Source organism: Sphaerisporangium sp. NPDC005289 (assembly GCF_040607455.1).
Taxonomy (GTDB): Bacteria; Actinomycetota; Actinomycetes; order Streptosporangiales; family Streptosporangiaceae; genus Sphaerisporangium; species Sphaerisporangium rhizosphaerae.
In genome coordinates this window covers 344,902-401,904 of sequence record NZ_JBEXGS010000003.1, presented here as the reverse complement: position 1 = coordinate 401,904, position 57,003 = coordinate 344,902, and the positions used below count along the sequence as shown (strand labels likewise).

Here is a 57,003-nt window from a genome sequence, read left to right as displayed (position 1 = left end):
GGGCCGCAGGCGCTGGCCAACCGGCTGGTCTCCACCGCGCTGATGCTGTTCACCGTGTCCGCCGTCGCGATCCCGATCGCCGGCATCGGCTCCGCGCCGCCGGCCCGTCCCGCCGTGGTGGCCGCGGCACTGACCGCGCCCATCCCCGAGGGCGGCTCCACGGCCGGGGTCATGAGCGGGTCCGCGCTGGAGGAGGTCCGCCAGGTCAAGAAGGTCTACGTGGTCCAGCCGCCGCACGGCCGCCACCACGAGAGCCTGTGGGAGATCGCCGACAAGTGCCTGGGGGACGGGCGCCGCTACCCCGAGATCTACCGGCTCAACCAGCACAAGCAGCAGCCGGACGGCAGCCGCCTGCAGATGGCCGACCTGATCCGGCCGGGCTGGGTGCTCGACATGCCGGACGACGCCAGGAACGTCCATGTCGTCCCGGTGGGCGAGCGGCGGGAGACCACGCTCAAGAGGCACGCGGACGCGCCTGCCGAACTGGACGGCCGCACCCAGTTCCTGCCGTCCACCGCGGGCGAAGACGCGGCCGGGGACGACGCGCGGGGCAGCCGGAGCACCGGCGTGACCCAGCACTCCCGGCGCACCACCGGACCGGCGGAGCACGGCCGCGCGCCCTCCACCACCGGCCACGAACAAGGCACGGCCGATCCGTCCGGCACCGGGACGCGCGGCCCGATCGCGACGACGGGGCCCGTGGCGACCGGCCGGCCGTCGGTCACCGGCGGCCCGGAGGCCAAGGCCCCGGAGGCGAAGGTCCCGGAGGCGAAGGGTGATCCCGCGGCCACCAGCGGCCCCAAGGCGACGGACCCCGGGCAGGGCGGTGACGGCGAGGGCGCCGGCGAGGTGGCGAAGCGGGGACGCACCGGCGTGGGCCTGCCGCCGGCCGGGCTCCCCGAACGCGCCTACCACCTGCCGCCCCCGTCCAAGGCGCCCTCCGTCTCGGCCAAGGCGCCGAGGACCACCGTCTCGCCGGTGGCCGAGACGCCCGAGACCCGCGACCACGGCGGCGGCCTCGACCTGCTGGAGTACCTCGCCGGCGGGTCGCTGGCCGCGGCCGGGCTGCTCGTGGCGCTCGGCCGACGCCGGCGCGAGCAGCTCTGGCACCGCGCCTTCGGCCACCGCATCCCCCGGCCGCGCGGCGACGCCGCCGGCGCGGAGGTCGCGCTGCGCCTCGGCTCCGACGCCCCCGGCAGCCGCATGCTGGACACCGGGCTGCGCCTGCTCGGCAAGCTGCTGGCCGAGCAGGGCCGCGTGCCGCCGACCATCTACGCCGTCCACCTGTCCGCCCGAGGGCTCGACCTGTGGATCCACCCGCCGGAGCAGGACGCGCCCGAGCCGTGGGAGTCGCACGACGGTGGACGCACCTGGCGGCTGCTCGCCCACGAGGGCCGCGCCATCGACGACCACGCCCTCGCGGACGTGCCCGCGCCGTACCCGGGCCTGGTCTCGCTCGGCGTGACCGAGACCGGCCGCGTGCTGATCGACCTGGAGGCCGCGCAAGGTGTGATCGCCGTCAGCGGGCACCGGGTGCGCGACGCGCTGTCCGCGCTCGCCGTCGAGCTGGCCACCAACCGCTGGTCCGACCAGATGCGCATCACGCTCGTGGGCTTCGGCGCCGACCTGGCGATGATCGCCCCCGACCGCGTCCGGGTCGCCGGCAGCCTGGCCGAGGCGCTGCCCGAACTGGAGGCCAGGGCCGAGGAGACGGCCGCCGCCGGCGGCCACGTGCTGACCGGCCGGGTCCAGGGACGCGCCGCCGACCCCGCCTGGCCCCCGCACTACCTGCTGTCGGCGATCGCGCCCGACCCGGAGGAGGCGCGCCGCCTGGCCATGCTCGGCCGCGCGGGCACCCGGATGGCCGCCGGGTACGTCATCGCCGGGGACTTCCCGCACGCCACGTGGACCTGGCAGGTCACCGACGACGGCAAGGCGAAGATAGCGGCGCTCGGCGTCACCGTGGCGGCCCAGTTACTGCCCCGCCGCCACTACGACGCGGTGATCGACCTGTTCCGCACCGCCGCGCGCAGCGACGGCGAGCCGGTGCGCGAGGAGGAGGCGCCCCGGGAGTTCACCACCACGCCCTCCATCAACGTGCGCATCCTCGGCCCGATCGAGATCGGGCCGTTGCCGCCGCTGGAGGAGGGCCGCGGCGAGCTGGCGTGCGAGATGATCGTGTACCTGGCCACCCATCCGGCCGGCGTGCATCCCGTCGTGCTCGGCGGCATCCTGTGGCCGCGCGGCGTGCAGGCCGTCGTCCGCGACGCGACGATCGCCCGGGTCGCCGACTGGCTGGGCACCGACAGCGAGGGCCGGCCGAACCTCCGCACCGACGACACCGGCCGGTTGCGGCTCGGCCCCGAGGTGCGCTCCGACTGGCAGCTGTTCCGCGAGCTGGTCCGCCGCTCCCACAACGACCCCGGCGCGCGCGCCGTGCTGCTGGACAAGGCGCTCGGCCTGGTCCGCGGCCCGCTCCTCAACGGCAGGCCGCGCGGGCGGTACGCCTGGCTGGCGGCCGACGAGCTGGAGTACGAGGTGATGGCCAGCGTGGCCGACGCCGCGCACCGGCTCTGCGAGGTCCGGCTGGCGCACGGAGACCCCGAGGCCGCCGTCGCCGCGGTACGGGCCGGGCTGCTGCTGGCCGCCGATGACGAGGGGCTCTGGCGTGACCTGCTCCGGGCCGCCCACGCCACCGGCGACCCGCTCAAGCTGCGGGCCGTCGTGGACGGGTTGCACCGCCGCGCGTCCTCCCATCCCTACGGGGGCGGGATGGCCCCCGAGACCGAGGCGCTGATCGACGAACTGCTGCCGAGCTGGCGGTTGCACTCGATGCCGTCGGCCTGACGGCCGCCGGTCCAGATGATCCGATTCGCGCATGATCGCCCGTCCAGGTGAGGAGGCAGAGGTCACGGTGGTGGCTCGGACGACACGGGGCCTGAGAGACGCAGGCGACCCATGCCGGCGCGGTACGCCGGGCCCGGGTGGGCCATGCCCGTGCGGTGATCCGGGTTCGGGCGACTCGTGCCGGTGTCGCTGGAGTGATTCGAGTGACTCATGCCGATACGTGCATAACGGTGGTTCAGCCGTCCGGGGCGTGATCAGCGTCGGCGGCATGCGGATGCGGCCCGGCATGCTGGGGCGGGCCGGCCTGCGGATGCGGCCGGGCATGCTGGGGCGGCCGGGCATGCTGGGGCGGGCCGGTACGCGGGCCCGCGCCGTCCTGGCCGCCGTCATCCTGGGCGGCGGCTGCCTGCTGGGCGCCGGCTGCGCCGAGCGCGGGCCCGAGCGCCCGTTCACCCCCGGCGGCGATCTCGCCTCCAGCGGCGCCCCCGCCGATCCGTCCGCCTCCGCCGCGGACGCCCCCGGCGCGCTGTCCACCCCGTGGGCGCAGACCGTCGAGGTCACCCCGGGCATGACCGTCTCCATCGAGTGGCCCGCCGGCCTCGACGCCGAACAGCAGGCCATGGTCAAGGCGTTCACCGACGGCTACGTCGCCTCGTGGAAGGCCGTCGTCAGCCAGGGCGAGGACGACGGCTACCTCGCCGGCGTCGAAGACCAGGCGAGCCGCGACGCCTACACCTGGGTGCGCGGCTTCGTGGACCGCCGCGAGTCCGCCACCGGGTCGGCCAAGCTGTACGCCGTCCGCGTGGCCTCGGTCACCGGGCGCGGCGCGGAGGTCGACGCCTGCGTCGACGAGTCCGGCGTCCGGGTGACCGACGCCGCCGGAGGACGCCCCGTGGCCCGCCAGCCGGCCTGGACCCGCCCGCCCGCCGCCGTCTACCTGCAGGTCGCCGCCGTGCGCAAGGGCGACGACGGAGCGTTCCGGGTCCGGACCTACATGCACGCCTCCTACCCCCATCAGCGTGCGAAGGAGTGCCGCCGATGAGATCACTGCTGTCGTACGTCATGGCCGCCACGATGGTCACCGCTCCCATGGCAGACCCCGGGGGGCCCATGGGCGAGGGGTACCAGAACGACCGCACGAGCGGCGTCGTCCTGCGCAACTCCAAGATCGTGCTGAGCGGCGACGGGCTCGGCGCCAAGAGCGACGGCTACCGCGTCAAACGGCCCTGCTGGTACGAGCCGGGCGACAACGCCGACACCATGCTGAACCGGCAGCAGGACCAGAGTGTCCGGGAGTTCTGGTTCCACACCCACCCGGACGGCACCGAACAGGACTTCAACGCCTTCATCAAGCAGTACAAGGACAAGGTCGGTGAGAACGGCCGCTGGTGGGTGCCCGCGTACAACGCCGCCGACCCCGACGGGCTCTCCTGCTGGACGGGGCTCGAAGGGGCCGTGTGGGTGCCCGAGGGCGGCACCCCGCCGGGCGGGATCACCCTGGAGGAGCTCTACCAGCTCGCCCGGGCCGCGCTGACCGTCCCCGAACCGCAGATCAAGCTCAGCCCGGACGTCAAGAGCTACGTGAACCTGCCCACCTGGGTCTGGCTCGCGGGCGCCGGGCAGACCACGCGCTCGGTGACCGCGGAGATCCCCGGGGTCATGTCGGCCACGGTGACCGCCACCCTCGCCCGCGTCGAGATCAAGTCGGGCGCCCCCGCCGGGCGGGCGGAGGTGAAGGACGACTGCGGCCCGACCGGCCATCCCTACGTGAAGGGCGGCGCCTTCCGCTGCGGGGTGCGCTACCTGCGCGCCTCGGTCGACCAGCCGCGCAAGGTGTACGTCATGTCGGTGACCAGCGTCTGGCCGGTCACGGGCGGAGGCGACGTCGGCTTCGCCTTCCAGCCGGTCCAGGCGACGGCCACCCGGGACGTTCCCGTGGGCGAGGTCCAGACCACGGTCAGGGACGGCGCCGACGACTCCTGAACGCGGCCTCCTGAACGCGGCCCCCTGAACGCGGGTCTTGCGCACGGCCCTCATATGCGGGCCTTGAACGCGGACCTTGAACGCGGACCTTGAACGTACTCGGGTTCGTCCGGAACGGGGTGGATCGTTCGGCTCACGCTCGGGCCGTGCCCTTGAGAGGGTGGACCGATGACGACACTGAACGGCCTGTTGCGGAGCTACACCGGTGAGGGAACGCTGCCGGGCGCGGTGGCCCTGGTGGCGCGCGGTGACGACGTCGAGGTCGAGGCCGTCGGCTCGGCCGACGTCCACGGCGCCTCCCCGGTGAGCAGAGACTCCATCTTCCGCATCGCCTCGATCGGCAAGCCGATCGTCGCGGCGGCGGTCATGACGCTGGTCGACGACGGCCGCATCGCGCTGGACGAACCGGTCGCGAAGTGGCTGCCCGAGCTGGCCTCGCCGTCCGTGGTCCGGACGATGGACGCCCCCGTGGACGACGTGGTCCCGGCCGCCCGGCCGATCACCGTGGAGGACCTGCTGACCTCCCGCGCCGGGCACGGCTTCCCGTCCGACTTCTCGCTGCCGGCGGTCGCGCCGTTGTTCGCCGAGCTGAAGCAGGGACCTCCACAGCCGCAGCTCGTCGCCGAGCAGGACGAGTGGATGGCGACGCTGGGCCGCATCCCCCTGTTGTCCCAGCCGGGCGACGCCTGGCTCTACAACACCTCTTCTGACATCCAGGGCGTGCTGATCGCCCGGGTCACGGGCCGGCCGCTGCCCGAGTACCTCGCCGAGCGGCTGTTCGAGCCGCTCGGCATGACCGACACCGGCTTCGAGGTGCCGGCCGCCGAACGCGACCGGTTCGTCCACTTCTACCGGCTCGGCCCGGAGGGCGGGCTGGACCTCGTCGACGCCCCCGACGGGCAGTGGAGCAGCATGCCCGCGTTCCCGTCCGGCGCCGGTGGGCTGGTCTCGACCGCCGATGACTGGCTGTCGTTCGGCCGGATGCTCCTCGCCGAGGGCACCGTCGGCGGACGCCGGGTGCTGTCGAGCGCGGCGGTGCGGCAGATGACCAGCGACCACCTGACCGCGTCGCAGCGCGAAGCCGGCAGGCTGTTCCTGGAGGGGCAGGGCTGGGGGTTCGGCGGCTCGGTCGACGTCGAGGCCATCGACCCGTGGAATGTCCCTGGCCGTTACGGCTGGGTCGGCGGCACCGGAACGGCGGCGCACATCATCCCCTCCACCGGCGCGGTCACCATCCTGCTCACCCAGGTGGAGCTGGCCGGTCCGACCCCGCCCTCGGTCATGCGCGCCTTCTGGCGCTGGGCCGCCGGCGCCTGACCTCCCGAGGCGGCCCGCGGAAGAGACCGTCCCGGACAACGGGCCGTCCCGAGAGCGGGCCGTCTTGGAGGATGGGCCGCCCCGGGGGACGGGCCGTCCCGGACAACGGGCCGTCTGGAGAAACGGGCCATCGCGGGAGCGGATTCGTCGCGAAAACGGGTCGTCCCGGGAGGCGGGCGGCACATAGCGTCGCCGGTATGAGACTGCTGTCGGTGAACGTCGGCAAGCCGAGACCCAACCCGTGGAAGAGCGCCGGGACGACCGGCATCGACAAAGGGCCCGTCGAAGGATCGGTGAGGGTGTCCGACCCCGGGCCGAAGGGCACCGGGGCCGTCGGCCTCGCCGGGGACCGGGTGTACGACCTCGCCCACCACGGCGGGTCCGACCAGGCCGTCTACGCCTACGCCCGCGAGGATCTCGACCGTTGGGAGCCTGAACTGGGCCGGCCGCTGGCGAACGGCGTCTTCGGGGAGAACCTCACCACCGCCGGCCTGGACGTCAACGGCGCCTTGATCGGCGAGCGGTGGCGCATCGGTTCCCAGGTGGTCCTGGAGGTGTCCTGCCCGCGGATCCCCTGCTCGACCTTCCAGGGGTGGCTGGAGCGCGAGAGGTGGATCGATCGGTTCACCGAGGCGGCGTCGCCCGGCGCGTACCTGCGAGTCGTCGAGCCGGGTGACATCAGGGCCGGCGACCCGATCGAGATCGTCCACCGGCCCGGCCACGACGTCACCGTCGCCGTCACCTTCCGCGCGCTCACCCTGGAACCCGGCCTGCTGCCCCGCCTGACCACCGCCGAGGCGCTCCCTGAGGGGATCAGGCAGCAGGCGCACCGTCGTACGGGGACATAGGCGGTGGCGGTCGCACGGGTCAGATGGCGCGCTCGTGCCTGAGCAGCCACTCCTTGACCGGGCTGCCGTAGTAGTAGCCGCCGAAACCGCCCACGGAGGGCAGCACCCGGTGGCACGGCACGAAGGGGGCGATGAGGTTCTTGGCGCAGGCCGATCCGGCGGCCCGCGCGGCCGTCCTCGGCAGCCCGGCGCGCTCGGCCAGTTCGGCGTAGCTCACGGTCGTGCCCGCCGGGACCGCGCGCAGCGCCGCCAGCAGGCGCTGCCTGGTCGGCGTGCCCGGCTGGTCCACCTCCACGGCGTCCAGGGCGAACAGGTCGCCTTCCAGGTAGTCCCGGACGGCCTGGACGGGCTTGCCCAGGTCCTCGACGGCCTGGAGCGGCAGCGCCCTGAGCGCGGCGGGCAGGCGATCGAACATCCGCGTCGGGTCGGCGGTGAACCCGGCCGCGACCAGCACACCGTCATGAACGAGCAGCGACAGCGGCCCCGCCGGCGTGGTCAGAACCTGGGCGTCAACGGTCGATGTCATGAGATCTCCTTGCATGCGCGAATGCGTTAACTGATAGGCGGGGATGACGCTTTGTTCGATCGTTGCCGGGTCGGTGGCATGGGATCACTCCGAGCTCCAGAGGTGCATGGCGGCGTAGGCGCGCCAGGGGCGCCAGCGTTCGACGTCGTCCTCGGCGATGTCCAGCGCGCGCATGGCCCGTCGCAGGCCGAGATCGCCATCGGGCCAGGCGTCCGGGTCGCGGAGCGCCCGCATCACGATGTAGCCGGTGGTCCACGGGCCGATGCCGGGGATCTCCAGCAGGCGCGCCGCCGTCTCGGCCGGGTCGGCGCCCGCGTCCAGGTCCAGCTCGCCGGCGGCGGTCTTCTCGGCGAGCGCCTTCAGCGTCGCGACCCGGCGGCCGGTGAGCCCGAGCCCGGACAGATCGGCCTCCGCCAGCCGCTCGGCGGTGGGGAACAGCAGGAACGGCCCGTCGGCTCCGGCCCCGCCGGTCACGTCGGCGGACGGGGTGGACCACTGTGGCGCGTCGGCGGGCGGGGTTGACCGCGCGGTCATGTCAGTGGGCAGGGTGGACCGCTCGGTCGCGTCAGTGGGCGGGGTGGGCCGCTCGGTCGCGTCAGTGGGCAGGGTGGGTCTGGCGATACCGCCGCCGGGCGGGGTCGGTCTGGCGGGGGTGCCGGCGCGGGCGACGATGCGGCCGAGCAGGGTCCTGGCGCCGGCCACGGAGACCTGCTGGCCCACCACGGCGCGCACAGCCAGCTCGAAGCCGTCGAAGGCGCCCGGCACCCGGAGCCCGGGCCGCGTGGCGACCAGCGCCCGCAGCGTGGTCGCGCCCAGCGCGTCCGCGATCGCGACCGGGTCGGCGTCCAGATCCAGCAGGCGGCGGCAGCGCGAGACGATCTTGGCCAGGTGGCGGGTGTCGTCCAGGGTCACCGACAGCTTGACGTGCCCGTCCGCCGGGGTGAGCGTGATCGACCCTCCGGTGACGGCGCGCCGGTAGCCACTCGGGCTCGCCTCCTCCATCCCGGGGATCGCGCGCGCGGCCAGGAAGCCCAGCAGCGTCGCCGCGTCGTAGGGAGCCCGGTGGTTCAGCCGCAGCGTGAGCGCGGCCGGAGGCTCCGTGGCGGTGGCGAGCCGGGCGCCCTGAGCATCACCCGCCCGGGTGCCCTGAGCGTCACCGGGCCGGGTGTTCTGAGCGTCACCGGGCCGGGTGCCCTGAACATCACGATCGGCGGCCGGGCCGGCGCTGAGCCGCGTCCCGGGAACCGCGTGGCCGGCCGCCCGTGGCGCCGGGGCTCTGCGGGCGGCGGCGAGGGGACCGTTCGACGTGCGCAGCTCACTCGGGGCGAAGCCGTACGCCTCCTTCATCGTCGCGTTGAACTGGCGCACGCTGCCGAACCCGGCGGCGAAGGCGACATCGGTGATCGGGAGCGCGGTCTCCGTCAGCAACTGCTTGGCCAGCAGCAGCCTCCGCGTCCGCGCCACCGCGAGGGGACCGGCGCCGAGCCGGGCGGTGAACAGGCGCAGCAGATGGCGCTCGGTCACGTGCAACCGCTGTGCCAGCCCGGCCACGCCGTACTCGTCGGCCACCCCGTCGTCGATCAGCCGCAGCGCCCGGCCCACGAGGTCGGCGGCGACGTCCCAGCCGGGGTCGCCGGGGCTGAGCTCGGGCCGGCAGCGGCGGCACGGGCGGAACCCGGCCGCCTCGGCCGCGGCGGCGTGCCGGTAGAAGCGGACGTTGCGCCTGGCGGGGGTGCGGGCCGGGCAGATGGGGCGGCAGTAGATGCCGGTCGAGGTGACGGCCGTGTAGAACCGCCCGTCGAAACGCATGTCCCGGGCGCTCGCCGCCCGGTAACAGGAGTCGAAGTCGAGGGTCTGGTGTGGAGTCACAGATCGAGGCTATGCCCTGCTCAACCTCGGCGACCGGCGGAATTCGGACGCCGCTGTGACCACCCGGCGCCACGCTTCCCCGGCCCGCCCGCCGCGCGATGGCGCCGGCCCCCGACGCACCACTTCCCGCCGCAGCGGCGCCGGTCGATCGGCCGTTCGACGGTGAGGATGAGGCGTGGGCATGCGGACACCGATCCTCGGTGGCGCTCGGGGGGATGGGGGGTTATTTGGTGGAGATGCCGACGCCGAGGTCGAATTCTCGGTAGACGCGGGCCCAGAAGCCGTCGCGGAGCCAGACGCGGGCCTCGGGGTAGGGGCGCAGTGAGTGGCCCAGCTCCTTTTCGGCCTCGATGAGCAGCTCGGTGTCGATGACGGTCGGCAGGAGCGGTCCAGGGAGCAGGTCGCGGATGTTGTCACGGCCTCGGGTGAGGATCCACTTCTGCGCGACGTGCTCGCCGACCTCCTCGACCCTCGGCCGGCTGGGGCCGAGCTTGGTGACCTGACCGGGCTGTTTGACGACGGGCTTGGCCATGGCGGTGCGCCCGGCGAACACCTGGGCGGGCGAGGGCGGTGACGGCGCGGCCGGCACGACCTGGGCGGAGCGGCTGAAGTACGGGCGCAGGAAGTCGGCGGTGAGCTCCTCCACGGTGTCGGACTCCCAGACCAGGCGCTCGGCCTGGTTGGTGCCGTAGGGCGGCTCCACCCCCCACAGGTGGATGCGCACGCCGAACGTCTGGGCGGCCTCGACGGCGGGCACCATGTCCTCGTCCCCGGCGATGAGCACGGTGTCGCTGACGGCGTGGTGGCGGGCGAGGGCTTCGAGGTCGCTGCGGATCTGGGCGTCGACGCCCTTCTGCTGGCCGCGGGCGTTGAGGTTCCCGAGGCGCACCTTGACCCAGGGCAGCTGGGCGATCACGCGCTGGTCGACGGTGGGCACCCGGTCGCGGGCGGCGTCGTACCAGTAGACCCGCAGCAGCTCGCCGGGGATGCGCTCCATCGCGTGCTTCTTGAGGGCCTGGATGAGCTCGTCCGCGGCGACGCGGTATTCCTTGCGCTCCTTGGCCCCCAGGATGACCTCGCCCGCCGCAGCGTAGAGATAGCCGACGTCCACGAGGACGGCGTATTTCGCCGCCACGGGATGCGGTGTGAGGTCCGGGATTGCCATGCTCTCCTCCAGGCCTCGGTCCTAGGCGATGATCGGCTGACTATATTCCCCCATTTCTAGATAGTCCCAACTCTCAGCGCGCTTGACACCCACTTCCAAAGATCTAATGAGGCCGTGAGCTCGCCCGCCACGCTCCTGGCCCGGTGGGGAAGACTCTTCTCATCTGATGTGCTGGGTTACGCCATAGTTCGCGGCTTCGGACGGGTTGGGCCGGTTTCGCGGTTCTTGTGGCGACGGCGATGACCAGCGCGGCCACCTCCTCCGGAGTGGCGCCGCCGTGAACGATCCTCAGATAGGGCTGATCCATGGCCGCCTCCTACAGGGGGATGTTGCCGTGCTTCTTCGGCGGCAGCGCCTGGCGCTTGTTGCGCAGCGCGCGCAGCGCCCTGACGACGCGCACCCGGGTGTCCGACGGCCGGATCACCGCGTCGACGTACCCGCGCTCGGCCGCGAGGTAGGGGTTGGCGAGCGTGTCCTCGTACTGGGTGATCAGACGCGTCCGCTCGGTCTCGGGGTCCTCGGCCGTGGCCAGCTCGCGCCGGTAGAGGATGTTCACCGCTCCCTGGGCGCCCATGACCGCGATCTGCGCCGTGGGCCAGGCCAGGTTGATATCGGCCCCGAGGTGCTTGGAGCCCATGACGTCGTACGCGCCGCCGTACGCCTTGCGGGTGATCACCGTCACGAGCGGCACGGTCGCCTCGGCGTAGGCGTACAGCAGCTTGGCGCCTCGTCGGATGATCCCGTTCCATTCCTGGTCCGTACCCGGAAGGAAGCCCGGTACATCGACAAAAGTCAGCACAGGGATATTAAAAGCATCGCAAGTACGGACGAAGCGTGCGGCCTTTTCCGAGGCGGCGATGTCCAGCGTGCCGGCGAAGTTCATCGGCTGGTTGGCCACCACCCCCACCGGCTGCCCCTCGACCCGCCCGAACCCGACCACGATGTTCGGCGCGAACGCGGCGTGGATCTCCAGAAACTCGCCCTCGTCCAGCACGTGCTCGATCACCTGGTGCATGTCGTACGGCTGGTTCGCCGAGTCGGGGATCAGCGTGTCGAGCTCGCGGTCGGCGTCGGTGACCGTCAGGTCGGCGGGGGAGTCGAACACCGGGGCCTCGTCCATGTTGTTGGACGGCAGATACGACAGGAGCGCCCGGGCGAACTCCAGGCAGTCGTTCTCGTCGGCCGCCTCGTAGTGGGCGACACCCGACCTGGAGTTGTGGGTGCGCGCCCCGCCGAGCTCCTCGAAGGTGACCTCCTCGCCGGTGACCGTCTTGATGACGTCCGGCCCGGTGATGAACATGTGGGACTTCTCCCGCACCATGAGCACGAAGTCGGTCAGCGCCGGGGAGTACACCGCGCCGCCCGCGCAGGGCCCCATGATGAGCGAGATCTGCGGGATCACCCCGGAGGCGTGCACGTTGCGCTTGAAGATCTCGGCGTACAGGCCGAGCGAGACCACGCCCTCCTGGATGCGGGCGCCGCCGGAGTCGTTGATGCCGACGATCGGGCAGCCGGTCTTCAGCGCGTGGTCCATGACCTTGACGATCTTCTCGCCGAAGACCTCGCCGAGCGACCCGCCGAACACCGTGAAGTCCTGGGCGAACACCGCCACGGGACGGCCCGCGACGGTGCCGTACCCGGTCACCACCCCGTCGCCGTACGGGCGCTCGCCCGCCATGTCGAAGGCCGTGGCCCGATGGCGGGCCAGCTCGTCGAACTCCACGAACGAGCCCTCGTCGAGGAAGGCGACCAGCCGCTCGCGCGCCGTCATCTTGCCCTTGGCGTGCTGCCTCTCCACGGCCCGGGCGGACCCGGCGTTGGCGGCCTCGTGCAGGCGCCGCTCCAGGTCGGCGATCTTTCCCGCGGTGGTGTGCGGGTCAACTCCATCGACGTGCGGAACCGGGTCAGCGCTCATGCCCGTAGGGTAGTCCTCCCCGTCGCGGCGTCGTTCGACCGGTCAGGGCGTCGTTCGACCGGTCACGGCATCGGTTCGGCCGGTGGCGGCGGCGCTCGCGGTTAGAGTGACGACATGACCCACTTCGCCGCCGGGGACGACGCGCCCGACGCGGGCCAGGCCGGACGCGCCGAGGCGGTTCGCACACGAGGGCTGTTCAAGCGGTTCGGGCACCAGGTGGCGGTGGCGGGGGTCGATCTGGTGGTGCCGCGCGGCAGCTTCGCCGGGCTGGTCGGCCCGAACGGCGCGGGCAAGACCACGACGCTCAGCATGATCACCGGCCTGCTCGTGCCCGACGCCGGCTCGGCCGAGGTCGGCGGGGTGGACGTCTGGCGCGACCCGGTCGCGGTCAAGGCCCGCATCGGCGTGCTCCCCGAAGGGCTGCGCCTGTTCGAGCGGCTGTCGGGTCGCGAGCTGCTCATGTACAACGGGCAGCTCAGGGGCATCGCCAAGGACGAGGTCGCCCGGCGCGCCGAGGAGCTGCTCACGGTCATGGACCTCGTCGGCTCGGCCGACAAACTGGTGGTCGACTACTCCACCGGCATGCGCAAGAAGATCGGCCTGGCCGCCGCGCTGCTGCACAATCCCCGGGTGCTGTTCCTGGACGAGCCGTTCGAGGGGGTCGACCCGATCAGCGCGAACACGCTGGTCGAGGTCCTGCGGCGCTACACCGCCTCCGGGTCCACCGTCGTGTTCTCCAGCCACGTGATGGAGCTGGTCGAGCGGCTGTGCGACTGGGTGTCGGTGATGAACCTCGGCCGCATCGTCGCCCAGGGCCCGCTCGCCGACGTCCGCGGCGGCCAGACCCTCAACGAGGCCCTGCTCCACCTGGTCGGCGCCAGGGACAACGGTGAGGAGGGCCTGTCGTGGCTCGGTTCCGGAGAGGGGGCCCCATGGCGTGGCTCTTCGTCCGGCTGAAGCTGCGGCTGATCGCCGGCAACCTGCGCGGCGACGCCATGCGCCAGATCGGCTTCGTCTTCACGCTCATCGGGGCGGCCGCGGCGGCCTGCGGCGGCCTGGTGCTGACCAGCCTGCTCCGGTTCGCGCCCGCCGACGTCGCGGCGGACGCCGGCATGGTGCTGTTCACCCTGCTCGCGCTGATCTGGGTGGCCGGCCCGCTGCTGGTCTTCGGGGTGGACGAGACCCTCGACCCGGCGCGGCTGTCGCTGTTCCCGCTGACCGCCGGTCAGATGGCCGTCGGCATGTTCGCCGCCTCGGTCACCGGGCCCTGGCCGCTGGCCTCGCTGTTCACGCTCCTCGGCGCGGTCGTCGGCCTGTCGCGCGACGTCTCCGGAGCGCTGATCGGCCTGGTGGCGGCGCTCTTCCAGCTCGCGTTCTGCCTGGTGGCCTCGCGCGTGGTCACCACGGCGCTGTCGCGGGTGCTGCGCACCCGGCGCGGACGCGACCTGCTGGCCATCGGCGTCGTGTTCGTCATCCTGCTCACCCAGGTGCCGAACCTCCTGCTCAACCGGGGCATCGGCGGCGCGCCGCGCGAACTGCTGAGGAGCCTCGCCGAGGCGGTGCGATGGGGGCCGCCGGGCATGGCCGCGCACGCGATCGCGGACGGCTCGTTCGTCGGGCTGGCCGAGGTGGCGGCCGTGGGCGTGGTGGTGCTGATCCTCGCCGACGTGTGGGTCGTCGTGCTGCGCCGGACGATGGTGCGCTCCGACGCCTCCACCGAGGTCGGCTCGGTGCGCCGCAGCCGTTTCGACGGGCTGCTCCCCGCCGGCCCGCTCGGCGCCGTCGTGTCCAAGGAGCTGAAGTACCTACGCCGCGAGCCGCGAGGACGCATGGGCTGGATCGCCGCCGTGGGCATCTCCGGAGTGCTGATGTTCTCCTTGAGCAGCGGCCCCAACGGCCTGGCCGGCGCGACGCTGGCCGTCTCCGCCGCGTGCGCCGGAGCGCTCATGATCGGGCTGCAGGGCGCCAACGCCTTCGGCATCGACGGGCGGGCCCTGTGGATGAACGCGATCGTGTACTCCTCCCAGCGCGACCTGCGCACCGACCTCGCCGGCCGGCATCTGGCCGTCTCGCTGGTCGCCGCCCCGCTGCTGGCGCTGCTGTCCGTCGCCGGTGGGCTGGTCGCCGGGCACGCGGTCTGGGCCGTCCCGGCGCTGCTCGCCTCGATCGGGCTGCTGCAGATCGCGCTCGGCGTGGGCGCGGTGATCAGCGTGGTGCTGCCCTACACCTACCCCGAGCGGATCAACGCCTTCACCAGCGCCGCCCCCGGTCAGGGCGGGGTGGCCTTCGCCGGGTCGTTCGGCGCCATGCTCGGCACGAGCCTGTTGTCGGCCCCGGTGGTGCTGCCGGTGCTGTTCGGGCTGACCTGGGCGTCGGTGCTGGTCGTCCCCTACGGGGTGGCGGTGGGCGTCGGGGGCCGCAGGCTCGCCGCGACCATCGGCTACGCCCGCCTGCCGGACCTGCTCGCCGCCGTCTCCCGGCCGTCATGACCCCGGCCCGGCGTGCGGGTTCACCTGCGGGTCCCGTGCGGTTCACCGGCTCGTGGCAAGTGGTCTAGTCCAATGGATGAGACTGGTATCCAGCGTGTCGAAGACACTGGATACCCTTCGTGGTATGGCCGCCAACGCATCACAGCAGGCAGAACGTTCTCTTGCCGAACGGCACAGTGCCGTCTCCGAGATGCCCGACGAACTGCGCGCCGACGTGCGCATGCTGGGGGAGCTGCTGGGCCGTGTCATCGCCGAGGACGGCGGGCCCGACCTCCTGGCCGACGTCGAACGGCTGCGCAAGGCGGTGATCGCCGCCCGCAGGCGCGAGCTGTCGGTCGACGAGGTGGCCGCCATGGTCGCCGAGTGGCCGGTCGACCGCAGCGTGCAGATCGCCCGCGCCTTCACCTGCTACTTCCACCTGGTCAACCTCGCCGAGGAGCACTACCGCATCCGCATCCTGCGCTCGCGCGACACCGGCGAGGCGCCGCTGCCCGAGTCGCTCGCGGCGGCGGTCGGCGAGCTGAAGCACGACCTCGGCGACGACGAGCTCGCCCGGCTGATCGCCGAGCTGGAGTTCCGTCCCGTGCTCACCGCGCACCCCACCGAGGCGCGCCGCCGCGCCGTGGCCACCGCTATCCAGCGTGTCAGCGTCCAGCTCGCCGAGTACAACGCCCCCGACCGCGGGGCGCACGAACGGCAGGAGGCCCACCGCCACCTGCTGGAGGAGATCGACCTGCTGTGGCGCACCGCCCAGCTCCGGCACACCAAGCTCGACCCGCTGGACGAGGTCCGCACGGCGATGGCGGCCTTCGACGAGACGCTGTTCCGCACCGTGCCGCGCATCTACCGCTCGCTGGACGCCGCGCTCGCCGAGGGCACCGGCAGGCGGGCCCCGCTCGCCCGGGCCTACATCCGCTACGGCAGCTGGATCGGCGGCGACCGTGACGGCAACCCCAACGTCACCGCGCGGGTGACCAGGGAGGCCGTGCTCATCCAGGCCGAGCACGTGCTCACCGCCCTGGAGAACGCCACCACCCGCATCGGCCGCAGCCTCACCGTCTGGAACGGCGACAGCCCGCCCAGCAAGGAGCTGGTAGAGGCGCTGACCGCGGCGGCCGACGACCACCCCGAGCTGGTCTCCGAGCTGGCCAAGCGATCGCCCCGTGAGCCGCACCGCCAGTGGCTGCTGTTCGTGGCCGCCAAGATCGCCGCCACCCGCCGCCGCGACCTCGACCTCGCCTACCGCTCGCCCGACGACCTGCTCACCGACCTGCGCCTGTGCCAGTCCTCCCTGGTCGCGGCCGGGGCGGCGCGCCAGGCGTACGGGGAGGTCCAGCACCTCATCTGGCAGGTCGAGACCTTCGGGTTCCACCTGGCCGAGCTGGAGGTCCGCCAGCACTCCCAGGTGCACGCCGCGGCGCTGCGCGAGATCGCCGAGGGCGCCCTCTCCGAGCGCACCGAGGAGGTCCTGGCCACCATCCGCATGATCGCCTGGATCCAGGAGCGCTTCGGGGTCACGGCCTGCTCCCGGTACGTCGTGTCGTTCACCCGGTCGGCGGACGACATCGCCGCCGTCTACGAGCTGGCCGAGCACGCGCTCGGCGGCCGTGCGCCCGTGCTCGACGTCGTGCCGCTGTTCGAGTCCGGGGAGGACCTCGCCAACTCGGCCGACGTGCTCGCCGGCATGCTGCGCCTGCCCGCGGTGCGCAAGCGCGTGGAGGCCAATGGGCGCCGTCTTGAGGTCATGCTGGGCTACTCCGACTCCGCCAAGGAGCTCGGCCCGGCCGCAGCGACGCTCAAGCTGTACGACGCGCAGGCCGAGCTGGCCGCCTGGGCCCAGGCCAACGACGTGCGGCTGACGCTGTTCCACGGCCGCGGCGGCGCCCTCGGCCGCGGCGGCGGCCCGGCCAACCGCGCCGTCCTGGGCCAGGCCCCCGGCTCGGTCTCCGGCCGGTTCAAGGTGACCGAGCAGGGAGAGGTGATCTTCGCCCGGTACGGCCACCCGGCCATCGCCCTCCGGCACATCGAGCAGGTGACCAACGCCGTCCTGCTCGCCTCCACCCCCTCGGTGGAGTCCCGCACGGCCGACGCCGCCGCCCGCTACCGCGTGCTGGCCGAGCGGGTCGCCTCCGCCTCCGAGCACGCCTACCGCTCGCTGACCGAGGCGCCCGGGTTCCCCGAGTGGTTCGGGCTGGTCAGCCCGCTGGAGGAGCTCGGTTCGCTGCGCCTCGGCTCCCGTCCGGCGCGGCGCGGCCTCGGCGCCCCCCGGTCGCTGGACGACCTGCGCGCGATCCCGTGGGTGTTCGCCTGGGCGCAGACCCGCGTCAACCTGCCCGGCTGGTACGGCCTGGGCAGCGGCCTGCTCGCCGCCACCCGCCCCGACCCGGCCACCCCCGGCGACCCGGGGCCGGGGCTCGATGAGCTGCGCCAGGCCTACCGCGAGTGGCCGCTGTTCGCCTCGCTCATGGACAACGCCGAGATGTCCCTGGCCAAGACCGACCGCGAGATCGCCGCCCGCTACCTGGCCCTCGGCGGCCGTCCGGACTTCGCCGAGCAGGTGCTCGCCGAGTACGACCTCACCCGCACGCTCGTGCTCGCCGTCACCGGCCACGCACGGCTGCTGGAGAGCAGGCGCGTGCTGTCGCGCGCCGTCCAGCTCCGCGACCCCTACGTCGACGCGCTGTCCCACCTGCAACTGCGCGCCCTCGCCGCCCTCCGCGCCGAGGAGCCCCTCTCAGAGGCCGAGCGCGAACGCCTGGAGACCCTCCTTCTCCTCAGCGTCAACGGCGTAGCCGCCGGCCTCCAGAACACCGGCTGACACCTTCGCCGAGGTGTCGGCGATCCAGCCGGGCTCGGGTACGCACGATCTTGCGTGCCTTTCGGCCGCCTGGCTGGAATGGTGTGGCCACGGCATCGCCGGGAGGTGTGGTGGCTGTTGTGTCACTCAGGATGGGTGACGACGCGGTCGGGGCAGGCGTAGATGTTGAAGCGTTCGTCTCGGAGGAAGCCGACGAGGGTCATGCCGAAGTCTCTGGCCAGGTCGACGGCCAGGGAGGACGGGGCCGAGACGCCGCACACCATCGGCAGACCGGCGGCCAGGGCCTTCTGCATGATCTCGTAGCTGGTCCTGCCGCTGACCAGCAGGAGGTTGGCCGCCAGCGGCAGGCGGCCGGACAGCAGCGCCCAGCCCACCAGCTTGTCCACGGCGTTGTGCCGGCCGACGTCCTCGCGCACGGCGAGCAGCGACCCGTCGGCCGTGAACAGGCCCGCGGCGTGCAGGCCGCCGGTCTTGCCGAAGATCCCCTGCGCCTGCCGCAGCCGTCCGGGCAGTTCGTACAGGATCTGCGCGGGTACGGGCGGCAGCGTGTTCGCGCGGTCGGAGGGCGCGTGGACGGCGAGCCTGTGGTCGGAGGGGTGGTCGACCGCGGACCCGCCGTTGGAGGGGGCATCGGGCGCAGGCAGGGCTGAGGGGTCGGCGAGCGGGGCAGAAAGGTCGGCGGGCCGGACAGAGGGGACGACGGGCGGGGCGGTGCGGACGGCGTGCAGGGCGGCGTGGCGGGTGTGGAGGGCGTCGAGGCTGGCGGTGCCGCAGACGCCGCAGGCGCTGGAGGTCAGGAAGTGCCGCTGCATGGTGGGCTGCTCGGGCAGGACGCGGCCGCGCAGGTGCACGGTGACGGTGTTGTAGCGCGCCTCCGGCGGCAGGTCCTCGTCGGTGCAGTAGGCGATCGAGGCGATGTCGTCCGGCCCCGCGATGCCCTCGCCGGACAGGAACCCGGCCGCCAGCTCGAAGTCCGCCCCCGGCGTCCGCATGGTGATCGCCAGGGTGCGGGTGTCGCCGCCCGCGGCGATGCGGATCTCCAGCGGCTCCTCGGTCGCCAGGTCGTCGCGGCGGTCGCGCACGGCCGTGCCGGAGACCTCGCGCACCCGTACCCTGCTGGTCGGCCCGGGGCGCGGGTGGCCGAGGGCGCCGGCCACCCGTCGCTCCGGCAGCTCGCCGGTGGTCATGGCGCGGTCTTCGTGAGCGTGACCACGGCGTTGTAGTCGGGGATGCGGGCGTCGGGGGAGCGGCGGGCGGCGTCCAGCAGGACGTTGCCCTCCGGCCAGTGGATCTGCAGGTTGCCCGGCGTCAGCGGCGCGCGCAGCACCCGGCCGGTGAACCGCCCGGCGGCGCCGCGCAGCTCGACCTCGGCGCCGTCGGGCAGGCCGAGCCGGTCGGCGTCGTACGGGCTGATCAGGACGGCCTCGCGGGTGGCGCCGTTGAAGCCGTCGCGGCGCTCGTGGACCATGCTGTTGAACTGCTTGCCGCGCCGCGTGGCCACCATGAACGACCCGTCGGGGCGTTCCAGCTCGGGCAGGGCGACGGCGGAGAAACGGCCGAGACCGTCGGCGGTGGGGAACCGGCCGTCGGGGCACAGGTGCCGCCCGCCGTACTGCACGTTGTCCCCGAACGCGGCCAGCTTCGCGATGCCGGCGTAGAACGGCACGGCGTCCTCGATCTCCCGGCGGATCTGCGGCGTGCCGCCCGGGTAGCGGACCAGGCCGGCGAGCTCGGGACGGGCGCGGGCGGCCAGCTCGGTGAAGATCTTCCACTCAGGCCACGCCTCGCCGACCCGCGGCCCCCGGACCTCGGGGGAGAAGATGACACGGCGCTCGGTCGAGGTCTCGGTGACCCCGCCCGCCATCTCGTACCGCGTCTGCGCCGGCAGCAGCAGCACGTCGCCCTCGGATTCGGCCAGCATCTGACTGGACAGCACGATGTCGATGTGGACGCGCAGCGGCAGGCGGCCCAGCGCCTCGCGGCAGTAGGCCGGGTCGGGCAGCACCTCCAGGAAGTTGCCGCCGGAGGAGACCAAGACGTCCAGCTCGCGCGCGTGCGCCGCGTCGATCATGTCGGTCGCGGTGAGCCCCGGCGTGGCGGGCACATCGAAGCCCCACTTCCCGGCGAACAGGCCGGCGTTCTCCGGGGTGATCGGCAGGCCGCCGGGCAGGCCGGTGGCGTAGGCGCCCATCTCGGCGCCGCCCTGGACGCCGCTGTGCCCGCGGATCGGCATCAGCCCGCAGTGGTCCCGCCCCACGAAGCCCCTGGCCAGCGCCAGGTTGACGATGGAGCGGACGTTCTCCTCGCCGTAGGAGTGCTGGGTGATGCCCATCGACCACACCAGCACCGCCGACCTCGCCTCGCCGAGCAGTTTGGCCAGCTCGTACATCTGCTCGCGCGTCGCGCCGCTGAGCGCCTCCAGCGACTCCCACGACTGCCCGGCGACGGCCCGCAGGGCGTCGTCGAAGCCGGCGGTGTGCGCGTCGATGAACGCCTTGTCCAGCCAGTCGTTCTCCACCAGGTGCTTGAGCACGCCGTTGAGGAAGCCGATGTCGCCGCCGACGTTCACTCCGAAGAAGTCGTCGGTGATCTTGGTGCCGAACATCGCCGACTCGGCGTTGGAGGGCACCCAGTAGCGCTCCATGCCGGGCTCGCGGTAGGAGTTGACCATCGCGACGCGGGTGCCGGCCTTCTTCGCGTGGTACAGGTACTTCATGGCGACCGGCTGGTTGTTGGAGGGGTTGGACCCGATGAAGACGATCAGGTCCGAGCCGATCCAGTCGGTGTAGGAGCAGGTGGTCGCGGCGGCGCCGATGGTCTGCTTGAGTGCCACCGTCGAGGGCGAGTGGCAGATGCGCGCCGCGTTGTCGATGGAGTTGGTGCCGAGCGCCCGCACGGCCTTCTGGGCGGCGAAGTAGTTCTCGTTCGGCACGCCCCGGCTGGTCAGGTACGCCCCGAGCCGCGCGCCGGGGTGCAGGTGCGAGGCCGCCAGGTCCAGCGCCTCGTCCCAGCTCACCCGGGTGAAGCCGGGCTCGCCCCGGCGGCGCAGCATCGGGTGGGGCAGGCGGCCGAGGTCGCGCAGCTCCGCGCTGCGCATCGAGGAGAGCCCCGAGACCTCGGCCAGCCGGGCGGTGTCCAGCGGCGGCATGGTGTTCAGCTGGAGCAGGCGCAGCCGGATGTTGCACAGGTGGATCTCGTCCATCGTCCAGTCGCGCATGCCCCGGGTGCCCAGGGCGCACCCGTCGCAGGTGCCCTGGGTGAGGATGCGCCAGGCGTAGCGCCGGTTGCCCTTGACCGACCGGAAGGCCTTCCACAGCTCCAGATAGTTGTTGGGTTTGCGCTCGCCGATGCCGAAGGGCTTCCAGCTCGCCCAGTTTCGAGGGTCCAGACGCTTGCTCACCGGACGTTCACCCGTTTCTCGTCCCTGCTGCCGGCCGTTCGCGCGGCTAGTTCATAGCATCACCCATTTGCCGGATCTGACGAACCGGGCGCGGTTCACGGGCGGCCGGCGGCCCGTTCCGCCGCCTCCCGGTGATGACCGCACTACCCACTGTCGGCCCGTCGTCCCGTGGGCGGGGAGGCGCGACGCGGAGGAAGGGAGGAGGATGGAGGGGTGCTTGACTCGCCGTACACCGATCTCGAGCGGCCGCCGCTGTCGCAGGCCGCGCTGACCAAGGCGGTCGTCCGCCCCGGAAGCCTGTGGTCGCGGCTCGCCGTCGTCGACCGCACCGGCTCCACCAACGCCGACTTGGCCCAGGAGGCGAGCCGCGGGGCCGGTGAGGGCGCCGTGCTGATCGCCGAACTGCAGGAGGCCGGGCGCGGGCGCCTCGGCCGGGTGTGGACGGCGCCGCCGCGCGCGGGCCTGACCTTCTCGGTGCTGCTCCGGCCCGCGGTGTCCCCGGCCAGGCAAGGATGGGTGACGCTGCTGGTGGGGCTGGCCGCCGCCTCGGCCGTGCGCCGCCTCGCCGGCGTGGACGTCCGGCTGAAGTGGCCGAACGACCTGCTCGTCGGCGAGCGCAAGCTCGCGGGCATCCTGGCCGAGCGGGTGGAGGACGCCGTCGTCGTCGGCATGGGCCTCAACGTCTCGCTGCGGCCCGAAGAACTGCCCGTCCCCACCGCCACCTCGCTGACCATCGAGAACGCCGAGTGCGCCGACCGTGACCCGCTGATCAGGGCGGTGCTGCGCGAGATCGAGACGCACTACCGCGACTGGATCGCCGCCGGCGGCGACGCCGACGCCAGCGGGCTGCGGGCCGCGTACGCCGCGGCGAGCGCCACGATCGGCCGGCAGGTACGGGTCGATCTGCCCGGCGGGAGCGTGCTGGAGGGCCTGGCCACCGGCGTGGACGCCTCGGGGCACCTGATCGTGCGCGCGGACGGCGCCGACCACGCCCTCAGCGTCGGCGACGTGGTCCACGTCCGCTCCGCCAAGTCCTGACGCCTCCCGCGGCGCGCCGCGACCGTCCTCTCGCCGCCCGGCCCGGCGCGCGTGCCGTCCGCCGGGCGCGTGCGGGGTGCGCCGGCGTGGGCGGTCAGCCGCCGGGGTCGTCGCCGAGGTAGCGCAGGATGGCCAGCACCCTGCGGTTGTACTCCGGATCGCGGGGGAGCCCGAGCTTGTCCATGATCGCGTTGATGTGCTTCTCGACGGTGCTGAGCGACACGTGCAGGCGTCCGGCGATCGCCGTGTTGACGTGGCCCTGCGCCAGGTGCCGCAGTACCTCCGTCTCCCGCGGGCTCAGCCTGCTCAGGGTGTCGGCGCGGGTGGTGTGGGCGAGCAGACGGCGGACCACCTCCGGGTCGAGCACCGTGCCGCCCGCCCGCACCCGCTCCAGCCCGTCCAGGAAGCCGGCCACCTCCGACACGCGGTCCTTGAGCAGGTAGCCCAGCCCCGCGGTGTCGCCCGCGAGGAGCCGGGTGGCGTAGGTCCGCTCCACATACTGGGACAGCACGAGCACGCCGACCTCGGGCCGGCGCCGCCGGATCTCCAGCGCCGCCCGCAGCCCTTCCCCGGTGTGCGTCGGCGGCATGCGCACGTCGACCACCGCGACGTCCGGGCGGTGCCGCTCGACGGCGTCGAGCAGCGCCGGGGCGTCCCCGACGGCGGCGACGACCTCGTGCCCGGCGTCCTCCAGCAGGCGGGCGAGGCCCTCGCGGAGCAGCACCGAGTCGTCGGCGAGGATCAGCCGCACGGCACGCCCTTCGGCATGGTCGCGCTGACCCGGGTCGGCCCGCCCTCGGGGCTGTGCACGCTCATCGCGCCGTCCAGCGCCAGGACGCGCCTGGCCAGCCCCGCCAGCCCGCCGCCGGCGGGATCGGCGCCGCCCGCGCCGTCGTCCGAGATCGTCACGGTCACCGCCCGCTGGTCCTCGGTCAGCTCGACCAGGATGTCCCGCGCCCCCGCGTGCTTGACCGCGTTGGTGATCGCCTCGCGGGCCACGAAGTACAGGGCGGTCTCGACCTCCGACGCCGGCCGCTCCGACAGCTCGTAGCGCAGGGTGACCGGGATGCCCGAGCGATCGGCGAGGTTCGCCAGCGCGGTCCGCAGGCCGAGCTCGTCCAGCGCGGCGGGGTAGATCCGCCACGCCACCTCGCGCAGTTCGTCCAGCAGCCGGCGCGATTCCCCGTACGCCTGGGTGACCAGGTCGTCGGCGCGGGCCGGGTCGGTGGCGTGCCGGGCCCGGCCGAGCAGCATCGCCAGGGCCACCACCCGCTGCTGCACCCCGTCGTGCAGGTCGCGCTCGATGCGGCGGCGCTCGTCGTCCACCGCCCGGACGATGCCCGAGCGGGTATGGGTCAGCTCGGCGATGCGCCTGCGCATCGACTCCGCGCCGCCGGGCCCGAGGAAGCGGTCGGCCAGCCGCCGCTCGCCCGCCCCCACGGCGAGGACGCCGAGGGCGACCAGGGTCAGCACGCCCCCCGCGCAGGTCAGTCCGAGCACCCCGCTGTTGGTGGTCACCCGCACCCCCGGCATGCGCAGCGGAACGTCCTCGGCCCCGCCGGAGGCCAGCTCCCACAGCCCGCCGGACAGCAGCAGCCCGCCCAGGAACAGCCCGGCGGCGCAGCCGTACCCGCCGAGGACGCCCAGCGCGGCGCGGGCCGCGACGAAGCCGTAGCCGCCGCCGGTCGGCGGGACGGGGTGGTCGAGCCAGGCCGTCAGCCGGGCGCGCTCCAGGGCCACCAGCCATGCCAGGCCGCGGTCCGTGACCGGACGCGCGGCGGGGACCAGGCGGGCCGGCCAGGCCGCGCAGAGGAACACCAGCTCCACCCAGCCGAGGACCACGCCCGCGAGCACGCCGACGGTGGTGCGCGCGATGCGGTTGCCGGACACGGCGGCAGTCTAGGCACCTCGCGGGCGCCAGGGGCATGGTGGTTTCCCGTAAAAGACGCCACGGGTTTCCGTGATGTCGGAGGCGGGGGCGGCTCCCTAGCGTCGTCGGGTGGTCCGAAACGCCTTCGCGGCGCTCTGCGTCGCCCTGCTGCCCATGTCCCTCCCGCTGCCGGCGTCCGCCGGGTTTCCGGCGTCCCTCCCGTCATCCGCGCGCGCTCCGCTCGCCGCCGTCCCGTCCTCGGCGGGCGTTCTGCTCGCCGCCGTCCCGTCCTCGGGGGGCGCCGCCACGGCGGGCGCCCCGCCCGGCGTCACGCCCGCCGCCGTCGACGCGTTCGTCGATCGGTACCGGGAGGCGACGGGATTACCGGGTGTCGCGGTCGCGCTCGTCAAGGGGGGCCAGGTCGTGCACGTCGCCGGGTACGGCCGGACCGCGACCGGCGAGCGCGTCACGGCGGACACGCCGATGGCCGTCGCCTCGGTCAGCAAGTCGTTCACCTCGCTCGCCGTCATGCAACTGGTGGAGAAGGGCGAGGTGGACCTGGACGGGCCGGTGCGCGACCACCTGCCCGAGTTCACCATGGCGGACCCCCGGGCGGCGCGGGTCACCGTCCGGCAGCTGCTCGACCACACCTCGGGCATGGCCGACTCCGCCTTCCACGAGCGGAGCCTCCCGCTGCCCGCGACGCTTCAAGGCGCCGTGGCGCGGCTCAGGACGGCCAGGCTCGCCGCCGCGCCGGGGACGGCGTTCAGCTACCACAACACCAACTTCCAGGTCGCCGCGCGACTGGTCGAGGTGGTCAGCGGCGAGCCGTTCGCGCACTACCTCCGCGCGCACGTGTTCACGCCGCTCGGCATGCGTCACAGCGGCACCGTCGACACCGAGCGCGACCTGCCCGGCAGCGCGCGCGGCCACCTGTACGTCCTGGGCCATCCCTTCGCGGTGCCCGAGCCGGCCGGGTTCGGCGGCGGCTCGGGCGGCGTCCTGTCCACGGCCGCCGACATGGCCCGATGGCTGATCGCGCAGAACCGCGGCGTGCCGTCCGAGCGGAGTGCCCGGGAGCTGCGCGCGGCATCGGAGCGGCATGCCCGGTACGCCCTGGGCTGGGAGCTCGGCACGACCGGGCGCGGCACCCCCTTCATCGGGCACGGCGGCGACCTGTTCACCTCGACGGCGGACCAGCTGCGCATGCCGGAGTCCGGGTACGGCGTCGCGGTCATGGCCAACACCGGGACGGCCTTCGGCGACGCCCACGCGATCACGGACGGTCTGGTCGCCCTGATCGAGGACGCCGAGCCCGAGGTGCCCTCCGCGCTGCCCTACCTCCTCATCGACGTCGTTCTGCTGTCGCTGACCCTGGCCACCGCCGGTCTGGCCGCTCGCGGTGTGGCCAGGTCCCGGCGCTGGGCCGCGCGGCGTACCGGATGGCAGCGGTCTCGCCTGGTGCCCTATCTGACGCCGCTCGCGCTGTGCGCGGGGATGGTCCCGGTGTTCCGCGTGCTCTCCCGGGGGCGCGACATCGCGTGGATCCAGCTCTGGTACCTCTACCCGACGTTCATGCTCTGGCTGGTCGTGGCCGCGGTGGCCTGCACGGCGGTGGTGGTCGCGCGGCTCCTCGGCGCCATGGGCGCACGGCGGCGGTAAAAGCCCGGCATGGGACCCGCCGCGCCGAGGGCGGCGTTCGCAGGTGCCGGGCCGCTGGGCGTGTCACGATTTGCCCTATGGGTCTCCCTGAACATCATCTGACGACGGGGGAGCGGGTCGTCCACTCGTTCCACCCGCACTGGAAGCGCCTTGTCCTGCCGTTCATGGCGCTGCTGCTCGTCGTCGCCGCGTCCAGCGCGGCTTTTCTCCTGATTCCTACCGATTACGAGTACGCCAGGTACGCGTGGATCGCGGTCGCCGTCGTCTCGGTGGTCGCGCTCACCCTCTGGTCGTTCATCCCCTACCTGCGGTGGAAGACGACCTCGTACACGCTGACCACCCACCGCTTCAACATCAGCACCGGCATCCTCAGCAAGTCCGACGACGACATCCCGCTGACCAAGGTCAACAGCGTGAGCTCCGACCAGACCTTCATCGAGCGGATGCTCGGCTGCGGCACGCTGGTGGTGGAGTCGGCCTCCGACAAGGGGGAGATCAACCTCAGGGACATCCCCAAGATCCAGGCCGTCCGGTCGGAGCTGTTCCGGCTGGTGGAGGACGCCTCCGATGGGGACATCGACGGCCGGTGAGACATGCCCCGAAGGTGGCGTAACCTCCTGAAGGTGGCTGAGACCGACACCGTGCGCCGTCCCACCGCCGAGGAGATCGAACGGTTGTTCGTGGGCTCGGCGCCCCGCCACACCCGCGGCGAGGTGGCGAGCCTGGCCGGCGTCCCCCCGGAGCTGGCCCGGCGCATCTGGCGGGCCCTCGGGTTCGCCACGCCCGCCGACGACACCCCCGCCTTCACCGACGGCGACGTGGAGGCGCTGCGCCGCGTGGCCGGGATGCTCGGCGGCGAGACGATCGACGAGGAGACCGTCGTGCGGATGGCCCGCGCGCTCGGCCAGACCACGGCCCGGCTCGCGCAGTGGCAGTCCGAAATCATGATCGGCGCGCTGTTCGACCCGGCGGAGCCGCCCGGCGACCAGGAGCTCGCGGGCGCGGTGGAGGCCACGCGGCGGCTGCTGCCCGACTTCGAGGCGCTGCTCGTGCACGTGTGGCGGGCGCAGCTCGCCGCCGCCGGCACCCGCCTGCTCGCGATGGCCGACGTCGGCGCCGAGACGGGGCCGGGCCGCCCCAGCATGGCCGTCGGGTTCGCCGACCTGGTGTCGTTCACGCAGGTGTCGCGTGAGCTGGACGAGCAGGGCCTGGCCGAGCTGGTGGAGAACTTCGAGGCCAAGACCTCCGACGTGGTCGCCGGCCACGGCGCCCGGCTGGTCAAGACCCTCGGGGACGAGGTGCTGTTCACCGCGCCGACGGCCGAGACGGCGGCGCGCGTCGCCCTGGACCTGGTGGACGTGCTCCGCGAGGAGGGCAGGGACGTCCGCATCGGGCTGTCGTACGGCCCCGTCCTGCCGGCCATGGGCGACGTCTTCGGCACCACGGTGAACCTCGCGGCGCGGCTCACCGCGATCGCCCGGCCCTGCACGGTGCTGGTCGACGCGGGCCTCGCCGAGGCGGTCGAGGGCAGCCCCGGCCTGCTGCTCCACCGCATCCGCCGCAGGCCCGCCCGGGGTCTCGGGGTGATCCAGCCCTACGTGCTGCGCCGGCCCCCGGAGGGCCCGGCCTGACCGGGCGGCCCCGGGGCCCGTCGACGTTGTCAACGCACATGCGTGCCGCTATACGTTGTGCAGGCCAACAGAGGGAGAGACGCACCATGCCGTACGAAGTCCAGGGCGTGATCGCGGGTGGCAAGGGCGAGGCCGTGACGCTGCAGACCGTCATCGTCCCCGACCCCGGGCCGGGCGAGGCGGTCGTCAACGTGCAGGCGTGCGGGGTGTGCCACACCGACCTGCACTACCGCGAGGGCGGCATCAACGACGAGTTTCCCTTCCTGCTCGGGCACGAGGCCGCCGGAGTGGTCGAGGCCGTGGGCCCGAACGTGACCGGTGTCGCCCCCGGCGACTACGTGATCCTCAACTGGCGCGCGGTCTGCGGCAACTGCCGCGCCTGCCTGCGGGGCCGCCCCTGGTACTGCTTCGCCACCCACAACGCCGCGCAGAGGATGACGCTGGCCGACGGCACGCCGCTCAGCCCGGCCCTGGGCATCGGCGCGTTCGCCGCCAAGACCCTGGTCGCCGCCGGCCAGTGCACCAAGGTGGACCCCGACGCGCGCCCGGCGGTGGCGGGCCTGCTCGGCTGCGGGGTGATGGCCGGCCTCGGCGCGGCGATCAACACCGGCGGCGTCTCGCGCGGCGACTCGGTGGCCGTCATCGGCTGCGGCGGCGTGGGCAACGCGGCCATCCTCGGCTCGTCGCTCGCCGGCGCCGCGAGGATCATCGCGGTGGACGTGGACGACCGCAAGCTCGAACTGGCGGGCGGGTTCGGCGCGACGCACGTGGTGAACTCCTCGACCGCCGACCCGGTGGAGGCGATCCGCGACCTGACCGGCGGGCACGGGGCCGACGTGGTCATCGAGGCGGTGGGCCGTCCCGAGACCTACAAGCAGGCCTTCTACGCGCGCGACCTGGCGGGCACCGTCGTGCTGGTCGGCGTGCCGACCCCCGACATGACGCTCGACCTGCCGCTGCTGGACGTCTTCGGCCGGGGCGGTGCGCTGAAGTCCTCCTGGTACGGCGACTGCCTGCCGAGCCGCGACTTCCCCATGCTGATCGACCTCTACCTGCAGGGGCGGCTCAACCTCGACGGGTTCGTGTCCGAGACCATCGAACTGGACCAGGTCGAGGAGGCCTTCGCCAAGATGCAGCGCGGCGAGGTCCTGCGCTCGGTGGTGGTCCTGTGACCCGCGCGCGGCGGGCCGTGACACGAGAGGAGGGCCCGCGATGACCATCGGGAAGATCGTCACCTCGGGGACGTTCACGCTGGACGGCGGAAGCTGGGACGTCGACAACAACGTGTGGCTGGTCGGCGACGACCACGAGGTCGTGGTGATCGACGCCGCGCACGACGCCGAGGCCATCCGCCAGGCGGTCGGCGACCGGCGGCTGAAGGCCATCGTCTGCACGCACGCGCACAACGACCACATCAACGCGGCCGGCGCGCTGGCCGACGCGACCGGGGCGCCGATCTTGCTGCACCCGGCCGACGCCGTGCTGTGGGAGATGGTCTACGACGCCGAGCGCGAGTACGAGCCGCTCAAGGACGGCGACGTGATCGAGGTCGCCGGAGCGGCGCTGCACGTCCTGCACACCCCCGGCCACGCCCCGGGGGCGGTGTGCCTGTACACGCCGCAGCTCGGCGCCGTGTTCACCGGGGACACGCTGTTCTCCGGCGGGCCGGGGGCGACCGGGCGTTCGTACTCGTCCTTCGGCACGATCATCGACTCCATCCGCGACCGGCTGCTGACGCTGCCGCCGGAGACGGTCGTGCACACCGGGCACGGCGACTCCACCAGCATCGGCGCCGAGGCGCCCGATCTTCAGGAGTGGATCGACCGGGGGCACTGAGCGGGCGGACCGGACGCGGGGGTACGCGCCGGAGCGGGGCATGGCGGGGCATGGCGGGGTGAAGGCTCGGTCGATGTTGCACAGCTCACATAGGCAACCCTTACCCGTGTGAGTTACCTTAGGTATGCCTTACCTACGTAGACGTGAAGGGCATACCCCCATGTATGTGTGCATCTGCCGAGCCGTGACCGAGAACGAGGTGCACGACTGCATCGCCTCGGGCGCCAGGAGCGCACGGCAGATCCGCGATCTCACGGGCGCCGGAGGGGACTGCGCGACGTGCGTGCGGAAGATCTGTGCGATGCTGAAAAGAGCGGAGGAACTGGTCGCGACCGCATAGAACGCATAGAAAGGGATGCTGCCCGTGCAGGGGGACAAAGACATCATCGCTCTGTTGAATGAGCAGTTGACGTCCGAGCTGACCGCCATCAACCAGTACTTCCTGCATGCCAAGCTGCAGGAGCACTGGGGCTACACCAAGCTCGCCGCCGTCACCAGAGCCGAGTCGATCGACGAGATGCGGCACGCCGAGGTGCTCACCGACCGCATCCTGTTCCTCGAGGGCCTTCCCAACTACCAGAAGCTCGGCACGCTGCACATCGGGCAGACCATCCTGGAGCAGCACACGGCCGACCTGGAGCTCGAACTGGACGTCGTGCGGCGCCTGCGCCCGGGCATTCAGCTCATGCGCGAGCGCGGTGACCACACCTCCGCGCGCCTCTTCGAGGACATCCTGAAGGACGAGGAACACCACATCGACTACCTCGAGACCGAGCTGCAGCTGCTGGAGACCCTGGGTGAGGGGCTGTACCTCCAGCGCTACGTGGATCTTCCCGGCGGCTCCGCCTCCTGATCGCACGACCGCGTGTCGCGCCCCCCGACCGCCGGCCCGCCGGCGACCGGGGGGCGTTTCGGCGTGTCCCCGGACCCGGTCGCGGAGGGTCGCCGCGACGCGCCGCTCCGCTTTCTCGTGCCGGTTCGCGAGCGTACTCCTGGGGCCATCGGGGTAGAAGGCAATGCGGGCGGGGTCGTCCGAGTTTCTGAGTCTTTGCCCAGGTCAATTGGTGGGTCAACGACGAGTCAAACCGCGCGCTGTACCCGGGAAACGATCGCCTAAGGTCCTACGATCGCTTTATGACCTGCGTACTTCTCGCCGAGGATGACACCTCGATCTCCGAGCCCCTGGCGCGCGCGCTGCGCCGAGAGGGCTATCAGGTTGAGGTGAGCCCCGATGGCCCGCAGGCCCTGGAAAGGGCTCTGTCCGGGGGCGTCGACCTCATCGTGCTCGATTTGGGCCTACCGGAAATGGACGGCCTGGAGGTCGCCCGCCGCATCCGCGCCGAAGGGCACGGCACGCCCGTGCTCATCCTGACCGCCCGCGTCGACGAGGTCGACACCGTGGTCGGGCTCGACGCCGGTGCCGATGACTATGTGACCAAGCCGTTCAGGCTTGCGGAACTGCTCGCCCGGGTGCGGGCGCTCCTGCGGCGCGGCACGTCCGAGACCCCCGTGGTCCAGGGCGTGCGCATCGACGCCGACTCGCGCCGCGCCTGGATGGGAGACAAGGAGCTGCATCTCACCACCAAGGAGTTCGACCTGCTTCGCGTGCTCGTCCGTGACGCCGGCAAGGTCGTCACGCGCGAGCAGATCATGCGGGAGGTCTGGGACACCAACTGGTGGGGTTCCACGAAGACTCTCGACATGCACATCTCGTGGCTGCGGCGCAAGCTGGGGGACGACGCCGCCAAGCCGCGCTACATCACCACGGTCCGTGGGGTCGGCTTCCGATTCGAACGCGAATAGCCCATAGCTAGATGCGCCGGAGGTTACTGTCCTCGACCCTGGTGGTCGCGGCCATAGCGGTCCTGCTCCTGGGGGTCCCGCTCGGTCTGGTGGTCACCCGTCTCATCAACGACGAGGCGGTCCAGCAGCTCCGGGCGCAGGCCACGTTGCTGCTCAGCCAGGTGGAATACGCCCGCATCGAAGATCGGCCGATCGATCCCGACGAGTTGCAGCGGCAGTATCCCAGCAGGTACGTCCAGATCTTCATCCGCAACAGCCCGACCGTCATCGTCGGGGCCGAGCCCCCGCCCGGCCGCCAGATGACGGAGGAGACCCACTCGGAGAGCGGGGTCTATGTCCGGATAACGCGCGACCGCGCCCAGGTCGAGCGCAATGTCCGGGGATGGCTCATGCTCATCGTGGCCCTCGCCGGGTTGGCGCTGGCGGTCGCCGTGTCGCTCGCCGTCGTGCAGTCACGCCGGCTCACCCTGCCGCTCCTGGACCTGGCGAGGATCGCGGAGCGGCTGGGCTCAGGCGAGGCCCGGCCGAGCAGGCACCGCTACGGCATACCTGAACTCGACCGGGTGGCCGAGGTGCTCGACCGCAGCGCGACCCGCATCGCCGACCTGCTGAGCCGCGAGCGGGAGTTCGCCACCGACGCCTCCCACCAGCTCCGCACGCCGCTCACCGGGCTGACCATGCGGCTGGAGGAGATCGTGGACGCCGCCGACCAGCCCGCCATCGTCCGTGAGGAGGGCGAGGCGGCGATCGTCCAGGCCGAGCGGCTCACCGCGGTCATCGATGAGCTGCTCGCCGCCGCCCGGCGCCAGCGGCACGCCCAGGCCGAGGCGATCCCGGTGGACGAGGTGCTGCGCCAGCAGCTCACCGAATGGGAGCCGGCCTTCAGAAGGGCCAGAAGGACGCTCCGCCTGGCCGGCGACCGCGACCTGCGCGCCCTGGTCAGCAAAGGGGGGCTGAGCCAGGTGGTCTCGACGCTGCTGGAGAACTCGCTGGAGCACGGCGACGGCGCGGTGACGATCACGACGGGCAGCTCGGACAAGTCCATCGTGATCGAGGTCGCCGACCAGGGACCGGGCATTCCCGAGCATCTGCGCGCCCGCGTGTTCGACCGCAACGTCAGCGGCGGCGGTGGCACAGGGCTCGGTCTGACGCTGGCCCGCGCCCTCACCGCCTCCGACGGCGGCCGCCTGGAGCTGGTGCGCATGCGCCCGGCGGTGTTCGCGCTGTTCCTGCGGCCGGCCGGCGAGACCGCCCGCCACCGCGTGGTCAGCGGACCGGCGTGATGCCCGGGCTGTTGCCGTTGGCGCTGGTCTCGGCGCCGGTGACCGGCGGGAGCTGCGGACCCGGGAGCGGGTGGGCGCCGCGCTGAGGGGGTTGCTCGTCGGCCGGGCCGGCCTCGGGCAGCCCGGTGTGCGGGTCGACCGGGGGAAGCTCCGGCGGCAGGAACACCCACTTCTTGTACGACCAGTACCGGAACACCGTGCCGAGCGCGGTTCCGATGAAAAAGGAGATGTTGTAGCTCAGCGGGTCGGTCATCTTCAGCGTGTACTCGACGAAGCCGATGATGAGCAGCGAGATGAGCAGGCCGATGCCGTTGAGCACGAAGAACAGGAAGTACTCCCTGGCCAGGCCGCTCTTCTCGCGGTGCCGCCAGGTCCAGTAGCGGTTGGCCAGGTAGGCCAGCGTGGCGGCGAGCACCGTGGCGAAGGTCTTGGAGGTCAGCGGGCCGAGCTCGACCACGTACCTCAGCAGGTTGGTGGAACCCCAGTCGACGATGAAGGCGACCGCGCCGACGATGCCGAACTTGGCGAGCTCTCGGAGGAGCGAGGAGAACTGGTCATACAGGCGACGGATGAACTGCACAACGGTCCTTCCTAGGTGTCCGGGAGCCTCCTCAGGTTACCGGTGTGCCGGCCGCTCTGGGTCTTGTCCTCCAAGCGCGTCCTTTCCGCTATTTACTGAAATATCGGTACTTTCACGGCGAGTAACCGAGGTGGTGCGCTAGGCTGCGCCGCAGATCGCCAAGGTGTGCCATGGAGAGGTGGCTCCCGCCGTGCTGCGCCGACTGGTCGCTGTGCTCATCAGCGTCGCCCTGCTGACCGGATGCGGCGCGCGGAGCGGGGGCGAGGCGACTCCTGCGCCGGAGCCCGCCTCCGAGGGCGCCACGGCCCGCACGGTCGTGGAAGACGAGGCCGCGACGGCGTTCGGGCTGCTCAAAGAGCTCGACGAAGCGCGCGGGAAGCGCGACTGCGACAAAGTCCTGTTCCTGACCACCTCCGCCGCGAGCGAACTGGGCGGTCGTGCCTGCGAGGCCACCCGGAACGGCCGCCCGGTTCCCGCGCCCGTCTCCTACGGCGACGTCGAGTACTTCCTGCCCGACAGCCCCGAGGAGCGGCCCTGGTTCGCCGCGCTGGCGCGCAAGCCGCAACCGTCCTACTTCGTGTTCGCCTACGAGGAGGACCGCTGGCGGCTGGCGTACGGCCCGGTGCGGCTGGTCGGGAACGCGCCCCGCCTGGACGCCGACGCGATCACCCGGGTCGTCCCCACCGACGACCCCGAGGACGGACTGCGCGCCAGGCTGGTGCCGCAGAAGCACCTGGCGTTCCTGTCCGACCGCGTCGGTCTCAGCGGCGTGCGCTTCGCCTCGGGCGACCCGATCAGGAGCCTGCTGACCGAGCTGGTCAGGAAGCCGGCCACCGTGCGTCCCGACCGGCTCAGCTACGACGTCCAGCTCCTGCCGGGCGACACCAGGGCGCTCGGAGTGGACGGCGGCGGCGCGCTGGTCTTCCACGTCATCAAGATCATCTACACGCAGAAGGCGCACGGGCGCAAGCTCGCCCACCCGCTGTTCGGCGGCGCCGCCGTGCGCGCCTTCACCGGCGGCGACCGCGCCGTCGTCCACGTCACCGAGATCGTCTCGCTGGCCACCAAGGTCGCCCAGGACGGGAAGCTGACGACGGTCGCCATGTCCCGGGGGCTCGCCGACATCACCCGCTGACCGGCCCCTGACCGTCCCGGGCCGCGAGGGGCCTGGGCGACAGCACGGCCACCGGAACGTCATGGGTAGGGTTTGGGCTTGTGACCAGTGTTGTGACCAGGAGGGAAACCCCTCACATCGGGCCTGTCGTCGGCATGGTGGGCGCGGGCCAGCTCGCCCGGATGACCCAGCAGGCCGCCATCGCGCTCGGCGTCGAACTGCGCGTCCTGGCGAACTCCTTCGACGAGAGCGCGGCGCGGGTGATCGCCGACACCCGGCTCGGCGACTACCGCGACCTCGCCGCGCTGCGCGCGTTCGCCGAGGGCTGCGACGCGATCACCTTCGACCACGAGCACGTGCCCACAGGCCACATCGAGGCCCTCGCGGCGGCCGGGTTCGCCGTCCGCCCTGGCGCCGAGGCGCTGGTGCACGCCCAGGACAAGGCCGTGATGCGCGAGCGCCTCACCGCGATCGGCGTCCCCTGCCCGGCCTGGGCCCGGGTCTCCTCCGCCGACGACCTGGACGCCTTCGGCAAAGAGCACGGCTGGCCGGTCGTGCTCAAGGCCGTGCGCGGCGGCTACGACGGCAGGGGCGTGTGGGTCTGCTCCTCGGCCGAGGAGGTCGCGGCGGTCCTGGCCAGCGGCACCGAGGTGATGGCCGAGGCGTTCGTGCCGTTCGAGCGCGAGCTGGCCGTGCTGGTGGCCCGTTCCCCGCACGGGCAGGGCGTCAGCTACCCGGTCGTCGAGACCGTCCAGCGGGACGGCATCTGCGTCGAGGTCATCGCCCCGGCGCCCGGCCTGGACCCCGAGCACGCCGCCCAGGCCCAGCACATCGCCCTGAAGATCGCCAACGAGCTCGGCGTGACCGGGCTGCTCGCCGTCGAGATGTTCCAGCTCCCCGGCGGCCGGGTCATCGTGAACGAGCTGGCCATGCGCCCGCACAACAGCGGCCACTGGACCATCGAGGGCGCCCGCACCTCGCAGTTCGAGCAGCACCTGCGGGCGGTGCTCGACCTGCCGCTCGGCTCCCCGACCCCGGTGGCGCCCGTCGTGGTCATGGCCAACGTGCTCGGCGGCGACGATCCGGACGTCTTCGGCCGGTACGAGCACGTGATGGCGCACGATCCGGGGGTGAAGGTCCACTTCTACGGCAAGGAGGTGCGGCCCGGCCGCAAGATCGGGCACGTCACCGCGTTCGGCGCCGACGTGGACGAGGTACGGGCCCGCGCCCGGCACGCCGCCGTCCACCTGGCCACGGGGGAGTACGTCTGATGGCGGGGAATCCGCAGGTCGGCATCGTGATGGGCAGCGACTCCGACTGGCCGGTCATGCGGCTCGCCGCCGAGGCGCTCAAAGAGTTCGACGTCCCGTTCGAGGCCGACGTGGTCTCCGCGCACCGCATGCCGCAGGAGATGATCTCCTACGGCGAGCGGGCGGCCGAGCGCGGCCTGCGCGTCATCATCGCCGGGGCGGGCGGAGCCGCCCACCTGCCAGGCATGCTCGCCTCGGTGACGCCGCTCCCGGTGATCGGCGTGCCGGTGCCGCTGAAGTACCTCGACGGCATGGACTCCCTGCTGTCGATCGTCCAGATGCCCGCCGGCGTGCCGGTGGCCACGGTCGCGATCGGCGGCGCCCGCAACGCCGGGCTGCTGGCCGTGCGTGTCCTGGCCGCCGCCGACGAGGGCTTGCGGGCCAAGATGCTGGCCTTCCAGTCGTCCCTCAGGGACCAGGCCCACGCCAAGGGCGAACGCCTGCGCGCCGAGGCCGCCACCCTGGCCTCCGGAGAGCCCGCGAGCTGACCGGCTCCGCGATCAGGTGCAGCCGCGATCGGGTGCGCCCACGATCGGTGCACCAGCTATCGGTGCGCTCCGCGATCGGGTGTGCTCCGCGATCGGAAGTGCTCCGCGATCAGAAGCGTGAGGCCGCGCCGGGACGGTTCCCGGCGCGGCCTCGGTGCTTTCGTTGTCGACGTAACGTGTGGTCCCGGTGCGGTGCGCCGGGACTACGGGCGGCCCAGGGCGCGGTAGTGCCAGCCGGCGGCCCGCCAGGTCTCGGCGTCCAGCGCGTTGCGTCCGTCCACGATCTTGCGGGCGGCCACGACCTCGCCGAGCTTGTCGGGGTCGAGGTCGATGAACTCCTGCCACTCGGTCAGCAGCAGCACCACGTGCGCGTCCTTGGCCGCCTCCAGCGCCGAGGCGCCGAACCCGAGGGCCGGGTGCGCGCGGCGGGCGTTCTCCAGCGCCACCGGGTCGTACACCGTGACCTGGCCGCCCTGCTCGCGGATCTTCACGGCGACGTCCAGCGCGGGCGAGTCGCGGATGTCGTCGGAGTTCGGCTTGAAGGCCGCGCCCAGCACGGCCACCGTGCAGCCGCGGAAGGATCCGCCCGCCAGCTCGCGGGCCAGGTCCACCATGCGGGCGCGGCGCCGCATGTTGATGGCGTCCACCTCGCGCAGGAACGTGAGCGCCTGGTCGGCGCCCAGCTCGCCGGCGCGGGCCATGAACGCCCGGATGTCCTTGGGCAGGCAGCCGCCGCCGAATCCGAGACCGGGGTTGAGGAACCGGCCCCCGATGCGCTCGTCGAACGACAGCGCCAGCGACAGGTCCTTGACGTCGGCGTGCGCGGTCTCGCAGACCTCGGCCATCGCGTTGATGAAGGAGATCTTGGTGGCGAGGAAGGCGTTGGCCGCGACCTTGACCAGCTCGGCGGTCGGGTAGTCGGTGATGATCAGAGGCGTGCCCTCCGACAGCATCGACTCGTAGACCTCCCGCATCATCTTTTCGGCCTTTTCGGACACGACGCCGAGCACGATGCGGTCAGGGTGCATGGTGTCGCGGACGGCGAAGCCCTCGCGCAGAAACTCGGGGTTCCAGGTGAGCTCGACGGCCTCTCCGGCCGGCGACAGCCGGATGAGCTTGTCGGCCAGACGCTGGGCGGTGCCCACCGGCACGGTGGACTTGCCCACCACCAGGCAGTCGCGGGTCAGGTGAGGCGCGAGGGACTCGACCACCGCGTCCAGGTAGGAGACGTCGGCGGCGTACTCCCCCTTCTTCTGGGGCGTGCCCACGCAGATGAAGTGGACGTCACCGAACTCGGCGGCCTCCTGGTAGGAGGTGGTGAAGCGCAGCTTTCCGGACGCGAGCCCCTGCTGCAGCAGCTCCTGCAGGCCGGGCTCGTGGATGGGGAGCTCCCCCGCCTGAAGGCGGGCGACCTTGTCCGGGTCCACGTCCAACCCGAGCACATCGAAGCCGAGCGCGGCCATGCACGCCGCGTGTGTGGCACCCAGATATCCGGTCCCGAGGACCGTCAGGCGATAGGACACGTGCGTGCTCCCTCCATGTACCGCTGTCGACCCAATCTTTACCGTAACGTTGCCGAGGCATGTTACCGGCCCCCCGCCCCGGAGCAACAGTACAAACCGGACATTTCGCCGTGCAGGTGTGTCTCATATACCCCTGAGTCAGGCACCGTATAGTCGGACGTCCTAGTATTTGAACATGAGCTTCCCTCTCTACGCGCCCGGCGAAGAGCACGCGATGCTGCGCGAGACCGTCCGGGCCCTCGCCGACGACAAGATCGCCCCGCACGCCGCCACGGTCGACGAGACGGGCGAGTTCCCGTGGGACGCCTACAAGGCCCTCGTCGCCGCCGACCTGCACGCGGTGCACATCCCCGAGCAGTATGGCGGGGCCGGAGCGGACGCGCTCGCCGCGGTGATCGTCATCGAGGAGGTGGCACGCGCCTGCGCCTCCTCGTCCCTTATCCCGGCCGTCAACAAGCTCGGCACCGTGCCCCTGCTGCTGTCGGCCTCCGAGGAGCTCAAGCAGCGCTACCTCGGGCCGGTCGCGCGCGGGGAGGGCATGTTCTCCTACGCCCTGTCCGAGCCCGAGGCCGGCTCCGACGCCGCGGCGATGAAGACCCGCGCCGTGCGGGACGGCGACCACTACGTGCTCAACGGCACCAAGATGTGGATCACCAACGCGGGCGTGTCGGAGTTCTACACGGTCATGGCCGTGACCGACCCGGACGCCGGAGCGCGGGGCATCTCGGCCTTCGTCGTGGAGAAGGCCGACGAGGGGGTCTCCTTCGGGGCCAAGGAGAAGAAGCTCGGCATCAAGGGCTCGCCGACCCGCCAGGTCATCTTCGACAACGCGCGCATCCCCGCCGACCGCATGATCGGCGAGGAGGGCACCGGCTTCAAGACGGCCCTGGCCACGCTCGACCACACCCGCGTCACCATCGCCGCGCAGGCCCTCGGCATCGCCCAGGGAGCCCTCGACTACGCCATCGGGTACGTCAAGGAGCGCAAGCAGTTCGGCAAGCCCATCGCCGAGTTCCAGGGACTCCAGTTCATGATCGCCGACATGGCCATGAAGCTGGAGGCCGCCCGGCAGCTCACCTACGCCGCCGCCGCCAAGTCCGAGGCCGCCATGCACGGCGAGAAGATCGCCGACCTGACCTTCTTCTCCAGCGCCGCCAAGTGTGCCGCCTCCGACGCCGCCATGGACATCACCACCGACGCCGTCCAACTCCTCGGCGGCTACGGCTACACCCGCGACTACCCCGTCGAACGCATGATGCGCGACGCCAAGATCACCCAGATCTACGAGGGCACCAACCAGATCCAGCGCATGGTCATGGCCCGCCAACTCCTCAAGTAGCCCCTGAAGTGCGCGAACCCCGTCTCCCTCCTCTGGGCGGCGGGGTTCGCTGTGCCCTCACAGGGCTCCTGAACGATCACTGTTCCGGCCTAAACGATCAGCTCTGATCGTTCTCGGTCACAGCGCCGAGTGGTGACGTTGTCCACTGATCGCGGTCGTTGACCGGCGAGGTCGAGCGGCCCCACGAAGTCGATCTTCAGGTCGCCGTGCAGCCGAAAGGCCGAAGTCGTGGGGCTGCGTGCAACTTTCAGGCTGTCCTCCTGAACCGTGGCCGGGTCGGTACGGGGCGGGCAGGGCTTGACCAGGAGACGCACCTAGTCAGGGGCCGAGATTGCCCGGTACCGCCTGGCCGCCGCCCTCCGCGCGACCGCAGCGCCTTGACTCGGGTGAATCGTCCGGTCAGGCTCCTCGATTGTTGACCGATGGATCGACTAACGGGAGCGTCGATGATGGGTGCTCAACGGCAGCGGAAGCCGCGACCGGCCACGACGCTCGGCGTAGCGGTGTCCTTGGTGGCCGGGACATTGACCGTCCAGGCGGCCCTGGACCCGGCTGCGGCCGCGGCGGGTCCGGCATTGTCGGTGAACCTGTCCGCCGCCCGGCACGCGATCAGTCAGGACATCTACGGCATGAACGGCGCCGACCCGGCGTTCGCCGCCGAGATCGGCCTGCCGGTGGCGCGCTGGGGCGGCAACGCGAGCACGCGTTACAACTTCAAGAACCACACCTACAACACGGGCAGCGATTGGTACTTCGAGAACATCGTCGCCGGGCCCGACAAGACGGTCGAGGCGTTCGTCCAGACCAACCGGGATCGCGGCACCAAACAGGTCGTCACCGTGCCGATGAGCGGATGGGTGGCCAAGGACTCGCCCGCCGAGCACCCGTTCGCCTGCGGATTCCCTGTCGGCCGGTTCCCCACTCAGGACGGATTCGACCAGTGGGACCCCGGCTGCGGCAACGGCAGGCTCAACAACGCCAACCTCACCGGGGCGGTGCCCGAGGACACCTCGATCCCGGTGGACGCCTCGTTCGACGGCGAGATGGTGTCGCATCTCGTGAGCCAGTTCGGTAAGGCGGCGCGCGGCGGCGTGTCGATCTACGAGCTCGACAACGAGCCGGTCTTGTGGAACTCCACGCACCGCGACGTGCACCCCGAGGCGGTCTCGTACGACGAGCTGGGCAGCAAGGGAACCGCGACCGCCGCGGCCATCAAGGCCGCCGACCCGAGCGCGGCGGTGCTCGGCCCGTCCGGCTGGGGATACTGCGAGTGGGTCGCGTCCGGGGTGGACGGATGTGGGCCGGGCGCCGACGCGGCCGCGCACGGCGGGCTCAACCTGTCGCAGTGGTGGCTGAAGAACATGAAGGACTACAGCGACGCGCACGGCGGCAAGCGCATCCTCAACTACTTCGACCAGCACTACTACCCGCAGATCAATGGTGGGAAGGACGCCGAGTCCAACGCGTGGCGGCTGCGGTCCACGCGTTCGCTGTGGGACCCGACCTACGTCGAGGAGTCCTGGATCGGGCCCACGGGCGTGAACGCGCCGCCGCTGCAGTTCATCCGCAAGATGAAGGAGTGGGTCGCGCAGTACTACCCCGGCACGAAGACCGCGATCACCGAGTACAACTGGGGCGCGCTGGACGACATCAACGGCGCCCTGGCGCAGGCCGACGTTCTCGGCATCTTCGGGCGTGAGGGTCTCGACCTCGCCACCATCTGGGGCGAACCCCAGCCGACGCAGCCCGGCGCCTACGCGTTCCGGATGTATCGCAACTACGACGGCGCGGGGAGCCGATTCGGTGACGTGAGCGTGTCGGCGACCAGCAGCGATCAAGGGCAGCTGGCGGTGTACGGGGCGCAGCGCTCGCGCGACAAGGCGCTGACCCTGATGGTCATCAACAAGACCGGCGGCGAGCTGACCTCACCGTTGTCGATCGCCGGACTGCACGGCGACGCCAAGGCGCAGCGGTTCACCTACAGCACAGCCGATCTCAACTCGATCGTGCGCGGCGCCGATCTCACGGTGCACCAGGGCCGGGTCAACGCGGCGTACCCGGCGAACTCGATCACCCTGCTGGTCGTGCCAGGGCATGGCCGTTGACGGTTCCCTGAAGGGAGCGGTCAGGCTCCTGAACAGCAAGAACCCGGTCCTGGGGAAGCCCTGGGACCGGGTTCGCCGTATGACGGATGATCTTAGGAGATGCGCGCGCCGACAACCCCTGCCGATCGGTACGCCCTGTAACGCCCCGCGACCTGGGCCTACCGTTCGCTTCCAGGCATGCACCGCCCCGCGCGCCCGACGGGCCGATAAATCACTCCACCATGTCGAGGAGGGCGGTCCACTGGGAGGCGGTGACTCGGAGAGACCCGCGTGCCGGGTCCTTGGAGTCACGGATGGCCTTGGCGCCGTGGGGGAGGCCGGCCACCTCTACGCAGTTGTTCTCCGCGCCGCTGTAGGTGGACTTGCGCCAGGCGAGGGAGTCGGCCGGGGAGCGGTTCATGTCTTGGTCCCTTCTGCGAGGTGGACGATGCGAGGGAGTTCTCCCCAGATAGCATGGTCCTTCGCTGCGCTCAGGGCTGTGTTCCCAGAGAGCTCCGCCTGCTTCGACCCCGAGCTAGAGGCTCCGTCCCTCGCGCTCCCGGCTAGCGCCACTGGTCGGCCGGTGAAGGGGGGCTAACTGGCGAGATCCGCAGATTCGTTCTGCGGTGATGCTTTGGCGTCACTTTCTCCCGTGATTCTGACCCGTACGGCTTCCGGTGACGGGAGCAGGCATCGGACCTGTTTGCCGACGGGGGTGAGGGCGACGTCCCAGCCTGGGGCGAGTGCGTCAAGTAGCCACAGACCGCGTCCGGACTCGGCGTTCGGGTCGTCGGGAGCCGTTCCCGACCGGACGGGTAGTCGTGCAGGGTTCGGGTCGTGCACCTTGACCCAGATACCCCTCGCGTCCTGCTCGACCTCGACGATCACGGGTGCCCAGTGGCCGCATGCCCGCACGGCGTTTCCGATCAGCTCCGACGCGATCAACCGGGCCGACTCGGCCAGCTCGATGTCCACTCCCGCGCCGGTCAGGACCTTCAAGGTCGCCTCCCGTACGGCCCGGAGGTTCTCCTCGCACACGTTCATGTGCACTACGAACCCATCGTGCCTGCCGACCAGGTAGAACCCCAAGGCGGCCTTCGTCTGCTCCTCCGTCACGGTGATCGCCCTTCGTTGTCTTATGCGGTTACGTGGATGATGTCCTTTGTCACCTTTCGGAATTTTTTGCTCACGAAGGGTGGTCATCCGCGATTGGAGCATGCACCTCTGGCACCGGGAGTCGCAACCTTGTCACCGAAACTCGTCAGAAGTTCCATGGAGTACGGGTCCTGCTACGTCAAGTAATGGAACACTGCGCCTATGCCGAACGCGCGTCCCGTTCCCACCGTCCGTCGGCGACGGCTTGGAGAGTCCCTTCGCCGGTTTCGCAATGCCGCAGGGCTGAACCTCGATGACGCGGCAGCAGCGGTCGGGTGGAAAGCTCCCAAACTGTCGCGCATCGAGAACGCCAACGCTCACATCCGGCCGGCTGAGGTAGCCGCCCTGCTCAATGCGTACGGAGTGACCGACCCGGAGATCTTCCACGCGCTTGAAGGGCTGGCCAAGGATGCGGGCAAGCGTGGCTGGTGGCAGACCTACAGCGGGATCGTCGCGCCGGCCTATGCGGACTACATCTCGCTGGAGTCGGATGGTACCGGTATCCGGATCTTCGCCCCTTTGCTCATCCCTGGCCTGATGCAAACGGCCGCGTATGCCCGCGAGACCATCGCCGGCATCAGCATGACCCGTACCCCCGATGAGATCGCAGCTCTGGCTGAGCTCCGTATGGCGCGTCAGGCCGTACTCACGCGTCCAGGTGGCCCGCTGAAGATGTGGGCGGTCATCTCGGAGGCAGTCCTTCATCAGCGATTCGCGGTACGGCCGGACACCATGCGCGATCAACTTCGCAGACTACGGGAGGTCGCGGAACTGCCCAACATCACGATGCAGGTCATGCCTCTGGACGCGACTCCGCATCCTGGCAGCGCGGGCGGATTCAGTCTTGTCAGCTTTCCGGATGCCATGCCTGACGTCGTTTTGCTGGAAAACCTGATCGGTGCCTCTTATGTTGAGAATGTCGCAGAGGTGAAGACCTTCGCCGACGCGTTCGACCGGATCGTGGCCGCCGCACTCCCGGTGGACGACTCCGTGGCTCTGATCGTTCGGATGGAGGAAGGGAAGATGACGTGACCCACCCTGAGCTCGACCTCTACGCCCACCTGAACTGGCGCAAGTCCTCTCACAGCGCCGCCGAGAACGACTGTGTCGAGGTCGCCGACCTGGCCGCCGGCGCCAAGGCCATACGAGACTCCAAGGACCCCTCGCGCGAGCCGTTGCGGTGCGTCGCCTCCGAGTGGACCGCATTCCGCATGGGTGTGCTGTCTGGACGGTTCTCGGCACGCTGAACCATGGTGTCGGCTTCGGGACCGCCAGACATGATTGCTCGCTTGGCGTAGGGAAAGGATCGTCCGGCATGGTCCTTCGCTCCGGGCCGTGTTTCCCAGGGGGCTTCGCCCCCTTCGCCTGCCGGGCGCAAGGCGTTGCCACTCGCGCTCCCGGCTACCCCTGACGGCCCACGGAGATCCGCGCCGGATTGGCAATGGCGTGACGGTGTGGCAGCGAGTAGATCAGGGGCCGTAGGGAAACCGCGTGACCTCCGATGCGGCCCGCCGACGGCGGGCCGGGCCAGTCCGGTGACCTTTGCTCTTGCCGGAAGGACGGCAGTGGGGGAAGTTGCCCCGCATGAGTTATGACCTGGTGGTCTGGGAAGGCGAGCAACCGGCGGACGACGAGGCTGCCGAGGTCGAGTACGACGCCGTCATGGAGCTCATGGAGGAGGACGAGGCGCCGGTGCCGACGCCACGCATCCGTGCCTATGTCGAAGCGCTACTGCAGAGATGGCCTGACATCACGACCGACCAGGGCGAGGACAGTCCATGGGCGACCGGTCCACTGATCGATGAGGCGCGAGGAGGAGTCATCTCCCTGTCCATGCAGTGGTCGAGAGCGGACGAGGCGTCGGGCGTCGCCGCCCGGCTCGCGCACGAGCATGGCCTCGTCTGTTACGACCCCCAGACAAGCCGCCTACGCGCATAGCGCTGATGTTCGCGCCTACCCGTGCCCGGAACTCCTCTGGCCATGGGCGGACCGTGGCTCTGGAGGGCGTCGAGATCGTGCTGATGGTCTCGGGAGAGCCATCCTGAGACCATCGCGTAGGACTCGTGAACCTGGCGTCGGGAGGACTCGTGCAGTTCGGTTCGATCGTTCCGGTGCTCGGGGGGATCCTTGGGACTCTGCTCGGGGTGGTGCTCGGTGGAATGCTCACCAGACGTGCTCAGAAGGAGCATTGGCTGCGTGATCGCCAGGTGGATGCCTGCTTGGGCATCATGCGGGAGTCCAACCGGGTGCAGTTCGGTTTCCTGTCCGCCTGGAGGGACGGGACCAGAACGGACTGGGTCGCGTGGAACGAAGCGCTGACCGTCCTCACACTGGTCAGCCGCCCGGATTTGGTGTCCGTAGCGCATCAGATCGATCAGGTCTTCTGGGAGACGAACCGGAAGATCAGCATGCGCGAGATCACTTCAGAGGAGGAGTGGGCTGCGGCCCGCAGCACCATCGAAGACGCCCGTCTGGTCTTCATCAACCTCGCGCGTCGCCAGTTGGCCGACCGCCCTGAGCCGGTAGCGCGCTTGGCCGCGCGGCCGCCGTTCCCTGAAGGAGGTCAGCAGGTCGGGGAGGTGGAGAGGTCGACTCAGTCGTAGAGAGCGGCGAGTAGCGACTCGTTGGTGCCCTTGCTCCCGTGGCTGGCTTCGCGACGCCGCGGGGCTGAACCTCGATGACGCGGCGGCAGCGGTCGGGGGGAAGCTCATTCGGACGAGGGGCGCGCCGGGGCGTTGGCGAGGTGTTCGAGGTGGGTGACTACCTGTTCGAGGGGGGTGCGGGTGTCGATCTCGGTGGTCGCTGTGGCTCGTAGGAGGGGTTCTACGACGGCGAGGTGGTGCAGGATCAGGTTTCTCTCCTCGCTTCGCTTGCCGTAGGGGTTGTCGGTGCGTGCGGCGATCCTGGCCATCAGGACGTCGGCGGGCGCGCTGAGCAGGACGATGTGGTCGAACAGCGGATAGAACCGGCCCTGGTTGGACTTGCAGCCGGCGACGAAGAGCCCGCCGTCATCCGGCTCGGCCAGCAGCGCGCCGATGGCGTCCTCCCGCCACACCCAGTCGGGCGATCCGTCCGGCAGTGTCACCCAGTGGCTCCACTGGTCGGTGTCGGTGTCCACGACGCGATAGCCCCGCAGCCCGAGCCGACGCAGCACGGTGGACTTGCCCGTGCCCGACATGCCGGTGACCAAGACCTTCGCCATCCGGCCACACTATCGAGCCGGGGGCCGGTGGTCGGTGGAGACGCCGGTTCCGCTTCACGCGTCGGTGGGTTGACGGGATGTGGGAAGTGCTCGCAGGATGTCGGGATGGTGTTACGGGCGGCCATCGCCGCGCTCATGGCAGCGGTCGCGATCGTGGCCGGTGGTCCGGCCGAAGCCGTGGCGGTTACGCCTGTGGCCGGTGCTGTGGCCGAAGCCGTGGTGGCCGCGCCTGTGGTCCGTTATGTCGGCCTTGGTGCGTGCCTGCAGGATGATGGCGGGCGGCATCCGTGTGGGCCGTGGAAGGTGTGGCTGAGCAACGGCCGCGTCGTCGCGCTGCCCGAGGCGCGCAGGACCGTGGCGCCCGGCGAGTACGTGACGCAGGCAGTCGTCGACGTGTCGCAGGACGGCGCACAGGTCGCGTACTTCCGTGAGCGCGACGGCGTGCTGATGATCTGGAAGGCCGCCACCGGCAAGGCGCGTCCGGCCTCCAAGGTGCACTGGCCGGACGATATGCAGATGACCTGGCTGACCCTTTCGCCGGGCGGCCGGTTCGTCGGTCTGCGTGGCCTCCTGCCGTCCGGGCGGGAGGTGGAGCGGCTGGTGGACACGACCAAGGGCAAGGCTTTCACGCTGCCCAAGGGGTACCAGTCGTGGGGGTTCAGCCCGGACGGAGGGCGCATGCTCGCCGGGAACAACCGCACGGCGGTGCTCTACGCGACCGGCACGTGGAAGGTGAAGCTGCGGCGTTCGGTCTACACCCGGGGTGCCCTCGGCCCCGGAGGCGTCACCGTGGCGGGCATCCGGGCCAGTGACAGCGCTTCGCGGAAGAACGCGGTGCTCCTGCGCAACCTGGCCACCGGCAAGAAGACCACCATTCCCTTCCTGCTCGGCAAGGGCGAGCGGCTTCTGGCGACACGCTGGGACAAGGCCGGCCACGTCGATGTCCTGACCCGCGTCGACCGCGGGTCGGGCAGCGCGTACCGCAGGACGCACACCTGGTACCGGCTGGACCGCACGACACATCGGCTGCGGCGGCTGGACTCCTTCGTCATCCCCGCCTCCGTGGGAGGCTACGTCCTCACCGCTCCCTGAGACGCTCAGGGAGGCCGGCGGAGGATCGCGCTTCGACGCGTCAGAGCCGCGGACCGGGAGTCGGGCGCCATGGTTTGAAGGCGGCGGCCGTTCTCGGCAGGGAGGCCGCCAGTTCGGGGCAGTGGCGGAGGATGACGCTGGTCATGCCGTTGCGTTCGATCCAGTCCATCCCCATTGGCGTATAGATCTCCGGTCTGAAGTCGACCGTGAGAAAGCGGTCGCTCTGCAGCCGTCGGCTGGCCATGAGGATGAACAGGCGGAAGGCGGTGTCGCTGAAGCCGAAGCCGGTGGGCGGATTCTCGGCGAAGAGTCCGACCATCGTGTCGATCTCGTCGACGGTGCGGTAGACGTCCTTGAGTCGCACCAGCGTCTCCGGCCGGGACGTGAGATCCTCGAACCGCCGGAGGCGCGGCTTGTGCAGCCCTGCGCGGAAGTCGTTGTAGCGGGGGATGCCGCGGCGCCGGTCGCGTACGAGATCGACGACGGACAGGTCGATCACCTCACCGCCACGCTCGAACGCCTGGAGCGCGCGCGGGTAGTTGTGCAGGGTGATCGCACCCGGGTGAGCGATGCCGAACGAGTACAGCGAGTTGGCCAGGCCGGTCCTGCGCATGACCGCCTCGGTCGCCGCGCCCTGGATGTCGTTCAGCGTCAGGTTTTCCAGCCGTCGGCCGGAGGTGTGGTCGGCGGTCTCGAAGTCGTCCGGGATCAGTGGGTGCATCCGATAGATGGTGACGAACTCCTCGGTGAGGGAGTAGGGCACGTTGTGATGGTCGGGCAGGGTCCGCGGGATGCCCTTGAGGGCGTGCGCGTCGTACAGCCACAGGCCCAACTGGGTGAGCCAGTTCTTCGGAGGGCCGTACCAGTTGGCGTGCAGCCCGGTGTCGATCAGGTCGGTGGCCAGGATCGACGGAGTCCACTCCACGGTATGTATCTTGGCGATGAGGGCGGAGATGACGAGCCGGGCGGTGTGGTACACGCTGTCGTCGCTCATGTTGGGGTACTCGGCGCGCAAGGCCTGGCACACGGCGTTGTGCTCGCGGGCGAACAGGGTGTGCATGATGCTGAGGCCGAGCCACCAGTTCTCCTTGAAGCCGGTGATCGGGGTGCCGTCCGGGGCGGACGGCAGGTGGCCGTCTTCCAGACGCAGTTCCGCGCCGCCGCCCGGTTCCCGCAGTGACGTGGCGACGGTCTCGTCCCCGCCGTAGACCTCAGAGCCGTCCCACCAGTGCGACGCGCTGTTGCCGAACAGGATCGGCGGCCGGGTGCCCTCGGCATGAGGGATGCCCTCGTTCTCGGCGAAGCGCATCACTTCTTCGAGCGGCCCTTCGGGGGTGTTCCGCCACCTCATGCCCGGTGGAAGCGGCACCTCCACGGTCTTGCTCCCGAACGGGTGGCGCCTGTGGTCGACCCAGTCGTGCACCTGGAACTGGATCCACGCGGCGGCGAGGATGTTCAGCGACCGCGCCGGTGTGAAGCCGTCACGGTGGAGCAGCTCACGGCTCACGACGACGGGGTTCGGCGTGTCGAAGAGGTCAGGGCGGTGGACGGGGGGGAGGTTGCGGCCGAAGGCGGAGCCGACGCTGCCCATCGCCGGCGCGGAGAGATCGTTGTGGCTGCCGTCATAGCTGCGCCGGACGCGCAGCCGCTCATCGGTGGGTGGGGGCACCGGCCCCGCCTCCGGCGGGGCCTGCCTGATGTCGGTGTCGATGAGGTTGTCCTGGCGCAGTGCCTGCCGCAGGGCGGCCAGATTGACCAGGCCGAGCGACGGAGGAAGCCGGTGCCAAGGGACGACCCGGTTGAGGAGCCGGAATCCGGCTCGTACGGGCACGCCCAGCACGGTGTTGTGCCACGGCACCGGCGTGACGAAGCGGTCGCCCAGGCGATGGGCGCTGCTGGCCTCATAGGCGGCCTTGCGCGCGCGGTTGAGGTTGCCGAGGGGCCGGAACTCCTCTGTGGTGTTCCACGGATTGAACGCGAGATCGTCGACTCGTCGCTCGGCGGCACGCGCCTCGGCGGTGGCGGTGTCCTGACGAGCGATCCTCAGCTTGGCCACGGGGATGACGGGCGCGTCCTCCTCCCGCCAGTCGGCCGCACCGTCCTCGATGGGCGTGCGCCTCGCGTCCACGTAGCGCTGCACGCACAGCTCGAAGACGACGTCCGTCGTGGTCAGCCGCCTGGACAGCTCGTGGCGGAGGTAGTCGGGATCGGTGCGCGACGGTGCGGGAGCCGGCGGCGCCGGCATGGCGGGGCGGAGCTGGTAACGCACCGGCCCCGATTCTCCCCACAGAATCGCGCTGCGACTCCAGAACGTCTCGAGCGCGAGGCTGCGGACGGTGCGCCGGGTCGCCGCCCTCAGGTTCCGCCGCATGCGCGCGGCGGAGGACCAGCCGATCGCCATGGGCAGCGTGACGAACCACGCGAAAGCCTTGCGCAGCGTCGAGTTCGCGCCGGCCATGGCCTGCGCGAACTTGACGAGCTCCCGTGCATTGGCGGCATGGGAGGTCGGGAAGTTGGTCATGAGGAGGTCGTGGGCCTCCCCAGGCGCCGTCTGGACGCGTAGCGCCGCGCTCCGCAGGTCGGGCGCGGCATCCGGCTGGTGGGCACCGCCGGCATTGGACAGCCGGACGACGACCGGATATTCGGCCCCCGGCTGAGCGAAGCCGGCTCGCAGATCGCTGGGAAGGTCGTCGCGGAAGGTGAGCCTCGCGTTCTCCACGCCGAGAATCGTTTTCGCCTGGAAAGCCCTCGCGATATCGGCGGCGCCGGTGACCTTTTTGGTTCTCAGCTGCACCAGCATGAGGTCCTGGGCGAGCTTTTCGAATATCAGCCGCTCCGCCTCGGAGGTGCCGCCGACATAGCGCTCCTGCCACACGGCTTTCCGTGCGATGCCGGCGGGGCGTTCACGTTTCTCGACCTTGCTCATTGGGCTCCCCTTCCCCGGAGCTTCCTCGCCGGGCACGTCGCCCACAAAACGTGTGGTTGGCAGCATTTTGCTCCGCTTGTGCTCAATACCTACTGTTCGGGAAAAATGGGAGTTCACCCCAGATGGTGGGAGAGAGGTCCGGCCGGTGATGGGATCGCCGGGCCGGACGGGTCCCAGGGGAGCGGCTCGGTGATGTCGGGCCGGGCCGACCAGTCCAAGATCTGCGCCTCCATCTCCGCGTCCGAGTCGAAGCGCAGAGGCTCATAACAACCGAGCGGGAACAGCGTCGTGCGGATCGCGCAACGATTGCAGAATGTGCACGGCCGGGCGGGAGCCTCCCCGCCTTGACGGAACAACTCGATGAGGTCGGGGTTCGCCAGCAGCGGCCGTGCCATCGATATGAGGTCGCACGCGCCGGAGTCGAGCGCCTCCTGGACCAGGGAACGTCTCTGGAACCCGCCGTTGGCGATCACCGGCAGTCCGACCTCCTGCCGGAACCGCCGTGCGTCATGGAGGTTGGCCGCCTCGCCGGTCGTCCATCCGATGCTCAGGATCCGGTCGAGCACCATCTTGGGCACCACGTTGAGAATCGTCGCCCGTACCGCCGCCTTGGCCGACAGGTGACGGGTGGAGTTGGCGAACTGCCGAATCTCGTCGACCGGGAACCGGCCAGGGGTCTCGCCGGGGTTGATGAAGCCGTAGCCGTTGCTCACGTGCAGGTAGCCGACGCCCAGATCCCGCAGCCACCTGCCGTAGCGGAGGTAGGTGGCGATGTCGTTGCCCCGGAAGAACGCGCGCAGCGGCCTGGTCACCGGCCACCGTATGTCGACCGGCAGGTAGTTGCGGTCCCAGGCCGATATCCGCACGCCGACCAGGAAGTCGTTTCCGACCTGCCGGCGCACCGCGCCGATGACCTCCCGCAGGAGCTGGAAGCGTCTCTCGACGGAGCCGCCGTATCGGTCCTGGCGGCGGTTGATGGCCGGGTTCAGAAATTGATGGATCAGGTAGCCTTTCGACGCGGTGATCTCGACGCCGTCGGCGCCCGCCTCGCGCACGCGCCGCGCCGCCTGCCCGAACTCGTAGACCGTCTGCTCGATGTCGGCGAGCGTCATCTCGGTCCGCCGGGTGCGGTAACCGAAGAGCAGGTCGAAGCCCGACGACGGGCCGTAGCCGTCCTGAGGCTGGCTGAACAGGCTCGTCTGGACGTGCGAGCCGCCGTCGCCGATCTGGATCACGTACTTGCAGCCCTCGGCGTGGATGGCGTGGATCGCCTCTCGCAGATGTGCGATGAACTTGTCGTGGCTGATCTGGGGATACTCGAGCGGTGACCACCGCACGGGGTTGACGTTCAGCGTGGCCGACACGATCGCGGCCACGCCGTTCCGCGCGAAGCGCAGCTCGAAGTTCTTCCACGCGTTGCTGACCGTTCCGTCGTAATACGCCGTCCTCCCGCCGATCGACGACCGGATCACGCGGTTTTTGAAGGTGACGCCGCCGATCGCAAACGGTTCGAAGATCATGGTTTCTCCCTCCGCCGTACGGCTCTCCGCCGCGACGACGTTCAGCGTCCCGGTGCGTGCGGCTGAACGTGCCTGCGGCTGAACGTCACTCCGGAGAAATGGGAACTGGAGGGCGCTCCGGCCAGGTTGGAAGGTCTGATCCCGGAGATGACGACTCGCGATTCACGGGTCGCGGAGTCGGCGATCCCGTCGCTCGGACCTGGCTGCAAGATCCGCGCCTGCCGGCGGTGAACGGCGGCGATGTCGGCAGACATGCCCGCCGTTCGATGCCGGAAAACCTCCACGCCGGCGACCGCGGACCGGCGCGGCGATCGTGTACGGCTATTCATGGCGCTCTTGTGGAATACCCCGGGGTGGGCGTGGGACGTTTCCCATGCCCACCGTCTCGTGCCATATCCGAGCGGAGGGCGGCTCCGTGTCCCGATCGACCGAACCACAGTGGAGACGCGACTCGCCGTTCGAGGTGGAGCGCGTTGTGTCGTTGCGGGATGCCACGCGGCGGGTGACGGCGGCGCTCGCGAAGCTCGGCCTCACACCGGTACTCAGGGACATCGGACCAGGCGGCGATCCCACCGCCTGGTCCTGCCGGCTGCTCGCCGACGAGAACGCCGGCCCGCTGCCCACCGATGAGCGCGCGGGCCCGCCGATGGCCGAAGGGATGGGCAAGGGGCGGCGCGAGGCGGCGCGCACAGGAGCGCTGTTCGAGGCGCTGGAACACTATCTGACCGGCCCGGCCCTGTTCGATCCCACGTCCCTGGAGCTGGTCGAGCCCGCTCACATCGTCGCCGGGCCACTGCGGCGTGAGGCCTGCGGCGTACTGCTGGCGCGCGCGCCGCGCAGCCGCCTGGCCTGCCACCGTTACCGTCCGCTGGGTGGAGGACGGGAGATCCCGGTGCCCCTGTTCCTGCGGGCGCCCTGGTTCGTCGAGACCCACGCCCGCCGGCTCCGCGAGCAGGCCGGGGACACCTGCGACTACGGCCACCTGATGCGCTACAGCTGCAACAGCGGTTCGGCCGTCGGCGTCACCGCCGCCGAGGCGCTCCTGCACGCCCTCAACGAGACCATCGAGCGCGACGCCCTCTCCCTGCTCCTGGTACGGGCGTTTCTCAGCGAAGCCGATTTCCATCCGAACGTGATAGATCCGGCCACTCTCCCGTACGACCTGGCGCACGCGTACTCGGCGGCCGAACGGCTCACCGGTTCGCCGGTGCACCTGCTGGACATCACCAGCGATCTGGGCGTCCCCACCATGCTCGCCTACACCATCCCGACCTCTCGCCATCCGCATCGGCGGGGCGCCGGCGCCTCGCTCAGCGCCTCCTACGCCGCCTGGCGGGCCCTCACCGAGCTCGTCCAGATGACCTTGGGCGAGACGCTCGCGCGGTCCGGCGCGCCACTCCGAGATGAGCCGGTGTGGCATGCCGACCATCCGGAACTGCGCGCGTGCGAGCGATTCGACCTCACCGACCACCTGCGCGGCGCCCGCACGATCCCCTACGGCCATCCCGGCGGCGTGCCCGGTCACCCCCGTGAGCAGCTACGTGAGCTGATCTCCATCCTGGTCGCGCACGGCCACGTGCCGTACCGGCGCGTCGTGGCCGTCCTGCCGGAGCGGATCGTCGCGGTGCACGTCATCGTCCCCGGGCTGGAACGCTTCATGCTGATCATCGATGGCAACCTGGTCCTGCCGGGTCCGCGTGGGCGCGCCCTCGTTCGGCGGTACCACGCGGGCTGAGCCGCCTTGATGCCGGATGTTTGCCGTGCGCATGGTGTGACGCGCGAGTCTTTCCGCTTGATCAACCTAACGGTGCGATGTTCCTGGTTACCTTGGGTGCCGGACAGCTCGCATGATGGCGTTATGGGCACGCGACGGCGGAACCGCGGGGCTCTGGGCTGGTCGCCACCAGGTCTGTCCGCCCGGTCTCGCGGGCCGTGTCCTCGAAGGCCGCGACGAAGGCGCTCGCCGAGGGTGAGTCGCGCCGTACGATCCCCCGGGACCAGGGAGGAATCGCCATGACCGAACCCGGCTATCCACGGCTTCCGGCCCGCGATCTGTGCGGGACCATGCTCGTGCACCGCAGGTTGCTCAACGAGAGCATGACCTACCGCGCCCGGCGCGCGTTGATCGAGAACCGCGCTCTACAGTACGAGCGAGGGCGGCTCGCCCCTGCGCGGACCGACGTGGTCACCATCCCGGTCGTCGTCCACGTGGTGCACAACCGGAGCGTTCCTGTGCAGAACATCGGGGACGAGCAGATCCACGGACAGGTCGCCGTCCTCAACCAGGACTTCCGCGCGGCCAACCCCGACGTGGCCAAGGTGCCGGACCCCTGGAAGCCGCTGGTCGCCGATCCCAAGATCGAGTTTCGCCTCGCCACCCAGGACCCGAACGGCGATCCGACGGACGGCATCGTCCGGACCGCCACCGACCAGAGCGACTTCAGCTGGGACGACGCCGTGAAAGCGAACGCCACCGGCGGTTCGGACCCCTGGCCGAGCGACCGGTACCTGAACCTGTGGGTCTGCCAGCTTCGAGGAGGTCTGCTGGGCTACGCGCAGTTTCCCGGCGGCCCGCCGCAGACCGACGGGGTCGTCATCCTGCACTCCGCCTTCGGGACGACCGGTACCGCGGCGCCACCCTTCGACCGTGGCCGTACCGCAACGCACGAGATCGGTCACTGGCTGAACCTGTACCACATCTGGGGCGACGATGACGGCGCGTGCACCAGCGACGACAAGGTCGACGACACCCCCAACCAGGCCGACTCGAACCAGGGAACGCCGCGTTTCCCGCGCATCACATGCGACAACGGGCCGAACGGCGACATGTTCGTGAATTACATGGACTACACCGACGACGCGGCCATGTTCATGTTCACCCGTGGCCAGGCCACCCGGATGAACGCCTGCCTGGACGGTGAGCGGGCGTCGTTCCTCGTCGCGCCGGTGAGGCGCGCGCCCGCCCCGGCCGCCGGTACGGCGGTGCCCGAGATGCGGCGGCCGAGCCACAACGGTGAGGTGGAGCGCCTGCTGCACGACAGCGAGCGGCTGACCGCGGAGGTCCTCGACGACATTCGCGTCGCCCTCGGCATGGTCAGCCGCCGGCCGGGCGAGTGAGAGGGGGCATCGCGATCATTCAGGGGGCAGCGCTGAGCGGGACGCCGCCGGACATCGTCGGCGCCTGGCTCCATTCCTACGAAGAGGACACCGAGACCACGTCGGTCTACCGCGCACAGGACCATCCATTTCGTCCTTCCCGGCGGCCGCGGCGAGGCCTGGAGTTCCGGGCGGACGGGACGTTCGTCGCACTTCTTCCCGGCGCGGCCGACCGCCCGCATGAGGTGCGAGGCCGCTGGCAGCGCCAGGAGGGTGGCCGGGTGCGCATCTCGTTCCCCGAAAGCGACCGCGCGCCGTTGGAGGTCACCGTGCTCTCCTGCGCGGAAGGCGTGCTCACGATCGAGACATGAAGCGGGACGACCGGTCGGCCGCGGGCGTCAGGGATCCGGATCGGAGCGTGCGTTGACATGGACATACCTAATGAAGTGCGGGAAAAGGGGTTAGAGCACGCCCGCGCCGCCGCCGAACGGTATCGCCGGAGCACTGCCGTACGAGACGAAGTCCACCGCCGGCAGGAGCAGGGTGACGCTTTCCCCGATTCACCGGAGTCGCTCGCGGCCCGCGCCGCCCGCCTCATCCAGCGTCAAGGGGTGCCGGTGGAGGCGGTCATGGAGGCCACGCGGGCCGCGTCCCTGGACCGGCCCTCCATGCACGAACGCATCCTGGGCGTGGCCAAGGACCTGCAGGCATGGAGTTTCCTTCCGCGCGGAGCCCGTGCCGCGCGAACCGTCGGGAGGATCTCGGTCGGCGAGAACGGCCGAGAGCTGCCGATCGGCACCGGCTTCCTGGTCTCGCCGCGGCTCCTGCTGACCAACCATCACGTGTTCCCCCGGGCCGAGGCCGCACGGCAGGCCTTCGTGGAGTTCGACGCCCAGGTCAGCGTCGACAACATCCCTGAACCGGCCAAGCGGTTCACTCTGGACCCCGACACCCTCTTCGTCGCCGACCACGACCTCGACTACGCCCTGGTCCTGGTGAACCCTGACGCGTCCGGTCGGCCGGTGGGGGAGATGTTCGGCTGGAACAGGCTCAGTGTCCAGCTCGGCAAGCTGGTTCTCGGCGAACCGGTCAACATCGTGGGTCACCCCGGCGGCCGGCTGAAGGAGATCTCCATCCGCGAGAACAGCCTGGAGGTCCGGCTCGAGGCTTTCCTGCAGTACCAGACCGACACCGAGCCCGGCAGCTCCGGCTCCCCTGTCTACAACGACCAGTGGGAGGTCACGGCGTTGCACCATGGCGGGGTGCCCAGGACCGACGACCAGGGCCGCATATTGCGGCGAGACGGCCAGGTCTGGCAGCCCGGTGACGGTGACGACGCTGTCGACTGGATCTCCAATGAGGGCGTCCGCATCAGCGCCATCCTCAAGCATCTGGCCTCGCTGCCGCTCGATGACGCGCACGGGAGGTTCCTGGCGGAGATGGGCCCGGAGTCGGGGTTCGGTGACGGCGCCGCCCCTCGGCCGGCCACCACGGAGCCGTCGCCGGCGTCGACGTCGGCCGCCGCGCCTTCGGTCGACGGCCCGATCGGCGAGACCGCTCCTCGTCCCGGGCCGTCTCCGGCGGGCGCGGCTCGCGCCGGCCTGCCCGCCCGTGCCACCGCGTTCGGAGGCGCCCTCCACCTCGTCTTCATACACGGCCGCAGCCAGCAAGGACGCGACCCGGAGCGCCTGCGCCGATATTGGACCGCCGGATTGAACTGCGGTCTCACCCGCGCCGGACTGCCCACCATCGACCCGGCCGACGTCTGCTTCCCCTTCTACGGGGACCGGCTCGCCGAGGCCCTGCGGCCGCTCAGGACCGCCCCGCACTCGCTGGAGGAGCTCGTCGCCGATCCGGTCACGGCGACCGCTCCGAACTCCGGCACCGCGCGGACGCTGTACGAACGGCTGATCGTCGATGCCGCGACCCGCGCCGGCATGCCTGCCGCCGCGGGGCCGGTCCCTGAGGAAGGGGTGACCGACGCCGTCCATCAAGGCCTGAGCTGGCTGGCCGCCGTCACCGATCTGGACCGGCTGGCCATCGCCGCGATCTTCGCAGACGTCGCCGCCTACCTCGACGACCAGCGGGTCAGGGAGACGGTCCTGGACTGCGTGTCGCAGACGATGCCGCAGAGCGGCCGGGTGCTCCTGGTCGGCCACAGCCTGGGCACGGTCGTCGCGGTGGACCTGCTCACCCGCCTCGATGCGAGAGCGGACGTCGAGCTGCTCGTCACCCTCGGCAGCCCGCTCGGCATGGACGGCGTTCACCGCCGACTGCTCATCGGCGGGCCCGAACGCCTCGATCGGGTGGTCCGCTGGTTCAACGCCTGGTGCCCGACCGACCCCGTCACCATCGGCTGCCCGCTCGGTGACGATTGGCACGGAGAGCCGGTCGAGATCTCCGTCACCAATCCGGCCGGGCGGGTGCACGACGTCGAGGAGTACCTCACCCATCCTGAGGTCGCGCACGAGATCGGCGGCGTGCTCACCGGCCGCACCCAGGTCGCGGCCGGTTGAGCACACCTTCGCCAGGCGGTCGCCTGTCGCCTTCCGAGGGTCAGGTGACCGTCTGTCGCCTTCCATCCCATGGGTCAGCACACGATGAAGATGCTCTTCCAGCCGACGGGCGTCCGCTGCTCGGCGTTGCGGTTGGACGCCAGCTCGAAGTGCATCACACCCTGCGTGTCGGGCTGGTTGTACATCCGACCGCTCTGGCCGTCGCCGTACCACTTGTACGACCCGTGGAAGGGGATGTTGGACGGGCCGCACCGGTCGATGACCACCGACCGGCCGGTGAAGCCGGGTCCCTCGTAGGCCACGTACTGCGAGGCGTAGGCGGCGCCGGCCATGACCGCGACCATGGCGGCGGACATGACGGGGACGAGGGCGATTCGCTTCACGATGTTCCTCCCGATGATCTCAGTTGTTTACCGGGAGTATGCATACCGTCGCAGCTTGTAGTCGAAACATGCCGCGCAGCGGAGAAAGGAATGAGGATGAGGGACCTCGGCCGAGGCCGCCCGCAACGCCCTGACCTGGACGGAGGCCGCGGTCCAGCGGCGGCGGTACCGGCACGGCAATACCGGCAATACGGTTATGGCTTTCTCGGGACGACTCCATGGGTGCGACGAACCCGGCCCAATGCGGCCAGAATGCGACTTCCGTCATGGTCCGGCGGGGCGGCGGCGCCGGGTTCACCCGATGGCACTATCTCGGGGGCGATGATGGTGCGCAGGAGTTCACCACTGATCGCGGCACGCTGGTCGGGTTCCAGA

General features: G+C 71.1%; 50 protein-coding genes (2 of these 50 cut by a window edge). 32 read left to right on the top strand and 18 right to left on the bottom strand.

Features of this window, described 5'->3' with window-relative positions; translation table 11 throughout:
* The 5 genes from ABZT47_RS07375 to ABZT47_RS07355 form a co-directional block, all read left to right on the top strand.
* Nucleotides 1-2,847 carry the 3' portion of a BTAD domain-containing putative transcriptional regulator gene (locus ABZT47_RS07375; protein WP_354837247.1) on the top strand. 357 nt of this gene lie to the left of the window's left edge, so the window shows 2,847 of its 3,204 coding nt (coding positions 358-3,204); the start codon falls outside the window, past its left edge; its stop codon occupies nucleotides 2,845-2,847.
* A 268-nt stretch (nucleotides 2,848-3,115) separates the two neighbouring features.
* The gene (locus ABZT47_RS07370; RefSeq protein ID WP_354837245.1) at nucleotides 3,116-3,889 is read left to right on the top strand and encodes a hypothetical protein; all 774 of its coding nucleotides are present in this window, start codon (nucleotides 3,116-3,118) and stop codon (nucleotides 3,887-3,889) included.
* Nucleotides 3,886-4,830: a hypothetical protein gene (locus tag ABZT47_RS07365; RefSeq protein WP_354837243.1), complete on the top strand. Its 945-nt coding sequence runs from the start codon at nucleotides 3,886-3,888 to the stop codon at nucleotides 4,828-4,830. Before ABZT47_RS07370 ends, ABZT47_RS07365 begins: the two co-directional genes overlap by 4 nt.
* 168 nt (nucleotides 4,831-4,998) lie before the next feature.
* Entirely contained in the window at nucleotides 4,999-6,147 is a 1,149-nt protein-coding gene (locus ABZT47_RS07360) for a serine hydrolase domain-containing protein (protein ID WP_354837241.1), read from the top strand.
* Nucleotides 6,148-6,344: 197 nt separating this feature from the next.
* On the top strand, nucleotides 6,345-6,995 hold the full coding sequence (locus ABZT47_RS07355; protein WP_354837239.1) for an MOSC domain-containing protein: 651 nt from the start codon (nucleotides 6,345-6,347) through the stop codon (nucleotides 6,993-6,995).
* Between the two features lie 19 nt (nucleotides 6,996-7,014).
* Here ABZT47_RS07355 and ABZT47_RS07350 read toward each other — a convergent pair whose 3' ends face one another.
* The 5 genes from ABZT47_RS07350 to ABZT47_RS07330 form a co-directional block, all read right to left on the bottom strand.
* Nucleotides 7,015-7,521, bottom strand: a complete 507-nt coding sequence (locus ABZT47_RS07350) for a methylated-DNA--[protein]-cysteine S-methyltransferase (protein ID WP_354837237.1) — start codon at nucleotides 7,519-7,521, stop codon at nucleotides 7,015-7,017.
* 84 nt (nucleotides 7,522-7,605) lie between these two features.
* Nucleotides 7,606-9,390 carry an AlkA N-terminal domain-containing protein gene (locus ABZT47_RS07345; RefSeq protein ID WP_354837235.1) on the bottom strand — a complete coding sequence of 595 codons (1,785 nt, stop codon included), beginning with the start codon at nucleotides 9,388-9,390 and terminating at the stop codon, nucleotides 7,606-7,608.
* Between the two features lie 223 nt (nucleotides 9,391-9,613).
* Nucleotides 9,614-10,555, bottom strand: a complete 942-nt coding sequence (locus ABZT47_RS07340; protein ID WP_354837233.1) for an NYN domain-containing protein — start codon at nucleotides 10,553-10,555, stop codon at nucleotides 9,614-9,616.
* A 103-nt stretch (nucleotides 10,556-10,658) separates the two neighbouring features.
* Entirely contained in the window at nucleotides 10,659-10,862 is a 204-nt protein-coding gene (locus ABZT47_RS07335) for an acyl-CoA carboxylase subunit epsilon (RefSeq protein ID WP_354837231.1), read from the bottom strand.
* 9 nt (nucleotides 10,863-10,871) lie between these two features.
* Nucleotides 10,872-12,470 (bottom strand): acyl-CoA carboxylase subunit beta, encoded by a 1,599-nt coding sequence (locus tag ABZT47_RS07330; protein ID WP_354837229.1) that lies wholly within the window; start codon nucleotides 12,468-12,470, stop codon nucleotides 10,872-10,874.
* Nucleotides 12,471-12,584: 114 nt separating this feature from the next.
* Between ABZT47_RS07330 and ABZT47_RS07325 the strand changes: the two genes are divergently transcribed.
* The 3 genes from ABZT47_RS07325 to ABZT47_RS07315 all read left to right on the top strand — a co-directional run bounded on the left by ABZT47_RS07325 (nucleotide 12,585) and on the right by ABZT47_RS07315 (nucleotide 17,777).
* Nucleotides 12,585-13,427, top strand: a complete 843-nt coding sequence (locus ABZT47_RS07325; RefSeq protein WP_354837227.1) for an ABC transporter ATP-binding protein — start codon at nucleotides 12,585-12,587, stop codon at nucleotides 13,425-13,427.
* Nucleotides 13,403-14,959, top strand: coding sequence for a hypothetical protein (locus tag ABZT47_RS07320; protein WP_354837225.1), 1,557 nt, complete (start codon nucleotides 13,403-13,405; stop codon nucleotides 14,957-14,959). The genes ABZT47_RS07325 and ABZT47_RS07320 overlap by 25 nt, the downstream gene beginning before the upstream one ends.
* Nucleotides 14,960-15,083: 124 nt before the next feature.
* A complete protein-coding gene (locus tag ABZT47_RS07315) occupies nucleotides 15,084-17,777 on the top strand; it encodes a phosphoenolpyruvate carboxylase (protein WP_354837223.1) in 2,694 nt (897 codons plus the stop codon).
* 122 nt (nucleotides 17,778-17,899) lie between these two features.
* Here the strand turns inward: ABZT47_RS07315 and ABZT47_RS07310 are convergent, their stop codons facing one another.
* Nucleotides 17,900-18,964: a formate dehydrogenase accessory sulfurtransferase FdhD gene (locus ABZT47_RS07310; protein ID WP_354837221.1), complete on the bottom strand. Its 1,065-nt coding sequence runs from the start codon at nucleotides 18,962-18,964 to the stop codon at nucleotides 17,900-17,902.
* Nucleotides 18,961-21,177 carry an FdhF/YdeP family oxidoreductase gene (locus tag ABZT47_RS07305; RefSeq protein WP_354837219.1) on the bottom strand — a complete coding sequence of 739 codons (2,217 nt, stop codon included), beginning with the start codon at nucleotides 21,175-21,177 and terminating at the stop codon, nucleotides 18,961-18,963. Before ABZT47_RS07305 ends, ABZT47_RS07310 begins: the two co-directional genes overlap by 4 nt.
* 213 nt (nucleotides 21,178-21,390) lie before the next feature.
* Here ABZT47_RS07305 and ABZT47_RS07300 point away from each other — a divergent pair, with 213 nt between their 5' ends.
* Nucleotides 21,391-22,215 (top strand): biotin--[acetyl-CoA-carboxylase] ligase, encoded by an 825-nt coding sequence (locus tag ABZT47_RS07300; protein ID WP_354837217.1) that lies wholly within the window; start codon nucleotides 21,391-21,393, stop codon nucleotides 22,213-22,215.
* 94 nt (nucleotides 22,216-22,309) lie between these two features.
* Here ABZT47_RS07300 and ABZT47_RS07295 read toward each other — a convergent pair whose 3' ends face one another.
* Nucleotides 22,310-22,966 carry a response regulator transcription factor gene (locus tag ABZT47_RS07295; RefSeq protein WP_354837215.1) on the bottom strand — a complete coding sequence of 219 codons (657 nt, stop codon included), beginning with the start codon at nucleotides 22,964-22,966 and terminating at the stop codon, nucleotides 22,310-22,312.
* On the bottom strand, nucleotides 22,957-24,105 hold the full coding sequence (locus tag ABZT47_RS07290; RefSeq protein ID WP_354837213.1) for a histidine kinase: 1,149 nt from the start codon (nucleotides 24,103-24,105) through the stop codon (nucleotides 22,957-22,959). The genes ABZT47_RS07295 and ABZT47_RS07290 overlap by 10 nt, the downstream gene beginning before the upstream one ends.
* A 109-nt stretch (nucleotides 24,106-24,214) precedes the next feature.
* On the opposite strand from ABZT47_RS07290, the gene ABZT47_RS07285 reads away from it, so the two are divergent.
* The 9 genes from ABZT47_RS07285 (at nucleotide 24,215) to ABZT47_RS07245 (ending at nucleotide 32,300) form a co-directional block, all read left to right on the top strand.
* The gene (locus tag ABZT47_RS07285; protein ID WP_354837211.1) at nucleotides 24,215-25,747 is read left to right on the top strand and encodes a serine hydrolase domain-containing protein; all 1,533 of its coding nucleotides are present in this window, start codon (nucleotides 24,215-24,217) and stop codon (nucleotides 25,745-25,747) included.
* 77 nt (nucleotides 25,748-25,824) lie between these two features.
* Nucleotides 25,825-26,337, top strand: coding sequence for a PH domain-containing protein (locus ABZT47_RS07280; protein ID WP_354837209.1), 513 nt, complete (start codon nucleotides 25,825-25,827; stop codon nucleotides 26,335-26,337).
* A 33-nt stretch (nucleotides 26,338-26,370) separates the two neighbouring features.
* Nucleotides 26,371-27,378: an adenylate/guanylate cyclase domain-containing protein gene (locus ABZT47_RS07275; protein ID WP_354837207.1), complete on the top strand. Its 1,008-nt coding sequence runs from the start codon at nucleotides 26,371-26,373 to the stop codon at nucleotides 27,376-27,378.
* A gap of 86 nt (nucleotides 27,379-27,464) precedes the next feature.
* Nucleotides 27,465-28,550, top strand: coding sequence for an S-(hydroxymethyl)mycothiol dehydrogenase (locus tag ABZT47_RS07270; RefSeq protein WP_354837205.1), 1,086 nt, complete (start codon nucleotides 27,465-27,467; stop codon nucleotides 28,548-28,550).
* A gap of 40 nt (nucleotides 28,551-28,590) precedes the next feature.
* On the top strand, nucleotides 28,591-29,214 hold the full coding sequence (locus ABZT47_RS07265) for an MBL fold metallo-hydrolase (RefSeq protein ID WP_354837203.1): 624 nt from the start codon (nucleotides 28,591-28,593) through the stop codon (nucleotides 29,212-29,214).
* A gap of 124 nt (nucleotides 29,215-29,338) precedes the next feature.
* Entirely contained in the window at nucleotides 29,339-29,554 is a 216-nt protein-coding gene (locus ABZT47_RS07260; RefSeq protein ID WP_354837201.1) for a (2Fe-2S)-binding protein, read from the top strand.
* A gap of 24 nt (nucleotides 29,555-29,578) precedes the next feature.
* Nucleotides 29,579-30,067 (top strand): bacterioferritin, encoded by a 489-nt coding sequence (bfr, locus tag ABZT47_RS07255; RefSeq protein WP_354837199.1) that lies wholly within the window; start codon nucleotides 29,579-29,581, stop codon nucleotides 30,065-30,067.
* Nucleotides 30,068-30,348: 281 nt separating this feature from the next.
* Entirely contained in the window at nucleotides 30,349-31,017 is a 669-nt protein-coding gene (locus tag ABZT47_RS07250; RefSeq protein WP_030451323.1) for a response regulator transcription factor, read from the top strand.
* A gap of 11 nt (nucleotides 31,018-31,028) precedes the next feature.
* Nucleotides 31,029-32,300, top strand: coding sequence for an ATP-binding protein (locus ABZT47_RS07245; protein WP_354837195.1), 1,272 nt, complete (start codon nucleotides 31,029-31,031; stop codon nucleotides 32,298-32,300).
* Here ABZT47_RS07245 and ABZT47_RS07240 read toward each other — a convergent pair.
* Nucleotides 32,284-32,880, bottom strand: coding sequence for a GtrA family protein (locus ABZT47_RS07240; RefSeq protein ID WP_354837193.1), 597 nt, complete (start codon nucleotides 32,878-32,880; stop codon nucleotides 32,284-32,286). The two genes, ABZT47_RS07245 and ABZT47_RS07240, sit on opposite strands and share 17 nt — an antisense overlap.
* Nucleotides 32,881-33,058: 178 nt before the next feature.
* Here ABZT47_RS07240 and ABZT47_RS07235 point away from each other — a divergent pair, with 178 nt between their 5' ends.
* The 3 genes from ABZT47_RS07235 to purE all read left to right on the top strand — a co-directional run bounded on the left by ABZT47_RS07235 (nucleotide 33,059) and on the right by purE (nucleotide 35,792).
* Nucleotides 33,059-34,015, top strand: a complete 957-nt coding sequence (locus ABZT47_RS07235; RefSeq protein WP_354837191.1) for a hypothetical protein — start codon at nucleotides 33,059-33,061, stop codon at nucleotides 34,013-34,015.
* An 80-nt stretch (nucleotides 34,016-34,095) separates the two neighbouring features.
* Nucleotides 34,096-35,265: a 5-(carboxyamino)imidazole ribonucleotide synthase gene (locus tag ABZT47_RS07230; protein WP_354837189.1), complete on the top strand. Its 1,170-nt coding sequence runs from the start codon at nucleotides 34,096-34,098 to the stop codon at nucleotides 35,263-35,265.
* On the top strand, nucleotides 35,265-35,792 hold the full coding sequence (purE, locus tag ABZT47_RS07225) for a 5-(carboxyamino)imidazole ribonucleotide mutase (protein ID WP_354837187.1): 528 nt from the start codon (nucleotides 35,265-35,267) through the stop codon (nucleotides 35,790-35,792). The genes ABZT47_RS07230 and purE overlap by 1 nt, the downstream gene beginning before the upstream one ends.
* Nucleotides 35,793-35,995: 203 nt before the next feature.
* Here the strand turns inward: purE and ABZT47_RS07220 are convergent, their stop codons facing one another.
* Nucleotides 35,996-37,315 carry a UDP-glucose/GDP-mannose dehydrogenase family protein gene (locus tag ABZT47_RS07220; RefSeq protein WP_354837185.1) on the bottom strand — a complete coding sequence of 440 codons (1,320 nt, stop codon included), beginning with the start codon at nucleotides 37,313-37,315 and terminating at the stop codon, nucleotides 35,996-35,998.
* Between the two features lie 175 nt (nucleotides 37,316-37,490).
* Between ABZT47_RS07220 and ABZT47_RS07215 the strand changes: the two genes are divergently transcribed.
* Together ABZT47_RS07215 and ABZT47_RS07210 are read left to right on the top strand one after the other, a co-directional pair.
* A complete protein-coding gene (locus ABZT47_RS07215; RefSeq protein ID WP_354837183.1) occupies nucleotides 37,491-38,654 on the top strand; it encodes an acyl-CoA dehydrogenase family protein in 1,164 nt (387 codons plus the stop codon).
* 512 nt (nucleotides 38,655-39,166) lie between these two features.
* Nucleotides 39,167-40,759 (top strand): glycoside hydrolase family 44 protein, encoded by a 1,593-nt coding sequence (locus ABZT47_RS07210; RefSeq protein ID WP_354837181.1) that lies wholly within the window; start codon nucleotides 39,167-39,169, stop codon nucleotides 40,757-40,759.
* Between the two features lie 211 nt (nucleotides 40,760-40,970).
* On the opposite strand, the gene ABZT47_RS07205 is transcribed toward ABZT47_RS07210, so the two are convergent.
* Nucleotides 40,971-41,159, bottom strand: a complete 189-nt coding sequence (locus ABZT47_RS07205) for a DUF397 domain-containing protein (protein ID WP_354837179.1) — start codon at nucleotides 41,157-41,159, stop codon at nucleotides 40,971-40,973.
* A 173-nt stretch (nucleotides 41,160-41,332) separates the two neighbouring features.
* A complete protein-coding gene (locus ABZT47_RS07200; RefSeq protein ID WP_354837177.1) occupies nucleotides 41,333-41,941 on the bottom strand; it encodes an ATP-binding protein in 609 nt (202 codons plus the stop codon).
* Between the two features lie 114 nt (nucleotides 41,942-42,055).
* On the opposite strand from ABZT47_RS07200, the gene ABZT47_RS07195 reads away from it, so the two are divergent.
* The 4 genes from ABZT47_RS07195 to ABZT47_RS07180 all read left to right on the top strand — a co-directional run bounded on the left by ABZT47_RS07195 (nucleotide 42,056) and on the right by ABZT47_RS07180 (nucleotide 44,496).
* A complete protein-coding gene (locus tag ABZT47_RS07195) occupies nucleotides 42,056-42,925 on the top strand; it encodes a helix-turn-helix transcriptional regulator (RefSeq protein WP_354837175.1) in 870 nt (289 codons plus the stop codon).
* Complete coding sequence (locus ABZT47_RS07190; protein ID WP_354837173.1) at nucleotides 42,922-43,140, top strand: DUF397 domain-containing protein; 219 nt, start codon at nucleotides 42,922-42,924, stop codon at nucleotides 43,138-43,140. Before ABZT47_RS07195 ends, ABZT47_RS07190 begins: the two co-directional genes overlap by 4 nt.
* A gap of 337 nt (nucleotides 43,141-43,477) precedes the next feature.
* Nucleotides 43,478-43,831: a hypothetical protein gene (locus ABZT47_RS07185; protein WP_354837171.1), complete on the top strand. Its 354-nt coding sequence runs from the start codon at nucleotides 43,478-43,480 to the stop codon at nucleotides 43,829-43,831.
* 125 nt (nucleotides 43,832-43,956) lie between these two features.
* Nucleotides 43,957-44,496 carry a hypothetical protein gene (locus ABZT47_RS07180; protein ID WP_354837169.1) on the top strand — a complete coding sequence of 180 codons (540 nt, stop codon included), beginning with the start codon at nucleotides 43,957-43,959 and terminating at the stop codon, nucleotides 44,494-44,496.
* A 104-nt stretch (nucleotides 44,497-44,600) separates the two neighbouring features.
* Here the strand turns inward: ABZT47_RS07180 and ABZT47_RS07175 are convergent, their stop codons facing one another.
* Entirely contained in the window at nucleotides 44,601-45,095 is a 495-nt protein-coding gene (locus ABZT47_RS07175; protein ID WP_354837167.1) for an AAA family ATPase, read from the bottom strand.
* Nucleotides 45,096-45,200: 105 nt separating this feature from the next.
* Between ABZT47_RS07175 and ABZT47_RS07170 the strand changes: the two genes are divergently transcribed.
* On the top strand, nucleotides 45,201-46,187 hold the full coding sequence (locus ABZT47_RS07170; protein WP_354837165.1) for a hypothetical protein: 987 nt from the start codon (nucleotides 45,201-45,203) through the stop codon (nucleotides 46,185-46,187).
* A gap of 40 nt (nucleotides 46,188-46,227) precedes the next feature.
* Here ABZT47_RS07170 and ABZT47_RS07165 read toward each other — a convergent pair whose 3' ends face one another.
* Both ABZT47_RS07165 and ABZT47_RS07160 read right to left on the bottom strand, forming a co-directional pair.
* The gene (locus tag ABZT47_RS07165) at nucleotides 46,228-49,113 is read right to left on the bottom strand and encodes a peroxidase family protein (protein ID WP_354837163.1); all 2,886 of its coding nucleotides are present in this window, start codon (nucleotides 49,111-49,113) and stop codon (nucleotides 46,228-46,230) included.
* Nucleotides 49,114-49,226: 113 nt separating this feature from the next.
* Nucleotides 49,227-50,633 carry an NADH:flavin oxidoreductase gene (locus ABZT47_RS07160; RefSeq protein WP_354837161.1) on the bottom strand — a complete coding sequence of 469 codons (1,407 nt, stop codon included), beginning with the start codon at nucleotides 50,631-50,633 and terminating at the stop codon, nucleotides 49,227-49,229.
* Nucleotides 50,634-51,108: 475 nt separating this feature from the next.
* Between ABZT47_RS07160 and ABZT47_RS07155 the strand changes: the two genes are divergently transcribed.
* From ABZT47_RS07155 to ABZT47_RS07140, 4 genes are all read left to right on the top strand, one after another.
* Nucleotides 51,109-52,368, top strand: a complete 1,260-nt coding sequence (locus tag ABZT47_RS07155) for a YcaO-like family protein (protein WP_354837159.1) — start codon at nucleotides 51,109-51,111, stop codon at nucleotides 52,366-52,368.
* A gap of 278 nt (nucleotides 52,369-52,646) precedes the next feature.
* The gene (locus ABZT47_RS07150; protein WP_354837157.1) at nucleotides 52,647-53,750 is read left to right on the top strand and encodes a zinc metalloprotease; all 1,104 of its coding nucleotides are present in this window, start codon (nucleotides 52,647-52,649) and stop codon (nucleotides 53,748-53,750) included.
* Nucleotides 53,747-54,100, top strand: a complete 354-nt coding sequence (locus tag ABZT47_RS07145) for a hypothetical protein (protein WP_354837155.1) — start codon at nucleotides 53,747-53,749, stop codon at nucleotides 54,098-54,100. The genes ABZT47_RS07150 and ABZT47_RS07145 overlap by 4 nt, the downstream gene beginning before the upstream one ends.
* A 258-nt stretch (nucleotides 54,101-54,358) precedes the next feature.
* The gene (locus tag ABZT47_RS07140; RefSeq protein WP_354837153.1) at nucleotides 54,359-56,245 is read left to right on the top strand and encodes a trypsin-like peptidase domain-containing protein; all 1,887 of its coding nucleotides are present in this window, start codon (nucleotides 54,359-54,361) and stop codon (nucleotides 56,243-56,245) included.
* A 74-nt stretch (nucleotides 56,246-56,319) separates the two neighbouring features.
* Here the strand turns inward: ABZT47_RS07140 and ABZT47_RS07135 are convergent, their stop codons facing one another.
* Both ABZT47_RS07135 and ABZT47_RS07130 read right to left on the bottom strand, forming a co-directional pair.
* Entirely contained in the window at nucleotides 56,320-56,628 is a 309-nt protein-coding gene (locus tag ABZT47_RS07135) for a MiAMP1 family antimicrobial peptide (RefSeq protein WP_354837151.1), read from the bottom strand.
* Between the two features lie 194 nt (nucleotides 56,629-56,822).
* On the bottom strand, nucleotides 56,823-57,003 hold the 3' end of the coding sequence (locus ABZT47_RS07130) for a hypothetical protein (protein ID WP_354837149.1). Its footprint extends 665 nt past the window's final position; the window shows 181 of its 846 coding nt (coding positions 666-846); the start codon falls outside the window, past its right edge; it ends in the stop codon at nucleotides 56,823-56,825.

Bases quoted from the DNA above. Each gene is read 5' to 3' on its own strand.
- ABZT47_RS07165 (WP_354837163.1), bottom strand. From the start codon at position 49,113: ATGAGCAAGGTCGAGAAACGTGAACGCCCCGCCGGCATCGCACGGAAA.
- ABZT47_RS07170 (WP_354837165.1), top strand. From the start codon at position 45,201: ATGGTGTTACGGGCGGCCATCGCCGCGCTCATGGCAGCGGTCGCGATC.
- ABZT47_RS07215 (WP_354837183.1), top strand. From the start codon at position 37,491: ATGAGCTTCCCTCTCTACGCGCCCGGCGAAGAGCACGCGATGCTGCGC.
- ABZT47_RS07355 (WP_354837239.1), top strand. From the start codon at position 6,345: ATGAGACTGCTGTCGGTGAACGTCGGCAAGCCGAGACCCAACCCGTGG.
- ABZT47_RS07370 (WP_354837245.1), top strand. From the start codon at position 3,116: ATGCGGATGCGGCCCGGCATGCTGGGGCGGGCCGGCCTGCGGATGCGG.
- ABZT47_RS07365 (WP_354837243.1), top strand. From the start codon at position 3,886: ATGAGATCACTGCTGTCGTACGTCATGGCCGCCACGATGGTCACCGCT.
- ABZT47_RS07200 (WP_354837177.1), bottom strand. From the start codon at position 41,941: ATGACCACCCTTCGTGAGCAAAAAATTCCGAAAGGTGACAAAGGACAT.
- ABZT47_RS07185 (WP_354837171.1), top strand. From the start codon at position 43,478: ATGAGTTATGACCTGGTGGTCTGGGAAGGCGAGCAACCGGCGGACGAC.
- ABZT47_RS07150 (WP_354837157.1), top strand. From the start codon at position 52,647: ATGACCGAACCCGGCTATCCACGGCTTCCGGCCCGCGATCTGTGCGGG.
- ABZT47_RS07140 (WP_354837153.1), top strand. From the start codon at position 54,359: ATGGAGGCCACGCGGGCCGCGTCCCTGGACCGGCCCTCCATGCACGAA.
- ABZT47_RS07360 (WP_354837241.1), top strand. From the start codon at position 4,999: ATGACGACACTGAACGGCCTGTTGCGGAGCTACACCGGTGAGGGAACG.
- ABZT47_RS07270 (WP_354837205.1), top strand. From the start codon at position 27,465: ATGCCGTACGAAGTCCAGGGCGTGATCGCGGGTGGCAAGGGCGAGGCC.
- ABZT47_RS07260 (WP_354837201.1), top strand. From the start codon at position 29,339: ATGCCTTACCTACGTAGACGTGAAGGGCATACCCCCATGTATGTGTGC.
- ABZT47_RS07245 (WP_354837195.1), top strand. From the start codon at position 31,029: ATGCGCCGGAGGTTACTGTCCTCGACCCTGGTGGTCGCGGCCATAGCG.
- ABZT47_RS07160 (WP_354837161.1), bottom strand. From the start codon at position 50,633: ATGATCTTCGAACCGTTTGCGATCGGCGGCGTCACCTTCAAAAACCGC.
- ABZT47_RS07175 (WP_354837167.1), bottom strand. From the start codon at position 45,095: ATGGCGAAGGTCTTGGTCACCGGCATGTCGGGCACGGGCAAGTCCACC.
- ABZT47_RS07280 (WP_354837209.1), top strand. From the start codon at position 25,825: ATGGGTCTCCCTGAACATCATCTGACGACGGGGGAGCGGGTCGTCCAC.
- ABZT47_RS07325 (WP_354837227.1), top strand. From the start codon at position 12,585: ATGACCCACTTCGCCGCCGGGGACGACGCGCCCGACGCGGGCCAGGCC.
- ABZT47_RS07250 (WP_030451323.1), top strand. From the start codon at position 30,349: ATGACCTGCGTACTTCTCGCCGAGGATGACACCTCGATCTCCGAGCCC.
- ABZT47_RS07350 (WP_354837237.1), bottom strand. From the start codon at position 7,521: ATGACATCGACCGTTGACGCCCAGGTTCTGACCACGCCGGCGGGGCCG.
- purE (WP_354837187.1), top strand. From the start codon at position 35,265: ATGGCGGGGAATCCGCAGGTCGGCATCGTGATGGGCAGCGACTCCGAC.
- ABZT47_RS07335 (WP_354837231.1), bottom strand. From the start codon at position 10,862: ATGGATCAGCCCTATCTGAGGATCGTTCACGGCGGCGCCACTCCGGAG.
- ABZT47_RS07265 (WP_354837203.1), top strand. From the start codon at position 28,591: ATGACCATCGGGAAGATCGTCACCTCGGGGACGTTCACGCTGGACGGC.
- ABZT47_RS07315 (WP_354837223.1), top strand. From the start codon at position 15,084: ATGGCCGCCAACGCATCACAGCAGGCAGAACGTTCTCTTGCCGAACGG.
- ABZT47_RS07195 (WP_354837175.1), top strand. From the start codon at position 42,056: ATGCCGAACGCGCGTCCCGTTCCCACCGTCCGTCGGCGACGGCTTGGA.
- ABZT47_RS07340 (WP_354837233.1), bottom strand. From the start codon at position 10,555: ATGGCAATCCCGGACCTCACACCGCATCCCGTGGCGGCGAAATACGCC.
- ABZT47_RS07205 (WP_354837179.1), bottom strand. From the start codon at position 41,159: ATGAACCGCTCCCCGGCCGACTCCCTCGCCTGGCGCAAGTCCACCTAC.
- ABZT47_RS07330 (WP_354837229.1), bottom strand. From the start codon at position 12,470: ATGAGCGCTGACCCGGTTCCGCACGTCGATGGAGTTGACCCGCACACC.
- ABZT47_RS07320 (WP_354837225.1), top strand. From the start codon at position 13,403: ATGGCGTGGCTCTTCGTCCGGCTGAAGCTGCGGCTGATCGCCGGCAAC.
- ABZT47_RS07310 (WP_354837221.1), bottom strand. From the start codon at position 18,964: ATGACCACCGGCGAGCTGCCGGAGCGACGGGTGGCCGGCGCCCTCGGC.